At 39.8% G+C, this 57671-nt stretch carries 56 protein-coding genes, 1 other RNA gene and 1 pseudogene (2 of these 58 cut by a window edge); 30 read left to right on the top strand and 28 right to left on the bottom strand.

The window, feature by feature from the left end; genetic code table 11:
- From HWQ36_RS08855 to HWQ36_RS08840, 4 genes are all read left to right on the top strand, one after another.
- Nucleotides 1-49, top strand: partial view of a hypothetical protein gene (locus HWQ36_RS08855; RefSeq protein WP_292700780.1) — the end only. Its footprint begins 383 nt before the window's first position; only the last 49 of its 432 coding nucleotides appear in the window; the start codon falls outside the window, past its left edge; the stop codon is at nucleotides 47-49.
- Nucleotides 50-277: 228 nt separating this feature from the next.
- Nucleotides 278-733, top strand: coding sequence for a hypothetical protein (locus tag HWQ36_RS08850; protein ID WP_292700777.1), 456 nt, complete (start codon nucleotides 278-280; stop codon nucleotides 731-733).
- Between the two features lie 350 nt (nucleotides 734-1083).
- Entirely contained in the window at nucleotides 1084-1341 is a 258-nt protein-coding gene (locus tag HWQ36_RS08845; protein ID WP_292700774.1) for a hypothetical protein, read from the top strand.
- Between the two features lie 2 nt (nucleotides 1342-1343).
- Complete coding sequence (locus HWQ36_RS08840) at nucleotides 1344-2318, top strand: hypothetical protein (RefSeq protein ID WP_292700772.1); 975 nt, start codon at nucleotides 1344-1346, stop codon at nucleotides 2316-2318.
- A gap of 9 nt (nucleotides 2319-2327) precedes the next feature.
- Here HWQ36_RS08840 and HWQ36_RS08835 read toward each other — a convergent pair whose 3' ends face one another.
- Together HWQ36_RS08835 and HWQ36_RS08830 are read right to left on the bottom strand one after the other, a co-directional pair.
- Nucleotides 2328-3542 (bottom strand): acetate kinase, encoded by a 1215-nt coding sequence (locus tag HWQ36_RS08835; RefSeq protein ID WP_292700835.1) that lies wholly within the window; start codon nucleotides 3540-3542, stop codon nucleotides 2328-2330.
- Nucleotides 3543-4013: 471 nt separating this feature from the next.
- A complete protein-coding gene (locus tag HWQ36_RS08830; RefSeq protein ID WP_292700769.1) occupies nucleotides 4014-6644 on the bottom strand; it encodes a DNA polymerase III subunit alpha in 2631 nt (876 codons plus the stop codon).
- A 193-nt stretch (nucleotides 6645-6837) separates the two neighbouring features.
- Here HWQ36_RS08830 and HWQ36_RS08825 point away from each other — a divergent pair, with 193 nt between their 5' ends.
- Entirely contained in the window at nucleotides 6838-8130 is a 1293-nt protein-coding gene (locus tag HWQ36_RS08825) for a dicarboxylate/amino acid:cation symporter (protein ID WP_292700767.1), read from the top strand.
- A gap of 20 nt (nucleotides 8131-8150) precedes the next feature.
- Here the strand turns inward: HWQ36_RS08825 and HWQ36_RS08820 are convergent, their stop codons facing one another.
- The 3 genes from HWQ36_RS08820 to HWQ36_RS08810 all read right to left on the bottom strand — a co-directional run bounded on the left by HWQ36_RS08820 (nucleotide 8151) and on the right by HWQ36_RS08810 (nucleotide 12780).
- On the bottom strand, nucleotides 8151-8330 hold the full coding sequence (locus tag HWQ36_RS08820; protein ID WP_012411172.1) for a hypothetical protein: 180 nt from the start codon (nucleotides 8328-8330) through the stop codon (nucleotides 8151-8153).
- Between the two features lie 867 nt (nucleotides 8331-9197).
- On the bottom strand, nucleotides 9198-10910 hold the full coding sequence (locus HWQ36_RS08815) for a diflavin flavoprotein (RefSeq protein ID WP_292700762.1): 1713 nt from the start codon (nucleotides 10908-10910) through the stop codon (nucleotides 9198-9200).
- Between the two features lie 130 nt (nucleotides 10911-11040).
- Entirely contained in the window at nucleotides 11041-12780 is a 1740-nt protein-coding gene (locus HWQ36_RS08810; protein WP_292700759.1) for a diflavin flavoprotein, read from the bottom strand.
- 871 nt (nucleotides 12781-13651) lie between these two features.
- On the opposite strand from HWQ36_RS08810, the gene HWQ36_RS08805 reads away from it, so the two are divergent.
- Nucleotides 13652-14110, top strand: a complete 459-nt coding sequence (locus tag HWQ36_RS08805) for a helix-turn-helix domain-containing protein (RefSeq protein ID WP_292700757.1) — start codon at nucleotides 13652-13654, stop codon at nucleotides 14108-14110.
- A 59-nt stretch (nucleotides 14111-14169) separates the two neighbouring features.
- Here HWQ36_RS08805 and HWQ36_RS08800 read toward each other — a convergent pair whose 3' ends face one another.
- Nucleotides 14170-14310: a hypothetical protein gene (locus HWQ36_RS08800; RefSeq protein WP_292700754.1), complete on the bottom strand. Its 141-nt coding sequence runs from the start codon at nucleotides 14308-14310 to the stop codon at nucleotides 14170-14172.
- Between the two features lie 72 nt (nucleotides 14311-14382).
- Here HWQ36_RS08800 and HWQ36_RS08795 point away from each other — a divergent pair, with 72 nt between their 5' ends.
- Nucleotides 14383-15840, top strand: coding sequence for a tetratricopeptide repeat protein (locus HWQ36_RS08795; protein WP_292700751.1), 1458 nt, complete (start codon nucleotides 14383-14385; stop codon nucleotides 15838-15840).
- A 272-nt stretch (nucleotides 15841-16112) separates the two neighbouring features.
- Here HWQ36_RS08795 and HWQ36_RS08790 read toward each other — a convergent pair whose 3' ends face one another.
- Nucleotides 16113-16895, bottom strand: a complete 783-nt coding sequence (locus HWQ36_RS08790; RefSeq protein ID WP_292700749.1) for a hypothetical protein — start codon at nucleotides 16893-16895, stop codon at nucleotides 16113-16115.
- Between the two features lie 74 nt (nucleotides 16896-16969).
- Between HWQ36_RS08790 and HWQ36_RS08785 the strand changes: the two genes are divergently transcribed.
- Together HWQ36_RS08785 and HWQ36_RS08780 are read left to right on the top strand one after the other, a co-directional pair.
- A complete protein-coding gene (locus HWQ36_RS08785; protein ID WP_366828667.1) occupies nucleotides 16970-17275 on the top strand; it encodes a DUF5615 family PIN-like protein in 306 nt (101 codons plus the stop codon).
- Between the two features lie 89 nt (nucleotides 17276-17364).
- Nucleotides 17365-18426: a trypsin-like peptidase domain-containing protein gene (locus HWQ36_RS08780; protein WP_292700746.1), complete on the top strand. Its 1062-nt coding sequence runs from the start codon at nucleotides 17365-17367 to the stop codon at nucleotides 18424-18426.
- A 112-nt stretch (nucleotides 18427-18538) separates the two neighbouring features.
- Here the strand turns inward: HWQ36_RS08780 and ssrA are convergent.
- Nucleotides 18539-18928: a transfer-messenger RNA gene (ssrA, locus tag HWQ36_RS08775) on the bottom strand.
- A 91-nt stretch (nucleotides 18929-19019) separates the two neighbouring features.
- Between ssrA and HWQ36_RS08770 the strand changes: the two genes are divergently transcribed.
- The 3 genes from HWQ36_RS08770 to HWQ36_RS08760 all read left to right on the top strand — a co-directional run bounded on the left by HWQ36_RS08770 (nucleotide 19020) and on the right by HWQ36_RS08760 (nucleotide 20249).
- A complete protein-coding gene (locus HWQ36_RS08770; RefSeq protein ID WP_292700743.1) occupies nucleotides 19020-19595 on the top strand; it encodes a Uma2 family endonuclease in 576 nt (191 codons plus the stop codon).
- A gap of 140 nt (nucleotides 19596-19735) precedes the next feature.
- Nucleotides 19736-19990, top strand: a complete 255-nt coding sequence (locus HWQ36_RS08765; RefSeq protein WP_292700740.1) for a type II toxin-antitoxin system prevent-host-death family antitoxin — start codon at nucleotides 19736-19738, stop codon at nucleotides 19988-19990.
- Nucleotides 19983-20249 carry a Txe/YoeB family addiction module toxin gene (locus tag HWQ36_RS08760; RefSeq protein ID WP_292700738.1) on the top strand — a complete coding sequence of 89 codons (267 nt, stop codon included), beginning with the start codon at nucleotides 19983-19985 and terminating at the stop codon, nucleotides 20247-20249. Before HWQ36_RS08765 ends, HWQ36_RS08760 begins: the two co-directional genes overlap by 8 nt.
- Before the next feature lie 94 nt (nucleotides 20250-20343).
- Here HWQ36_RS08760 and HWQ36_RS08755 read toward each other — a convergent pair whose 3' ends face one another.
- The 11 genes from HWQ36_RS08755 to HWQ36_RS08705 form a co-directional block, all read right to left on the bottom strand.
- Nucleotides 20344-20805, bottom strand: coding sequence for a hypothetical protein (locus HWQ36_RS08755; protein ID WP_292700735.1), 462 nt, complete (start codon nucleotides 20803-20805; stop codon nucleotides 20344-20346).
- Nucleotides 20806-21018: 213 nt separating this feature from the next.
- Nucleotides 21019-21966 (bottom strand): F0F1 ATP synthase subunit gamma, encoded by a 948-nt coding sequence (locus HWQ36_RS08750; protein ID WP_292700733.1) that lies wholly within the window; start codon nucleotides 21964-21966, stop codon nucleotides 21019-21021.
- Nucleotides 21967-22059: 93 nt separating this feature from the next.
- Nucleotides 22060-23580 carry a F0F1 ATP synthase subunit alpha gene (gene atpA, locus HWQ36_RS08745; protein WP_292700730.1) on the bottom strand — a complete coding sequence of 507 codons (1521 nt, stop codon included), beginning with the start codon at nucleotides 23578-23580 and terminating at the stop codon, nucleotides 22060-22062.
- A 130-nt stretch (nucleotides 23581-23710) separates the two neighbouring features.
- Nucleotides 23711-24265, bottom strand: a complete 555-nt coding sequence (gene atpH, locus HWQ36_RS08740; protein WP_292700728.1) for an ATP synthase F1 subunit delta — start codon at nucleotides 24263-24265, stop codon at nucleotides 23711-23713.
- Nucleotides 24262-24834 carry a F0F1 ATP synthase subunit B gene (locus tag HWQ36_RS08735; RefSeq protein ID WP_292700725.1) on the bottom strand — a complete coding sequence of 191 codons (573 nt, stop codon included), beginning with the start codon at nucleotides 24832-24834 and terminating at the stop codon, nucleotides 24262-24264. The genes atpH and HWQ36_RS08735 overlap by 4 nt, the downstream gene beginning before the upstream one ends.
- 194 nt (nucleotides 24835-25028) lie before the next feature.
- Nucleotides 25029-25460: a F0F1 ATP synthase subunit B' gene (locus HWQ36_RS08730; protein WP_185585924.1), complete on the bottom strand. Its 432-nt coding sequence runs from the start codon at nucleotides 25458-25460 to the stop codon at nucleotides 25029-25031.
- Nucleotides 25461-25776: 316 nt separating this feature from the next.
- Nucleotides 25777-26022 carry an ATP synthase F0 subunit C gene (atpE, locus tag HWQ36_RS08725; protein WP_012411162.1) on the bottom strand — a complete coding sequence of 82 codons (246 nt, stop codon included), beginning with the start codon at nucleotides 26020-26022 and terminating at the stop codon, nucleotides 25777-25779.
- A gap of 148 nt (nucleotides 26023-26170) precedes the next feature.
- Entirely contained in the window at nucleotides 26171-26932 is a 762-nt protein-coding gene (atpB, locus tag HWQ36_RS08720; protein ID WP_273762315.1) for a F0F1 ATP synthase subunit A, read from the bottom strand.
- A gap of 60 nt (nucleotides 26933-26992) precedes the next feature.
- Nucleotides 26993-27475, bottom strand: coding sequence for an ATP synthase subunit I (locus tag HWQ36_RS08715; protein ID WP_292700718.1), 483 nt, complete (start codon nucleotides 27473-27475; stop codon nucleotides 26993-26995).
- 480 nt (nucleotides 27476-27955) lie between these two features.
- Nucleotides 27956-29137 carry a class I SAM-dependent methyltransferase gene (locus tag HWQ36_RS08710; RefSeq protein WP_292700715.1) on the bottom strand — a complete coding sequence of 394 codons (1182 nt, stop codon included), beginning with the start codon at nucleotides 29135-29137 and terminating at the stop codon, nucleotides 27956-27958.
- A gap of 82 nt (nucleotides 29138-29219) precedes the next feature.
- Nucleotides 29220-29279 carry a hypothetical protein gene (locus tag HWQ36_RS08705; protein WP_292700830.1) on the bottom strand — a complete coding sequence of 20 codons (60 nt, stop codon included), beginning with the start codon at nucleotides 29277-29279 and terminating at the stop codon, nucleotides 29220-29222.
- Nucleotides 29280-29352: 73 nt separating this feature from the next.
- On the opposite strand from HWQ36_RS08705, the gene HWQ36_RS08700 reads away from it, so the two are divergent.
- The 3 genes from HWQ36_RS08700 to HWQ36_RS08690 all read left to right on the top strand — a co-directional run bounded on the left by HWQ36_RS08700 (nucleotide 29353) and on the right by HWQ36_RS08690 (nucleotide 30851).
- Nucleotides 29353-29937 (top strand): hypothetical protein, encoded by a 585-nt coding sequence (locus tag HWQ36_RS08700; RefSeq protein WP_292700712.1) that lies wholly within the window; start codon nucleotides 29353-29355, stop codon nucleotides 29935-29937.
- 183 nt (nucleotides 29938-30120) lie between these two features.
- A complete protein-coding gene (locus HWQ36_RS08695; protein WP_292700710.1) occupies nucleotides 30121-30402 on the top strand; it encodes a hypothetical protein in 282 nt (93 codons plus the stop codon).
- A gap of 5 nt (nucleotides 30403-30407) precedes the next feature.
- A complete protein-coding gene (locus HWQ36_RS08690; protein ID WP_292700707.1) occupies nucleotides 30408-30851 on the top strand; it encodes an Imm30 family immunity protein in 444 nt (147 codons plus the stop codon).
- A 79-nt stretch (nucleotides 30852-30930) separates the two neighbouring features.
- On the opposite strand, the gene HWQ36_RS08685 is transcribed toward HWQ36_RS08690, so the two are convergent.
- From HWQ36_RS08685 to HWQ36_RS08670, 4 genes are all read right to left on the bottom strand, one after another.
- Nucleotides 30931-31356 carry a type II toxin-antitoxin system VapC family toxin gene (locus HWQ36_RS08685; RefSeq protein WP_292700705.1) on the bottom strand — a complete coding sequence of 142 codons (426 nt, stop codon included), beginning with the start codon at nucleotides 31354-31356 and terminating at the stop codon, nucleotides 30931-30933.
- A gap of 14 nt (nucleotides 31357-31370) precedes the next feature.
- Nucleotides 31371-31715 (bottom strand): hypothetical protein, encoded by a 345-nt coding sequence (locus tag HWQ36_RS08680; protein ID WP_292700701.1) that lies wholly within the window; start codon nucleotides 31713-31715, stop codon nucleotides 31371-31373.
- A 65-nt stretch (nucleotides 31716-31780) separates the two neighbouring features.
- The gene (locus HWQ36_RS08675) at nucleotides 31781-32209 is read right to left on the bottom strand and encodes a type II toxin-antitoxin system VapC family toxin (protein WP_292700698.1); all 429 of its coding nucleotides are present in this window, start codon (nucleotides 32207-32209) and stop codon (nucleotides 31781-31783) included.
- 5 nt (nucleotides 32210-32214) lie between these two features.
- Nucleotides 32215-32556: a hypothetical protein gene (locus HWQ36_RS08670; protein WP_292700695.1), complete on the bottom strand. Its 342-nt coding sequence runs from the start codon at nucleotides 32554-32556 to the stop codon at nucleotides 32215-32217.
- Nucleotides 32557-32704: 148 nt separating this feature from the next.
- On the opposite strand from HWQ36_RS08670, the gene HWQ36_RS08665 reads away from it, so the two are divergent.
- Nucleotides 32705-33469: a 2-phosphosulfolactate phosphatase gene (locus tag HWQ36_RS08665; RefSeq protein ID WP_292700692.1), complete on the top strand. Its 765-nt coding sequence runs from the start codon at nucleotides 32705-32707 to the stop codon at nucleotides 33467-33469.
- A gap of 15 nt (nucleotides 33470-33484) precedes the next feature.
- Here HWQ36_RS08665 and galE read toward each other — a convergent pair whose 3' ends face one another.
- Both galE and HWQ36_RS08655 read right to left on the bottom strand, forming a co-directional pair.
- Nucleotides 33485-34504: a UDP-glucose 4-epimerase GalE gene (gene galE, locus HWQ36_RS08660; RefSeq protein ID WP_292700689.1), complete on the bottom strand. Its 1020-nt coding sequence runs from the start codon at nucleotides 34502-34504 to the stop codon at nucleotides 33485-33487.
- 10 nt (nucleotides 34505-34514) lie between these two features.
- Entirely contained in the window at nucleotides 34515-35927 is a 1413-nt protein-coding gene (locus HWQ36_RS08655) for a sugar transferase (RefSeq protein ID WP_292700686.1), read from the bottom strand.
- 879 nt (nucleotides 35928-36806) lie between these two features.
- On the opposite strand from HWQ36_RS08655, the gene HWQ36_RS08650 reads away from it, so the two are divergent.
- The 7 genes from HWQ36_RS08650 to HWQ36_RS08620 all read left to right on the top strand — a co-directional run bounded on the left by HWQ36_RS08650 (nucleotide 36807) and on the right by HWQ36_RS08620 (nucleotide 45969).
- On the top strand, nucleotides 36807-39002 hold the full coding sequence (locus tag HWQ36_RS08650; RefSeq protein ID WP_292700683.1) for a polysaccharide biosynthesis tyrosine autokinase: 2196 nt from the start codon (nucleotides 36807-36809) through the stop codon (nucleotides 39000-39002).
- Between the two features lie 66 nt (nucleotides 39003-39068).
- The gene (locus tag HWQ36_RS08645; protein ID WP_292700680.1) at nucleotides 39069-40547 is read left to right on the top strand and encodes an oligosaccharide flippase family protein; all 1479 of its coding nucleotides are present in this window, start codon (nucleotides 39069-39071) and stop codon (nucleotides 40545-40547) included.
- A 229-nt stretch (nucleotides 40548-40776) separates the two neighbouring features.
- On the top strand, nucleotides 40777-41511 hold the full coding sequence (locus tag HWQ36_RS08640; protein ID WP_292700677.1) for an FkbM family methyltransferase: 735 nt from the start codon (nucleotides 40777-40779) through the stop codon (nucleotides 41509-41511).
- 151 nt (nucleotides 41512-41662) lie between these two features.
- Nucleotides 41663-42646 (top strand): glycosyltransferase, encoded by a 984-nt coding sequence (locus HWQ36_RS08635; RefSeq protein WP_292700674.1) that lies wholly within the window; start codon nucleotides 41663-41665, stop codon nucleotides 42644-42646.
- Between the two features lie 15 nt (nucleotides 42647-42661).
- Nucleotides 42662-43984: an EpsG family protein gene (locus HWQ36_RS08630; protein ID WP_292700671.1), complete on the top strand. Its 1323-nt coding sequence runs from the start codon at nucleotides 42662-42664 to the stop codon at nucleotides 43982-43984.
- 26 nt (nucleotides 43985-44010) lie between these two features.
- Nucleotides 44011-44784, top strand: coding sequence for a glycosyltransferase (locus HWQ36_RS08625; RefSeq protein ID WP_292700668.1), 774 nt, complete (start codon nucleotides 44011-44013; stop codon nucleotides 44782-44784).
- 33 nt (nucleotides 44785-44817) lie between these two features.
- Nucleotides 44818-45969 carry a glycosyltransferase family 2 protein gene (locus HWQ36_RS08620; protein WP_292700665.1) on the top strand — a complete coding sequence of 384 codons (1152 nt, stop codon included), beginning with the start codon at nucleotides 44818-44820 and terminating at the stop codon, nucleotides 45967-45969.
- 298 nt (nucleotides 45970-46267) lie between these two features.
- Here the strand turns inward: HWQ36_RS08620 and HWQ36_RS08615 are convergent, their stop codons facing one another.
- Both HWQ36_RS08615 and HWQ36_RS08610 read right to left on the bottom strand, forming a co-directional pair.
- Nucleotides 46268-47326, bottom strand: a complete 1059-nt coding sequence (locus HWQ36_RS08615; protein WP_292700662.1) for a hypothetical protein — start codon at nucleotides 47324-47326, stop codon at nucleotides 46268-46270.
- An 86-nt stretch (nucleotides 47327-47412) separates the two neighbouring features.
- Nucleotides 47413-47943, bottom strand: a complete 531-nt coding sequence (locus tag HWQ36_RS08610; RefSeq protein WP_292700659.1) for a hypothetical protein — start codon at nucleotides 47941-47943, stop codon at nucleotides 47413-47415.
- A gap of 542 nt (nucleotides 47944-48485) precedes the next feature.
- Here HWQ36_RS08610 and HWQ36_RS08605 point away from each other — a divergent pair.
- The 4 genes and pseudogenes from HWQ36_RS08605 to HWQ36_RS08590 form a co-directional block, all read left to right on the top strand.
- Nucleotides 48486-51794, top strand: a pseudogene (locus HWQ36_RS08605) (phycobilisome rod-core linker polypeptide); the annotation flags it as partial.
- A gap of 383 nt (nucleotides 51795-52177) precedes the next feature.
- Complete coding sequence (gene apcA, locus HWQ36_RS08600) at nucleotides 52178-52663, top strand: allophycocyanin subunit alpha (RefSeq protein WP_012411145.1); 486 nt, start codon at nucleotides 52178-52180, stop codon at nucleotides 52661-52663.
- A 65-nt stretch (nucleotides 52664-52728) separates the two neighbouring features.
- Entirely contained in the window at nucleotides 52729-53217 is a 489-nt protein-coding gene (gene apcB, locus HWQ36_RS08595) for an allophycocyanin subunit beta (RefSeq protein WP_069068902.1), read from the top strand.
- A gap of 212 nt (nucleotides 53218-53429) precedes the next feature.
- Nucleotides 53430-53636, top strand: a complete 207-nt coding sequence (locus tag HWQ36_RS08590) for a phycobilisome linker polypeptide (protein WP_012411143.1) — start codon at nucleotides 53430-53432, stop codon at nucleotides 53634-53636.
- 266 nt (nucleotides 53637-53902) lie between these two features.
- Here the strand turns inward: HWQ36_RS08590 and HWQ36_RS08585 are convergent, their stop codons facing one another.
- Nucleotides 53903-54925, bottom strand: coding sequence for a hypothetical protein (locus tag HWQ36_RS08585; RefSeq protein WP_292700648.1), 1023 nt, complete (start codon nucleotides 54923-54925; stop codon nucleotides 53903-53905).
- Between the two features lie 490 nt (nucleotides 54926-55415).
- Between HWQ36_RS08585 and HWQ36_RS08580 the strand changes: the two genes are divergently transcribed.
- The 3 genes from HWQ36_RS08580 to HWQ36_RS08570 all read left to right on the top strand — a co-directional run.
- Nucleotides 55416-56186 (top strand): class I SAM-dependent methyltransferase, encoded by a 771-nt coding sequence (locus HWQ36_RS08580; protein WP_292700645.1) that lies wholly within the window; start codon nucleotides 55416-55418, stop codon nucleotides 56184-56186.
- Nucleotides 56183-56917: an iron-containing redox enzyme family protein gene (locus HWQ36_RS08575; protein WP_292700642.1), complete on the top strand. Its 735-nt coding sequence runs from the start codon at nucleotides 56183-56185 to the stop codon at nucleotides 56915-56917. The genes HWQ36_RS08580 and HWQ36_RS08575 overlap by 4 nt, the downstream gene beginning before the upstream one ends.
- Nucleotides 56918-57221: 304 nt before the next feature.
- Nucleotides 57222-57671, top strand: partial view of a heme NO-binding domain-containing protein gene (locus HWQ36_RS08570; RefSeq protein ID WP_292700639.1) — the 5' portion only. 102 nt of this gene lie beyond the right edge of the window; only the first 450 of its 552 coding nucleotides appear in the window; the start codon lies at nucleotides 57222-57224; its stop codon lies beyond the right edge, outside the window.

Below are 57671 nucleotides of genomic sequence, written 5' to 3'. Positions count from 1 at the left end.
GCAAGAAGTGTGGCTAACGGCAGTAGAACTTGCTGGTGGGCATTCGTGAGAGGTTAAGATCGGATAACATTTGTCAATAAGCAATAGTACTTAAAATATTGCAAAAAATCGGGGTTAGAAACAGAATTTTTGAGCAGGCGATCGCGTCATCTTAATAGGCATCATTCATTTTTGACCTATCAGTTCAGTACAAGAGTTAAGTTCATACCTCCCTTTTTCCCAAATTTTCAGCATAATTTCTAATTGACAAAAGTAAGATTCTCTTAACCTCTCACCGATGGCTGGTGGGAAAGTGCCTACTGGTAGAATCGTCAAAGATGTGGTGCAACGCATCATAGAGAGAACCCAAGTACCCAATACGTACCAAATTGGTGAAGTCTGCCAAATCCTTGCAAAAGAGAACCCAGAACTCAGAGGTAAGGGTGGCTGCTGGGGGATAGTCATAAGAGTGAATGATTTTAGTTGCACTGTCAAAAGCTGGGATGGGGAGTACACCGTTGCTTTGCAGCACCTCAAATCTTACAATTACCTGCCTGCCGAGTGTCAGCAGATGCGGGTGATATGCGATCGCATTAATTGGGTTTATTCCGATTCGCTAGAGGAGACAGTCAAAAGTCTGTTGCAGTTATTGGGGAAGGTGAATTGTCCTTATTTAACTGCTGTGGAAGAGAAATTGTTGGGTTTGATAGAGCGGGAATATGGGGTTGAAGAAGTAGCAGGTGATTCTAAATAAACCTTGGAGTAGTAAAAAATAGTAATGTAGATAAATTGTTAAGATATTGCGATCGCTTTTGGTATCTTCCTCAACCGAATTTCTCCCTGCCTAAAATCATACACTGGCTCACAAGTAGTAATACAATCAAGTGCTGCCGTTCGCCTTGGATGAGCGATAGCGTGTTTACTGAAAGACGGCGAAAAAGCCTGTCTTTCGGTAAATTATTTAGGTGACAAGGAATAATAAAATCCTAATTCTGTATCTTCTCTATTCATTGAACGCGTTAAAAGTTTTTCATAAGGGATCAAAACATCCTCTGACTTTTCCAGATAGCGTGAAAAGTCAGATTTGTTCGTACCCTACGTAAAATGTATGAATTAAAAGCTGCACTTGATGGTGGTAACGTGACAAGTATCAAAACTGATATTATTTTTGCTCAAACTGTCATGCAGTTAGATGGAGATATTATTACTCGTTACCATAAAGAACTATTTAGTTTATCTGAAGACGCTAAAAATCTAATCATTAATACACATAATCAAGGAGTTATCTCTGGAGAAAAGCAGTGGCGTGGAACATTTAGTTTTTTGATTAGTTTGGTACAGGGTATCGCAAATTTATCTTGATAATGAACGCCAACATAACAAAAACAGACAATCAAGCTGATGTTATACTCTCTCTATTTCTACAAGTTCCTCAAGGCGATCGCTTTGAACTTAAGCTTGAACGATCGCAGTGTAGTTTTTACCTAAATGATACTATTGTAGAACAGATTCAGCAAGCACAAAAAACTGGTATTTCTCTGTATATTCCGCCAAAGCTGATAATTACTCTGTGGTATTATGCCTGTTTTAGTAATAATGTGGTGTTTGGAGAAACAAAAGAAATTACTGAAAAACAGGTGAGTAATTTTTTCTATGTTACTGTGATAGTCAATATTATAAAATCTCTTCTGAATAAAACTGCACGAGGCAAAACAAGCTTACAGTCTGGGCTTACCTTTAATTCTTACTATGAGCAGCCTGAATCAGCATCAGATACTTATGAAGAGAAAGACATCATTTTGCAAAGCACTATCCTCCTTCATGGTGATATATTCCATAAAATCAAGTTGGATTTTATGCAAAATCCCAACTGTTCAACAATTATCTCTGCTCATTATTGGCTGACTGAACAAATACTAAGTTGCTTTCAGGCTAAACTAAATCTGCTAATTTGGGAGATAGCTTCACTGTTTCCGGCTGCTTTTGTAGCCTATAGTTTATATCCAGCAAATGGAATATTATCGATATTTGCTTGGATAGGCTTCGCTATATTATTTGCTACTACTCGGTATGTACTTGTAAATCAACTTCAAAGACGTACTTCTATCGATTCTAAATTAATAAATTGGTTTGCATGGATGATGATTTGTTTCATCCCTAGTGTTACTGTTAGTGCTATTAGTAACTTTAGTGATGCTAAGTCTTTATTATTGCCATTGTTATCACTTATTGCCCCAAAACTTGCAGATTTCATTTTAAGCTTTATCAGGCCACGAGCTTGGAAAATTATCTTTATGTTAGTTTCTGTCGTTAGAACTATTTTTAAATTTTTTAAGTAGATTCTACTTTTATTTTTGCAAAAGTTGCCAACACTGACTAGCGATCGCCCAATCTTCTTGAGTATGAATCACTAATACCCGCACTGCTGAATCAGTTGTTGCAATATCTTCATCAACAGGTTCTTGCTGATTTTTCTCAAGATCGAGTTTCAATCCCAAAAAACCAAAGGCTTCACAGGCGGCTTGGCGAATTTCCGCAGAGTGTTCACCTACACCTGCTGTAAACACCAAAGCATCTAATCCGCCCAAACTGGTAAGCATTGCACCGATACCAGAACGTAGACGATGTACGTAGATATCCCACGCCAGTTGAGCGCGAGAATTACCTTGAGCTATTGCTTCTCTCACTTCCCGCATATCGCTAGATACACCCGAAATACCCTTTAACCCAGAAGCTTTATTTAAGATATCATCCAACTTTTCGACGGAATAATCGCAGTACCGCAACAGATAAATCAGAATCCCCGGATCGACTGAACCAGAACGACTACCCATCATCAATCCTTCTACAGGCGTGAATCCCATTGTGGTATCAATACTGCGGCCGTTTTTAATCGCCGCCAAAGAGCAACCATTGCCAAGATGACAGGTAATTAACCGCTCAGGTGGAACATCTCGACCGAGGATTTGGGCGGCACGTTGAGAACAGTATTGATGACTAATACCATGAAACCCATAGCGACGGATACCTTGCTCTACCCACTGATATGGGCCGGGATAGATTGCTGCGGCATCAGGTAAAGTGGCATGAAATCCGGTATCAAAGACTGCTACTTGAGTGACATCTTTTGAGATTTTTTCAATTGCTTCTATGCCTTCCAAAGCAACTGGATTATGTGCTGGAGCGAGGTTAGATAGACGAGCGATCGCCTTTTTAACATCCTCCGTAATTACCACACTATCTCGATAATCCTGTCCACCATGTACTATCCGATGCCCTACCACATCGATATCTGACAACCGATCAATTACTTTGGTAGCACCATCACTAAGTGTATGAAGCATATAGGTGAGGTGTGCCTGTGGAGAATCATCAGAAATTGATTCTTGCATTGCACTCGTAGCGGTTTTCACCTCAATTTCTGCCACACCGCGATCTTGAGTCCAGTTGATTTTTCCTTCCCAAAGGGGTTGGGCTGCTTGGGTGGAGAAAGCCTCGTCTGCAATTTCATACAGACAACTTTTTTGGGTACTCGATCCGGCATTCAGCACCAATATCTTCATAGGACAACATAAAAACATCACCTCCTTTGATCATGTCACTAAGTGTAGCCTCATGCTTCTAGCCTATAGACAGAATAATTCGTAATTCGTAATTCGTAATTCGTAATTCGTAATTAAGTTTTTTGACGGGGATTTAGCGCAAAGTGCGGTCTTGGGGTCTCCCCCGCCGCAGGATGCGCGAAGCGCTGTAGAGGAGCAACTTTGCAAGACAGACCCCGACCCAAAACGTTCTGCCTGTAGAGGCAGGGGAATTAAACCCCTAAACTTTGTTTAAAAATTGGACTAGTTAAGCTTTTTTTTATAAAAATTAATGTGCTAATACCATTTCTTTGTGAGGCTGCGCCGAATTTTTTGACCTTTTTCTTTCTTTGTGTCCTTTGCGTCCTTTGCGGTTCGTTTCTCTTACTCATCCAAAATTGCTATTAGTGGATTATTGAGCTAATAATCCTATAACTTCAAGACGTAGAAACATCAATTTGGCAAACCCTCAACCCGCATCAAATCCAATTCCCGTTCAAATATTTCATCAATTGGCAACATTTGACCATCAACAGTCATAAATTTATGGTCTTTTGTTGCCCGAATCACTGAACCATCTTCCAAGCAATACTCAAACACCTCTTGTTCTCCGCGATCGTGCCACTGTGCTACAGGTTGCGTATAAATATTTCCATTATTATCAACACTATACACATTACATTCAATACATTTTTCTACAATTTTGCCAATCGGCAACAATCCATATTCTACTGTCAATATTTCCGTGTCATAGCTTAAACAATATTCAGCAAACTTTAACATTTGCTCAAATAATTCATCCGCAACTTTTTTCGGAACACCGTTTTTTGCTGCGCCATCCACGAATTTTTCTCGCTGCTTTTGCATCTCAGAAACTTTCTTTTTACCCATCGCCCGACGCAGCAAGTCAGCTTGTCCTAGAGAATATCCAGCCATATCCTGAGCAATTTTCATGATTTGCTCTTGATAGACCATAATTCCATAAGTTTCGTCTAATATTGGTTCTAAAACAGCGTGTTGATAATCAATATTTTCTCGGCCATGTTTGCGGTTAATAAATTTAGGAATCAGTCCTGCATCTAACGGCCCCGGTCGATAAAGTGCCAAAATTGAAGAAATATCTTCTATATTAGAAGGCTTCAAATCTCGCACTATTTGACGCATTCCAGAAGATTCTAATTGAAATATCCCTTCTAATTCACCTGCTTCTAATAGTTCATAAGTTTTTTGTACATCTTTAGGTAAACTGCTATGTTCACCTTTAGCTAATATCTTCTGGGCTTTTCTTTCCTGGCGGGGAATTTCATCAGGATCAACCCGATATCCTCTAGTCTCTTGAATCAAATCAACGGTCTTTTGAATCAGTGTCAGGTTCCGTAAACCCAGAAAATCCATTTTCAACAAACCCATTGATTCCAGGTCTTCCATGAAGTATTGAGTAATCACGGAACCGTCATTATTCTTCTGTAAAGGCACAATTTCATCAAGTGGTTCGTCTGAAATTACTACACCTGCTGCATGAACACCAAAAGTTTTGTTAGTTCCTTCAATTCGCATTGCCATATCAAGCCAGTGACGAACATGGGGTTCTTTATCATATTTCTCCTTAAACTCTGGTTCTGGAGTTTCATTAGAAATCATCACCTTGAGTTTTGTTGGTTTTCCCCGCACCACAGGAATTAATTTCGCCATTTTGTCAGCTTCCCCGTAGGGAATATTTAATACTCTGGCAACATCTTTCAAAACTGCTTTAGAAGTTAGGCGGTTAAAAGTAATAATTTGAGCAACTCTATCTGCACCATATTTCTCGGTTACATAATCAATAACTTTATCCCGTTGTTCAATACAGAAGTCTGTATCAATATCGGGCATAGATTTTCGTTCTGGGTTCAAAAAACGCTCAAATAGTAGCCCATGATGCACAGGGTCAATATTAGTAATTCGCATCGCATAAGCAACTAATGAACCAGCCGCAGAACCACGACCTGGCCCGACAGGAATGTTATTATCTCTAGCAAATTTGATGTAGTCCCATACAACTAAAAAGTATTTGGAAAAACCCATTTGCTGAATCATTTTTAATTCGTATTCCAATCTTTCTTTATAGACGGAATCGACTTCTTGGCGAGATTTGCGATTTAACCGTTCTAAAAGCCCACTCCATGCAACATCTTCGGCATAAGTGTCAGCAGTATGACCGGAGGGAATTGGGGGTGTAGGAATCTGAGGCTCACCCATGATATGGTAAGGCTCGACTTTATCAGCGACTTCTTCTGTAGTTGCGATCGCTTCGGTAATTACATCATCCGTTAAATGGTCACGAAATAGCTGCCGCATCTCCTCACCAGATTTGAGATATTCTGTGCCGCTATAACGCATCCGCTTATCTTCAATAATTAGCTTGCCAGTTTGAATACATAGCAAGGCATCATGGGCTTCAACGTCAAAACAAGAAATAAAATGCGAATCATTAGTGGCAATAAATTTAATGCCTAGTTCCCTCGCAATTTTGACTATTTCTACATTCACAATCCGGTCTTCTTGGGAACCGTGGTCTTGAATTTCGAGATAATAATCATCACCAAATACATCTTTATACCACTGAGCAACTTTCCGGGCTGCATCTGGTCTACCACTGAGAATTGCTTGGGGAACTTCTCCACCCAAACAAGCGCTGGTGACAATTAAGCCTTCATGATATTCTTTGAGTAAATCTTTATTAATACAAGGACGAGAAAAAATTCCTTTGCCTTGAACACCTTTGAGGTGAGAAATTGTGGTTAATTTAACTAAATTTTTGTAACCTTTAGTATTTTTAGCTAAAACGACTTGATGATATTTGGGACGACGTTCTTGTTTTTCAATATCGCCGTTAATTACATACATTTCATTGCCGATAATCGGCTTAATATTTTGACTACGGCAGATTTTGATCAGTTCAATGGCTCCATACATGACACCATGATCGGTAAGGGCGATCGCTTTCATCCCCAGTGCGATCGCTTGATCCACCAATTCTGGTAGCTGACTTGCCCCATCTAGTAGACTGTAATCACTGTGAATATGTAAAGGCACAAAGGACATAAGCATCTCCAACCACAAGCCAAGATATCTTTAGGGGCCTACCTTGTGGTATACCCTTTCAAGCCGGATTTTGCAAAGCAATGGAATATTAGATTAACAGTTTTTAACTAAAATTAAAGCTGTTCTTTTTCCGAAATTGCCACTGTCATCAATGTTGTTTTAATAGTTACAGCAGTTAATCAGCATCTAACTAATGAGTGAAACAGAGAGTACTACTTCGTCTGAAACCAAAGCTCGCCCTTGGTGGCAGCGTATCCCTCTCACATTGCAAATTCTCATCGCCCTAGTAGCCGCAGTCAGCGTTGGAATTGCCCTTGGTGCGGGGAATCCTAATCCCAGTGATGCCACCTTAATCAATAATTTAGCAATTCCGGCTGAGTTGGTGCTAAAGGCTCTCCGCGCCCTAGCTACACCCTTAATTTTGGTAGCGGTGCTGCACACCTTAATGACTACGAATATCCCCGGTACAGCTGGACGGCGGCTAGCAGTGCTACTTTTAACTAACACTACCGTAGCTATTTTAGTAGGACTTTTGGTAGCCAATGTACTACGTCCAGGAACTTGGGGAAATGTAGCCACCTCAACAAGTACACAAATAACTACTCAGAGTATTGACCCTTGGGGAATACTCAAAGATGCTGTACCAGAAGCTGTTCTCAAGCCATTAGTTGATAATAATGTCATCCAACTAATTGTAATTGCCCTAAGTTTTGGCATCGTCCTGCGGGCATTAAAATCTGAACAAATCGCCCAAGGGAAAAACGGATACCAGCCGATAGAGGATGTCATCGGGATTTTATTTGAGGCGGTAGTCCGCGTCCTCAACTGGGTAATTGCCTTAGTGCCTTTCGCAGTCTTTGGGATTGTGGCTAAAACAGTTGCGATGCAAGGATTTGCACCGTTTAAATCTTTGGGTGCATTTATCTTGGCGGTGCTGTTAGCACTGTCATTGCAAGCGTGCTACTATTTGACCAGAGTAAAATTTGGTTCTTGGGTACCCCCGCTAAAATTCCTAGCTGGCGGATCTGATGCCTTTTTAACAGCTTTTTCAACTTCTTCCTCTGCGGCAGCAATGCCCGTAACCTTTGAGGTTTTGCAAACAAAAGTCGGTTTAAGGGAATCTTCTGCTGCTTTGGGGGCATTAGTTGGGGCAAATTTCAATAATGATGGTACTGCTCTTTATGAAGCAATGTCTGCGTTGTTTATTTCGCAACTAATAGGACAACATCTGAATCTGGGACAGCAGTTAATTGTCATCCTGACTTCGATTTTTGCATCTGTAGGTGCGGCGAATATTCCTAATGCTGGACTGGTAACGATGACACTGGTGTTTACTTCTGTAGGTTTACCTACCCAGTATATTGCTTTGCTAGTTACCATCGATTGGTTTTTGGATCGCTGCCGTACCGCAATTAATGTTATGGGAGATATGACTGTCAGTGCTTTACTTGATGGCAAAAAGCCTCGTTCTGTAGACGAGGCTTAGTTTGACGGCTTTTCAGGTAGCTAATGCTGTTGAGGCCCTTTAGCATCACATTCTTTAGCCCAACAGCGTTCTAGAAGTCGAAGCCGCCAGATCAATGCAAAGCGTTGAGGATTTAATACTAATTTAGTATCGTGACTAAATAAAGGTTGGTTCAGATACTGCCAAAGGGGAAATTTAATTTTGGTGTGTTTTGGAGTCATAAAAGCAACAAATATTATAAAAGTTTCGTAGCCATATTTGGCATTTTGTCTAGCAATTGCCTGATAGTGTTTTTCTAGTTAAAGACTACACTGCGATTTTGCAGTTGTCCTGGTAAAAATTGCGTAATTTTACAAAGTGAATTTATGTTGTTTCCGCTTTAATACTGAAATTGCACGCACTATTTTTCTGATTGCATATACTGCGATCAGTTATACTGTTTTCTGAAATCCTGGCTACAGATACACTTTTTAAATACAAGCGGTTAATCTAGCAGGAATTTGAATGTTTTACTGGTAAGAAGATATACTTGCAACTTAAGCGATGGTTGCAACAGAGCGATCGCATTTTCTGGTTTTATAGAACTCGTTGACTTAACTACAGATATGTGAAAACAAGACTGATTTGTTAAGATTTTGTGTTAAAAAATTTTCCTTGTGACTTCCAAATAAAAAAATATCCAACTATTTATTGTGGAGTGGCCGAAAAGCTATTGGTGTCAACTTCAGGTAAAACCCTCTTTGTGACAACCAACGTTTTGCCCTCACCCCCAGCCCCTCTCCCGATTACGGGAGAGGGGAGCCGGAAGTTAATTTCCCCGAATCCTAATTTTGGGATTCGGGGTTAGGGGATGAGAATATGTGTAAAATGCTTGCTAGATATAGATTTGAGCTTTCGTCCCACCCCACAAAATAGAATAATTTATTTCTTGGAAATTCTAGCCAAAAAATTAATCCACCTACACATGAGAGTGATAGGTGGATTTAAGTGTGCTTGATTGGATATCTAGCAGACAGAGTAAGTAGCAGAAATGCTGCTAAAGTTGCATTGCAAGATAATCTCCTAAGTTGGAGAGTACCTATAAAGAGTTAGTAATGAGTACCTGTTTTACGGTGGTTGATAGCAGTAACAGCATCAGGCTTGAGTAATTTACCTTCGTCTACAGTTGCATATACAACCCAGTGATCGCCACATTCTAGACGTTGATTCACTGAGCATTCCAAATATGCTAAAGCGTCGGTGAGGACAGTACAGCCGTTATCTGCAACTGCTGTACTAAAGTTAGCAAATCGATCTTCCCCAGGCGCAAAAGATTTACGGAAATGCTTCATGTAATCTTGGTGATTGCCTTCGGGTAGAATATTTAAGGCAAACTTACCGCCAGGATACATCAAAGATTCGATCGCTCGGTCTTTAGCGATCGCTACACTTATTCCAGGTGGATTAAAGGTAGCTTGAGAAACCCAAGCGCCTAACATTGCGGTAGACACTTCTCCAAGTTTCGCTGTCACCACGCAGACGGAACCAACAATTCGACCAACAGCCTGTTCTACTGGAGTAGCAGCTTGTTGTGGCACACGGACTTTTTTAGCTTTTTTCAGTGCTTGGGCAAAGTCTGTACCTAGTTCTTCACAGAATTTGAGTGTGACATCATCTGGTTTAAACTTGACCTTCAAGGTGTCAAAGCCAAAGCGATATCCAGAATCCCGGAGTTTTCCTTCGATTAAGTCAAAGGCTTCGCCACTCCAGCCATAAGAACCAAAGACCCCAGCGAGTTTGCTGTTGTCACCGCTTGAGATCACAATCCCTAAAGCAGTATGAATGGGTGTAGGTGCATGACCACCAATGGTAGGAGAACCGATGATAAAACCTTCTGACTGTGCTAGGTTGATGCGAATTTCATCAGGGGTGGCAAATTCGCAGTTAATTGATTTGACTGCGACTCCACCTTTAGTTAATCCCAGAGCGATCGCTTGTGCTAAAGTCGCCGTATTCCCATAAGCTGAAGCGTAAAGTAGGGCAACGGAAATCTCGCGATCGTTATGAGAACGGCTCCATTCTCCATAGGCTTTGGTAAGCTCGATTAAGCTGGTGCGTACTAAAGGCCCGTGACCCACAGCATACATTCTCACCTGCAAATCTGATATTTTCTCCAAAGCTGCCTGTACATGAGGAGCTTGAGGAGCCATCAGGCAGTTAAAGTAGTAACGTTGGTCTTCTTTAAGGGCTTCCCAATTATCATCAAACACTTCATCACCACAGAGATGAGTTGCAAATAACTTATCTGTGTAGAGAATTTGGGTTTGTTGGTCGTAGCTACAAAGTCCTTCTGGCCAACGTGGACTAGGAGTGGGGAAGAATTTTAAAACATGACCTTTGCCTAAATCCAGAGTTTCTTTCCCCCGCATTACCAAGACTTTCAAATCTTGCTCTAGGAAAGCAGCCCGCAAATTGTTCGCACCAGGAAGAGAACAGACAAAAGTTACCTGTGGTGCCAGTTCTAAAATTGCTTTAAGGGTTGCAACTCGGTTGGGATTAAAGTGACCCAGGATTATATAATCTAAAGTTGTCAAATCTACAGTCTGCCGCAATGCCTCTAAATAAACTTCAGTAAAGCTTTCTGGCGGTGGATCAATAAGTGCGGTTTTATCAGCTTCAATTAAATAGCAATTGGAAGTAGTACCTCTTTCAAGTGCGTATTCAATTTCAAACCGCAGACGTGACCAACTACGCGCTCTTAAAGCCTTAGTATTTGTAGCAATTGGTAAAACTTGTACGTCGCGTGGCTTGGAATTGGTCATAGCTGTTAAAAGTTGGGGAACAGGGAATAGGTTATAGGGAACAGGGAATAGGTTATAGGGTATAGATCATAGGAAACAGGGGATAGTTTTCTTTGCTGTCCCCTGTCACCTGTTACCTCTTCTCTATTTCTTAGTAGTAATTACCTACTTTGCGATGGCGAACGGCTGTGAGTCCATCGTTTTTGGAAACACGACCTTCTTGGACGGTGCAGTATAAAATCCAGTGGTCGCTGCATTCCATGCTGGTCTGTATTTCACATTCCATGTATGCCAAAGCATCTGTCAGAATCGGAGAACCGTTTTTCGCGGTTTGAGTTTTTACTCCCGCAAATCGGTCAGCACCAGGATGCAAGCGCTTGAGAAAGTGCTTTTTCAATTCTTGATAATTGCCTTCTTCCAAAACGTTGAGGACGAAGCGATCGCCTACTTGCATCAAAGAATCAATGGCGCGGTCTTTAGCAACGGCAATTGTTAATCCTAATGGTTGCAAACTCGCTTGCGTTACCCAGGATGCCAACATCGCACTTGAGGCATTATCTTTTTTAGTCGTGACTATATACAGTCCACTACTAATGCGACCTAACGCCTTTTCCATGTTGACATCAAGGGACTTGATTTGCTTGATGTTGCGATCGCGCACTAGCAATTGTCCGATGTCTTTACCCGCTTCTTCACACAACTGGAATGTAGATGCCGTGGGAGCCTCTCTAATCCGAATGGCTGGGAAGGCTTCTTTGATGCCAGAGTCGATAAACTTTCTGCGGAGTGTATCAATGGGTTCATCATCCCCACCGTAACATTCAAATAGCCCAACGATTTGCTTGTTTTTGGCAACAGCTAGCACTGAACTGATACTAGCTTGGGCGGCGGCGGCGGTACTTGGGGGCATACCGATAATGATGCCAGCTGCTCTCCCGGCTAGTTCTTGGATTTCTTGGCTCTCGGCAGTACTCAAATCTAATACTTCTACGCCAACGCCAGTTTTTAGGATACCTTCGGCAATCGCATGGCCCAGGCGCTCACCATAACCATAATCTGAGACAAAAAACAAGCCAACTGTTGTTTCTGCTTTAGCCTGTTTTTGGCTCCAATTTTCGTAGCACCCAGTTAGAACATCTAAATGGTGGTATAATAAGGGGCCGTGACCATTGGCAATTATATTAATCTTCCCTAAATCACCCATCCGCTTCATCGCATTCAGCAGCGAACGGGCGTTAGGGCCCATCAAGCAATCGTAGTAAAATCTAAAGTCAGCTTCGATCGCTTCTAAATCTTCGTCGAAGGTGCGATCGTCACAAAAGTGCATCCCAAAGGCATCACAGGTATAGAGAATTTGGGTTTTGCGGTCAAAGCTAAAGATTGTATCCGGCCAGTGCAGGTTAGGCGCACTCACGAATTCCATTTCGTGTCCTTTGCCGATATCTATGCGATCGCCAGTTTTCACAACCCGCTTAGAAAATGGATCGTGTACTAAGCCTTCCAAAAACTGAAGTGCAACTTTTGAAGCTAAAACAGTAGCTCTAGGAGCTAATTGCAAAACATCTTCTACCAAGCCGCTATGGTCTGGCTCTGTGTGACTGACAATTATGTAATCAATTGTTTTGGGGTTCACAAGACCTTTTAGAGTCTCTAGATACAGATCGCGAAACTTCTGGTGAGAAGTATCAATCAAAACTGTTTGTTCACCCCTAATTAGATATGAATTATAGGTTGTGCCGTTTTGCAGTCCGAATTCGATATCGAAGCGATCGCGATCCCAATCAAGAGAGCGAATCGCCGTTGTGTTAGGGGCAATTTCTACAGTTTGTATAGTTAGCCGATGTTGAACGTTTTCTGCGTTGGCCTTGCCGGTCGTAGACATCGCTACCATTATTCGTCTCCGAGCGCAAATTGTCAGGTTTTTCTTCTGCCCCCATTCTCTCTATTATTTTTTGTTTAAGTTGTAATGAATATCAGTTTTTGAAAAATTTAACTTGTATCATTTATTGCTGTTTTCTAGCAAAAAATATGACTCAAAAAATCTACTCAATATTAATTTATCCCAAAAAATATACTTAGTATTTTATTTTGCAATTTGTCTATTTTTATCCTACTTTAAAAATATCATCTTCTTCATATTATTTGACGATAAAAACTAAAAAAATTAAAATTAACATCACATATCTATAGCAATCCGATTTGATTCCTGAATTTGCTTGCGTGGGCAGGGAACTCTTAACTAGGAACAGGGAAAATATAACCAAACTCTGTAATTATGGTGCAAAATAGTTGTCTTAAGAAGATAGATTAAAAGTTAGTTTTTTAATCCGCTATTTTACAAATAAGTAGGAAAGGTAGGAAAGGTAGGAAAAGTGGTAAAAATAGGAAAATTAACACAAATTTTTTCTCTCTCCAATAGGTATTGAATATATCTTTGTTTCAAGCAATAATGTTGTTACGGAAAATATAAAATTTATGTAAAGTCGGAAAAACAGATATTGTTTGAAGATAGTCAAAAAAATTTACAGAGATGAGTTAAATAAAAAGGAACTAGGCTTGTATGTATATATTTTTCAGTTCATTCCAATAGTAGGTAGCGTAAAAATAATTTTTAAAGTTTCGATAAATCACCGTCATCACAGGATTAATTTAATAATTTTAATGATACAGTCCTTTATTATCGACTTTAGGCATTAATTAGGACAACGCCAATAAATCCTTAAGAAAAATGGCAACAATTACTGTGTAAAAGGTTATTAATTATGGGATGCCGATTAAAAGTCTTTCTAACTGAGCAAGAAAAGCTGACTTTAGAAGAGTTAAGAAAAGCCAAAGATGTTCCCCAACGCACAAAGGATCGGGCTCAAGTCTTACTGCTGAATAATCGCGGCTTAAAAAATGAGCAAATTGCTAAAGGTTTGAACTGGGCAATTTCAACAGTCCGTCAAACCCTTCATCGTTGGGAAAAGATGGGTTTATCAGGGCTGTGGGATGCTCCTGGTAGAGGTGGAAAACCCCGATATTCAGAATCAGATTTGGTTTATCTAGAGAATTGTTTAGCTCAAGAGTCACAAACTTATAACTCTAAACAATTAGCAAAAAAACTGGCATCTGAACGTCAGGTAAACTTGAGTGCAGATCGATTACGACGGGTACTTAAAAAAAGGGGAAAGAGGTTTGGAAACGCACGCAAACAACCCCAGGAACAAAACATTCATTAATTAACAAAAGCCGCTTTGCGTCTATGCATCTACGCTCACTAAATCCCGAAACTGGAAAGCTAGGTTTTGAATAAAATCCGATTTTGACTGCAAACCATCACTCGCCATAACTGACACTTGATGAATATGCGCGATCGCAAATGGGTGTAGATGTGCAGTAAAGCATCAGATATGCGATCGCGCTTACAACTTGAAATCATCAGCAGTTTCTACAATATACTTGTACGTAAGTGTGTTATTCACAACGTTAGCACAAGTGAAAGGTTGCGTTGATGCTGAAATTAGACTCTAGCACTACCAATGATTTGATGGAAATTCTTAGACCATTTATGGAATCGGAGAGAGAACGTCGAACTTTCTTACATATTGCGTTGGATGATAAACCTGTGTTGCAACACATCGATTGTAGTGGTGCTGTAGCAATTTTCATGCGGGATATGGTACAGAAGTTAGCAAATTATGGAGGGGAACAGTATCTACGCGCGATTTTGGAATATGCGCGGGAGCAAGTGGGAGAAGATGTAAAGCAACGTATTGATAAATTACTTGATAAATTGCAGGATAATCTATCTATACGAGATGATCTATCATCACCAGAAGCTGAATATAGAAAAGTAGTGGAGGAAAGAGTTACCCCTGATGGTAAGATTTCAGTTGCAGGTCGTCACATTTTAGATCAATGTAAGCAACGTTTGATAATCTCGCAAGAAAAGGCTGAAAATATTGAGAAAGAAGTTTTACAGCCGTTTTACGAATATCAAAACAGTTTTGATAGATTTTTAGAGGTTTTAGTTAAGCAAATTCATAATGAGTTACCGTTTTCTTCAACAACACGGAGCGACTTAAAAGCGCTACATTCGCAACTTAAAATGAAAGAAGTGGAAGCACTTTATATTAAATTAGCTCACGAACTTTATAAACAAAATAAGTGGGAAAAATCAATTCATGTTTACAGAGAACTAATTATTATTAATAAGAATAATGCTATTTGTCATCAGAATTTAGCTTATATTTTATTACAAAATGAGCAAATAGATGATGCGATCGCAGAACTCCGAGAAGCTATTCGCATTGAACCAAACAATGTTAAACTCTATGAAGGTTTGGGAAATAGTTTTTACGTAAAAGCTCAGTTTGATAAAGCTATTGAGGCATATCAACAGGCGATTGAAATTAGCACTGATGATGCACCAAGTGATTTAGCAAAAATACACTACTTGTTAGGATGTACTTTTTGTGAATGTGAGCGGTTAGAAGAAGCTATCAAGGAATATACACAAGCGATTAAGATTGATACAGAATATGCAGAAGCATACGCTGAGTTAGGAAATTGTCAGCGCCGAGTAGAAAATTTTTTAGATGCATATAGTAACTTACAAACAGCAATTGCGATCAAACGAGATAATCCAAATAATTCAAAATTTCACCGCTATTTAGGAATGGTTATGAGTAGTCAGGGCAAATATAAGGACGCAATTGTTGAGTTTGAAGAAGCTATAAAACACAATATTATAAATAGCACGCCAGATCCAATTACCTATACACAGTATGCGTTTGTGCTACTTGCACAAAGAAAACAAAAGCAAGCAGAAACTGAAATTCAGCTAGCTATCAAACTATTTCAACAGCAAAAGATGGGTGATGCAGCCAACCAAATGGAAGATTTATATGAGAAAATAAAAAAAGAAAGTAGTTGGAAAAGCTTTTTCAACTACTTTTTCAAAAGCTAGCTTTGAAATCATTATTGATTAGCCAAATATTTTTGGCTCTCCTAGACTAGTTATAGAAAATTAATACTTGATATCAGGTTAAGTCCTTACATAGTTGGGGATTCAAGAATCAGAAAGCATATTTTTATTAAATCTTTGATTCTGTTTTAGCGAAACCTAGCTATATCAGGTGTTTTAGGTGTTTTTTAGTATTAATTTATCAAACGAAGTCTAGGAGAGCCATATTTTTTAGGGTAAGCGATATATATGATAGCGATTTCGAGGCAAAGTCCTTAAGTTCGCTTGTTATTATTTGCTTGAACCCTTGACGTAGCTGATGCAACTGCAATTCCGGCAATTGTAGTGGTTGTCACACCACTCAAAACTAATATTTTGTGACGACGTTGTTCTTGAATAGCTTGTTGTGCCGCTAATTGTGCATCTTGTTCGTCTAGACTGGTCAACACCCCTTTTTTAGCGTAACGAGATGCTAGTAAATTGAAAGCAGCATCACGCGCTGAATAATAATTCTGTGCTGCTTCTTGAAATGCTTGATCACTCAAGTTTTGAACATGGCTAGGTAAATCATATATCAATAATTGTGATTGAATCTTTGTGGTGATATCATCCGTCATGCGTTGTTCTAAGCTTATCGCATGCAACGATGGCATATCATTCAAAAGTGTTTGTGTCGCTTGCTTCTTCTTAGCTTCGGACATTGCTTGACTAACTTGAAGACTAACTTGCTGATAGTTAAACTTGAGGTGTGGTAGTTTGAAGGGATTAGGATAGGTTAGTTTAGGTGGTTTAATCGGTGGTCTGGGTGGTTTAATCTGTGGCCATTTAACCGATGGCCATCGTAGTTTTATGGGTGGTAACTTAATACCAACAACTGGCTCAAAACTACTTGAACTTATTGCTTTTGCGTTCGAGTTTAATAAATTTGCAGAGTCCCTATTATTATCTGTGAGTGAATTGTGCAGGTACTTATCTAATACTAGACTCGATACTGATGATAATGAAATATTGCTAAACAAAAATGTAGCAAATAAAGCCTGTTTGCGTATCTGTTTCATACTTCCATGCGGCTGATAATTTTTATAAATTGACGCTTTTGGCAACTAGTTCAGTTGATGGGCGTTATATTTAAATCAACAAGTTCTCTACTTACAATTTCGGAAAATTATGTATTTCAGTACAAGAAGCTGGAAATGCAAATCTGGGAATTCCTGATGAAGAGGTTTTAGCCTTTGCAGTTTGTGACAATCGAGTTGTTATTATCCTCAATCGCCAAGATTTTATCCGATTACATAAAAGTTTACCAAAGTATACAGGTATTATTGTTTACATTAATGATACTAATAGATATCAAATGGCAATGCGGATTAACGAAACAATAATTGCATCAGAACCCTTACAAGCAAAACTAATTTGTGTGGTGCGTTCTGCCAATTAAACAAGGTTCTAGCGAAAACGTCTAAATTTAAGAAATGAATAGGTGTAAACTAGCAATTTAGTAATTTGTTTCAATAGGATACAGCAACCGTGACTGTCCAACTATCGCAGCCTGACTTCCAACGCCTTATCCGCATTGTACAGAATTTACCCGACTTTGCTAATATGCGCGATCGCCGTCGTTTAGTCGCAGGTGCATTGCAAGGTGTAGCTCAAGCAGATATTATTCTAGCGCGGTTAGATTTAGATGGTGCGCCAATGGGTGTTTCTGTGGAAGTGGTGCGGTTTTTATCGCAATTTGGACGAGTTGCTTACAATCAAGAAGCTCTTGCTGTCTTCCTTAACTATATTCAGCCTTACGCTGGGGATGAAGATAAAGACTTTATCGTAGAACTATTTCAGAATTACCCGCTAGATATTCCAGTCAGTCCTAGCCGTGGAATTAACAACTGGAAGGGAATGGATAGTACAGCTGATATCAAAGAAAAGATTATTGGGGAAAACACATTACGCGATATCTACATTTTAAACTTGGCTCTGGAAGCTTCAAAAGCTGTGGTTCGTATCGCCACTCCCGAAGGTTTAGGTACGGGGTTTATGATTACATCTGATTTACTAATGACGAATAATCACGTAATTCAAAGTCAGAAAGTAGCAGAAAAAAGTAATTTTAGCTTTAACTATCAACTGGATCTCAACGGTAAAGAATGTCCAACACAGAGTGTTGCAGCTTTAGCAGGGGGAGCTTTTTACACGAATAAAGAACTAGACTATACTGTCGTGACCCTAAAAGATGTACCTGACTTCGGCAAACCCTTAACCTTTAAAAGTAAATTAATGCGACGAGATGATCGCGTAGCAATTATTCAACACCCTGGCGGTCATTTAAAGAAAATCTCGATACAGAATAACTTTGTTGCTTACGCTGATAATCAAGTATTGCAATATACTACAAGTACAGAACCGGGTTCATCAGGGTCGCCTATTTTCGATGATAATTTTCAGGTAGTTGGTATTCACCATAGCGGTGGGATGCTTCTAGAACCAAATACGCAACGAAGGCATTTACGTAATGCAGGAACAAGTGCGATCGCTTTATTGAATGACCTCCATAAAAATGCACTGGAGACTCAAACCCATTTATCCAGATAGTTAGCCGATTGGGTAGCCACGATTTCTGCCGTCAGGTATATTTGCAAAATTCACCTATGAAAACAAAATCCACCTAAACGTTAAAGTGTTTGGTGGACTTGTTATTTATTTTTAGTGGATCCGAGCAGAGTCGAACTGCTGTCCAAATTGGGTATTGACCCCCCGCTCATTCACAGGTTTAGCCTTTCTGATCCTCAAGGCGGGAATCGTTCATTATCCCGAACGTAGGATGCTCTGATTTAATCTTAGCCAGCAAGCCAACCAGAGAACGCTTACTAGAGCATCCGTTGGGGTTTGGTCTTCAGTCCTTAACGGAGTCAAACTAAAGACGCTCGAACCTATAAGAGGCGTTTAGGCAGCTACTAGAGCATCCTTACGAGCAAAGTTAACGATGTTATTCGCATTTACTTTTTGTTTGAGCCTTTGATTTCCGAGAGGAGACTCACTCTCGACCTGAATCACAGAGCAGCGTTCGCCAACCTGTCGAAACCGTGACGGACCCTCGTGTTATATATATTATAGTTTGCTGTTAGGGAAATGCGTCACAGGATGACAAAGAAATATTAAACTCTCATTACCCAGGCAAAACTTTCATGAGTCAGACTACAAGCAGAGTTCGCTGGACAATTCAAGATGTTGCGGCATTACCCGATAACGAATGGATTCGTTATGAGATTATCGATGGAGAATTGTTTGTGACGCGATCGCCCCACCATAAACATCAGCATGTTATTGGATGTATCTTTTCAGTCCTAAACACTTGGTCTATAGAAAGTGGTTTGGGAGAACCCTCGATTATGCCAGGACTGATTTTTTCAGACTCTGATAATGTCGCTCCCGATGTAGCATGGGTGAGTTATGAACGGTTGGCTCAAATTCAAGATGAAGTGGGGCATTTTCGCGGAGCGCCGGAATTAGTAGTGGAAGTGCTGTCTCCGGGAAAAGCCAATGAAGATCGCGATCGCTTAGCTAAGTTGAAATTGTATTCGGTTCAAGGAGTCAATGAGTATTGGATTGTCGATCGCATTGCTCAAAGAATTGAAGTCTATCGACGGGATAACGCTCAGTTAAAACTGGTTACGACATTGCTAATAGATGATGTGATGACATCGCCATTGCTGCCTAACTTTGCCTGTGAAGTAGCACGTCTTTTTGTATCACGAGGTTAGGAGCGATCGTCATTACGTAGGCGCAAGTTTTTTCATAACCACGAAGAGCCTTTAGATATTGATTTCGCAGTTGCTTGGCATTGCTGAATATATTTTTGAATCGCTACACTTGTACAATAAACAGTACAAGAATCAAGCAAATGAAAGTTGTGTCTTTTAGCGAAGCGAGAAATAACCTGAAGGCTGTTTTAGACCGAGTGGTGGAAGATGCTGACTATACCATCATCACTAGACGGGATGCGGAGGATGCCGTAGTGATGTCGCTAGAGTTATTTAATAGTTTACTAGAGACTGTGCATTTACTTAAGTCTCCCGCTAATGCCACTCATTTGGAGCGTTCTATTGCTCAGTTCAAGCAGGGGAAAGTGGTGGAGCAAAATTTGTTGGATGACTAGAAAGCTAGCATGGACGGATGAGGCTTGGAACGATTATTTATATTGGCAAGGGCAAGACAAGAAAACGTTAAAACGAATTAACAAGCTCGTTGAGGCAACAATCCGACTACCGTTTGAGGGGAGCGGCAAGCCAGAAGCCCTGAGGGAAAACCTAGCTGGCTTTTGGTCGCGGCGAATTGATGATACAAATCGATTAGTTTATGCGGTGGATGATGAGTATTTAACGATTATTGCTTGTCGATACCACTATTCTGATTGACATCTTCGTTTTGGCTTTGCGGGCAAGAAGGCGATCGCTATCAGATTCGCCATCAAATTTGTAAACTAAAGTATGATTATAGATAAAGTTTTTGTTAGGAATAGCGATGCATCAATAAATCGGCTGTTTTCCGTTTCAGCAGAAGTTCGACGCGATCGGGGTTCACCGATTCATGAGCAATCTGAGCAACAAATGTCGGCTCTAGATAGCAATGAATCCACTCTATTGCTTGAACAGGCGAAATAGAACGGACTCCACAAGGTAAATCAGCAGGAATGACTTCAATACAGCCACTTGCATAGTCTTTTTCTTCATACAAGATCGTCTGCAAACGACCTTCTGAGACAAATTCCAATTCAATTGCCTGATGCCCCAGTGCAATAATGACCATATGCTGAGGGTCGGATACTTCAGGCAAATCTATCGATGGCTGGCGGTAATGAGCAAGGTGAATGCTACTCCAACCCGATTGAAAACTTGTTAAGAGGGGCGGATTTTGCAGCAACTTCGGCCAATCAACATAGTCAATCACCAAAGGTTGCTTTACAGACATCATCGCTTCCTTTTTTCTACCTTATGGGGGATTCATTGAATATTTAAAATGTGCAATCACATCTACTAAGTAGCATATCCTCTTTGGCGACACAAAAGTGACAAAGGGCTGTATCATATCCCTTTGTTAAAACATCCTCAAAACCAAAATAGCTAATTGCTAGTTTTAAACCTACCAGCAATTAGCTATTTGTGATGGATAGCAAGTGGCTATTCCCTAAGTTAGGGCTTCAGCACCACCTACGACCTCAAGGAGTTCTTGGGTAATAGCAGCTTGTCGGGCTTTGTTGTAAGACAGTGTGAGGGTGTTAATCAGTTCACCGGCGTTCTCACTAGCATTACTCATAGCTGTCATCCGCGCTGCTAGTTCACTAGCCGCAGATTCTTGCAGCGCCCGCAATAGCTGGTTACTTAGATATAGAGGCAACAGAGAATCGAGGATCTGTACTGGATCTTGCTCGAAAATCATGTCAGGGGCTAACGACCGGACTTGGCTAGTCACTTTCTCCCGTTCGACTTCAAATTTACCACCACGGGTTGTCAAGCGGAAGATTTCGTCATCGCCTGCTTCTAGACCTTGTGGATCGAGGGGCAGTAGGGTTTGTATTACAGGACGGGAGCTAACTAATGAAAGAAATCTGGTATAGATTAATTCGATGCGGTCAACTTCTTCCGAAAGAAACAAGGAAAGTAGTTGATCGGCAATCTGATTGGCCTCGGCTGCGGTGGGAATTTGCTCTAAGCCGCTATAGGTTGCATCAATGGGCTGATTGCGGCGTTGAAAGTACTGTGTAGCTTTGCGCCCAACTAGCACAAATTGATAGTCTAAACCTTCTGCCTTGATTTCCTTGGCGCGGTTTTCTGCACGACGGATAACGTTGTTATTGTAGCCGCCGCATAGGCCGCGATCGCCTGAAATTACCAATAGCCCAACTGACTTAACTTGCCGTTTTTTCAGTAGTGGCAGGTTTGCTTCTTCAAAGCGCAGACGGCTTTGCAAACCATATAATACTTGTGCCAAGCGATCGGCAAAGGGGCGAGTTGCTAGCACTTGTTCTTGCGCCCGACGCACTCTCGCCGCAGCTACGAGGCGCATGGCTTCTGTGATTTTTTTGGTGTTTTTGACCGACTGGATGCGATCGCGTATTGCTTTTAGATTGGCCATAATTCGATTTTAGATTTTAGGATTTTAGATTTTAGATTTAGGGTTTCGGATTTTAGATTTAATCCAAAATCCAAAATCCAAAATCCAAAATTGCTACGCTGCTGCTTTGAAGGTCTTCTTGTATTCGGTAAGCGCTTCCTTCAAGGCTGCTTCTTCTGCGTCACCTAATGCTTTAGATGCTTGTACTCCTTGGGCATACTGGGTTTTACCAGTCTTTAAGTAGTCCCGCAGACCTTTGGTGAAGGTGGTTACTTGATTTACAGGTACATCATCTAAGTAACCATTGATACCTGCATACAAAATTGCTACTTGCTCGTATACCGAGAGTGGCGAATTTTGTGGTTGCTTCAGGAGTTCGCGCAAGCGTTGACCCCGTGCCAACTGGTCTTGAGTGGCTTTATCTAAGTCAGAAGCAAATTGTGCGAAGGCTTGCAAGTCGTCAAATTGGGCTAGTTCCAATTTAATCTTACCGGCAACTTTTTTCATTGCCTTGGTTTGAGCGGCAGAACCCACGCGGGATACTGAAATACCGGGGTTTACAGCCGGACGGATACCAGCGTTGAACAAGTCAGAAGACAGGAATATCTGACCATCGGTAATGGAAATTACGTTGGTGGGGATGTATGCTGAAACGTCACCAGCTTGGGTTTCGATGATTGGTAGGGCGGTCATGCTGCCTTTACCTAATTCGTCACTTAGCTTGGCGGCTCTTTCTAACAAGCGAGAGTGAATGTAGAATACATCTCCGGGGTAAGCTTCGCGTCCGGGTGGACGACGTAGCAATAGGGACATTTGACGATAAGCTTGGGCTTGCTTGGAAAGGTCATCGTAAATTACCAGGGTAGCTTTGCCTTTGTACATAAAGTACTCGGCAATAGTTGCGCCTGTGTAAGGAGCTAGGTATTGTAGGGTTGCGGGTTCACTGGCACTAGCGGCGACGACGACGGTGTAATCCATTGCGCCTTTTTCTTGCAATGTCTGCACCACGTTAGCAACTGTGGAAGCTTTTTGACCGATCGCCACGTAAACACAAATTACATCTTCTTCTTTTTGGTTGATGATTGTGTCGATCGCGATCGCAGTTTTACCGGTTTGGCGATCGCCAATAATCAATTCCCGTTGACCGCGACCGATGGGAATCATTGAGTCAATAGCTGTAATCCCCGTTTGCATGGGTTCGTGTACAGACCGACGGGCAATGATACCGGGTGCTGGAGATTCAATCAAACGGCTGTCTGAAGTCTTGATGTCTCCCTTACCATCGATGGGACGACCCAAAGCGTCTACAACTCGGCCAATTAAGGCATCTCCTACGGGTACTTGGGCAATTCTACCAGTGGCGGTTACAGAACTACCTTCTTGAATTTCCAGCCCTTCACCCATAAGCACCGCGCCTACATTGTCTTCTTCTAAGTTCTGGGCGATGCCGATTGTGCCATCTTCAAATTCTAAGAGTTCCCCAGACATAGCCTTTTCCAGGCCATAAATCCGGGCAATCCCGTCACCAACTTGTAGGACGGTACCAACGTTAGCAACTTTGACCTCTTGATCGTATTGCTCGATTTGTTGTTGGATAATGCTGCTAATTTCGTCAGGTCTAATTGATATGCTCATGTGTCTATCTTTTTGCTTTCGAGACTGAATTCAGTGCTGAGTTTGCCAATTTTAGATTTTTAGATTTTTAATTTTGGATTGAAGAAAAAATCTAAAATCTAAAATCCAAAATTTAGTGGCTCCTAACTTTCTAGTTATTAGTCAAGCGCAATGAAAGGCGGCGCAGTTGACCCCGGATACTGGCATCAATTACCTGCGAACCTACTTTAATAATTACGCCACCAATTAACTCATTGTCTACCTTGGTTTCTAGTTCTACCTGACGAGCATTCGTTATGGCGATCACTTTTTCTGTGATTGCCTGCTGTTGAGCTTCTGTGAGGGGAACGGCTGAAATTACTTCCGCTAATACGGTTTGATTCAGCTGCCGCAACAGCGCCAGATATTGTTCAAAAATCGATTCCAAGAATGCAATGCGGCGTTTGTCTACTAGCACTAACAAAAAGTTGCGTAAGTAGGGGTTAGCGCCTTCACCGAGTATTTGTTTGATGAGAGCTTTTTTGTTCTCAGACTGAATAAACGGGTTGCTGAAAAAGTTATGCAGCTGTTTGTCTGCCCTTAGCAGTCCCAGGAAAGTCCGCGCATCTGTCCCGAATTCTTCTGTCAAATTTTTCGATTGCGCTATTGACAAAAGTGCCTGTGCGTAGGGCTGGGCTACTTCGGCTGCTGCTACCTGAGTTGTCATACATTGCCTCCCAGTTGTGCGATGCTGCGGTCAATTAAACTTTGTTGAGCATCGTCGGCAATCCCGCCTTTTAGTTGTGATTCGACTTTTTGCAATGCTAGTGTAGCAACTCGTTGCCGCAATTGAGCGATCGCTCGATCGGTTTCAGTATTTAAATCTGCTGCTGCTGTTTGTTTCAAGCGTTCTACGTCTTGCACTGCCTTCGCTAACAAAGCTTCTTTAGCCTTGATAGCGTTTTCTTCAGCAGATTGGCGGATGCGTTGTGCTTCTGCCTGAGATTGCTTCAACTGCTCTTGCGCTTGGGCAAGGGCTGTCTTTGCCTCTTTTAAGCGCCCTTCTGCTTCCTGAATGGCGGTGGCAATATTGGATTGTCGCTCGTTCAGGATATTGCTTAAAACCTTACGTCCGAAGTAGAATAATATGCCAATCAGAATCGCTAGATTGATCAGATTGGTTTCAAAAATGTCTAGGTTTAGACCGAAACCACCTTCTGCTGCGCCTTCTGCCAATTCAGAGTGAACAGCGTTCGCTTCTGCGGCAAGTAATAAGAATGTCCCCATGATACCCATTTACAGGTGCGCTGCTCGCTTGCTAATACGTTGTATTTTTCCCAAGGGAAGGAAATTTAAGTATCTTTTCCCTGTAAGGAAATTAAGTATCTTTCCCCAGAAGGGAAAAAGTGCCTTTTTTTGACACTTAAATTTTGCGCTCTGGACTAGGGCCCAGTTGCGCGTATGCTTTACACAGAACCAATCTCGTTAGCTTATCTAACTGGAGTTGGCCCCAATAGTTTTTCTAGAATCTGCCTACTTAGAGCATCAACTTGTTGCTCTAAGGTGCGAAAAGCTTCTTGCTTTTGTTGTTCTATTTCAACAGAAGCTTGTTCTCGTTGAGACTGAGCTTCTTTTTGGGCCTCAGCTATTTTCTCGGCAGTAATTTTCTTAGCTTCAAGTTGAGCGGCTTCTACGGTAGCTTGCGATTGTCTGCGAGCGTCTGCGAGTTGCTGCTCATATTCGGTAGCCAAGCGCTCGGCTTTAGCCAAGCTCTCCCGTGCCTCAAGGGTATTCGTTCGGATATAATTATCGCGATCGTCTAGTACCTTGGTCAGTGGCTTATAAAAAATTGCATTCAACAAAGCTGCTAATAGCAGGAATTGCAATGCCATGAAGGGCAAGGTAGCATCGAAATCAAACATTTCTCTCCTCTTTGGCTGGAGTAGCAGTTTTCATGGCTAGCAACGTCATCCAACCTTTCATATTTTAGAGACCCATAGCCAACAAGGGTCAAGTAATTTTGGATTTTAGATTTGCGATTTTAGATTGACGACTTTAGATTTGTTCCACCGACAAGCTTACGGGTATGTACCGAAAACTCTCGATTGTCCAAAATCCAAGTTGCGCTGGAAGCGCACCAAAGGTGTGACCTAAAATCTAAAATTGGAACTAGCCCAAAATATTTTGATTGTAGAGGCGTGATGATTCACGTCTCCACACTCACAAAAATTTCAGGTATTAGCCGAAGGGGTTAGCAAACAGCAATACCAGGGCAATTACTAGACCATAAATAGTCAAAGATTCCATGAATGCCAAGGTTAATAGCAGAGTACCGCGAATTTTTCCTTCTGCTTCAGGTTGACGAGCAATACCTTCTACTGCTTGTCCAGCAGCGTTTCCTTGACCGATACCAGGGCCAATTGCAGCTAAACCAATCGCTAAAGCAGCAGCGAGAACTGAAGCAGCCTGAACTAATGGATCCATGTTGATTTTCCTTGCTTTGATTACAAAACTAACAAAAGTACGTTAACGGCTAGAAACGTGTTTTTCACGCTGCACATGAGTTCTTTGATCGCGCTTTGCGATGTTTTGAGCGAATATGCTCTTGGAACTGTGCTATCAACTGAGAAGTTTAATGCTCCTCATGTTCTTCTCCACCATGTCCCTCCATTGCCTCATGAATGTATGCTCCGGCGAGGGTGGCAAAAACCAGGGCTTGAATGGCACTAGTAAATAAACCCAAGGCCATTACAGGCAGAGGTACAAATAGAGGAACTAGCAGCACCAGCACCGCTACTACCAATTCATCCGCCAAAATATTACCAAATAGACGGAAGCTTAGGGAGAGGGGCTTGGTGAAATCTTCTAGAATTGCGATCGGCAACAAAATCGGTGTTGGCTCTATATATTTCTTAAAGTAGCCTAAACCCCGTTTGCTAAAACCCGCGTAAAAGTACGCTAAGGATGTTAGCAGTGCCAATGCAACAGTCGTATTGATGTCATTGGTGGGAGCTGCCAATTCGCCCGAAGGTAGCTTGATGAGCTTCCAGGGAATTAGCGCCCCTGACCAGTTCGATACGAAAATAAACAAGAACAATGTGCCAATAAATGGCACCCAAGGGCGGTATTCTTTCTCACCAAGTTGGTTTTTTGCCAAATCACGAATAAATTCTAGGGCATATTCCATCAAATTCTGGATACCCTTGGGAATTCTTTGTGCGTTGCGAGTAGCAGCTATTGAAGCCACTACTAAAATGCTAATCACAAACCATGAGGTGAGAAAAACTTGCCCATGAATTTTAAGATTGCCCAACTGCCAGTAGAAATGATGACCTACTTCTAATTCGGCGAGGGGAAAAGAATTAAAGGCGTTTAAGACACTAAGCATTTGCATTCTTCAAGCATTTTCCCCAACGAGCGAGGATGGGATTACTATCTTTGTGAGCCTGACTTTTTAAGAATCAGGAGTGAACGCAATTTGCACCATATAGACGAGGAGCGTAGCTTTGTAAGTTAGAAATCCCAAAAATATGGGCAAAATCTGTAGCTCACGCCATTGAGTTGCCACGATCATGACTCCCATAAATAGAGCAAAACGAGTTTTGCTCAAATTGGTTTTTTCACTACCAAGTTGCTCAACGTCTCTAGCCAACATTTTTAAGTAAACCACACCTGTACACGCCCCAATTAAATAATTTAGGGCAATGTTCAAGGAATAAAAAATCCACACAGAGATAAAAATAACCCCCGTCAAGACAAGCGTGATTACCAACAATCGCTGGAAGAGTTGATAAAACTCTTGCATAGAGTTACCTGATTCTGTGTCTCCAGAACCAGTTTTAGCATCTTGTTGCGTTGTCGGAGTGGGCGCAATTGATTCTTCTGACAAGCTCACGAGACTTGAAACCAGTACAGCTAAATTATGATGACTGCACATTCAGTCAGCTGAATCATATCACGATCCAGTAACAATACTTTAGGAAAAAACAATTAACTTCTTGGCAACGTTACACAGTCAGTAAAATCGCGCTTCCAGAAGCGAGAGAGCGGCTGATGATGTAAGAGACTGTGCGGGTGAATAAACAATAATCGCTGCCTAAAAATTAAAAATTTCTTCCAATTCCAGCTTTTTTGAGTGGATTATTGTCCTCCAAAGTCGTTACATAGCATCTTGGTGTTTGAATTAAGTCGGTGTTAATAAAATCAACTGGTGCTTGAAGAGTGTATGGGCGTACCGCAAATCAAAAATCGGAGAGTAGCGGCTTGTCATTAAGCAGCGCACCACTGCTGAATTTCAGAAAACTCCAACTTTTGGGATGTAGAATACCCGTTTGTTGGGCACTTTCCTAATCTACATTAATTTGCCGAAAGTGGTGATGGGCGATCGCTCATCACCAAAAGTATAAATTCTACTGCGTTAAGCTGGTGTCAATAAAATCAGCTGTTGCTGAAGTAGCATTTTTACCCGATCCAATCCCAGTTCTACATCTGCCAAAATCTCTGCAACTGTGGAATTAGAATCACATCTTTGCATAAATTCAAACTCAGCTACAGATAAATTAACAATCTGGTAATCGTAATTAAAGAAACATTGACTGGGAAATCCTTCAATACAAGGATTAAGTTCGGGAATCGCTGCCAATAAGGTGTTATCGTCTGTCCAGTCGGCTTTGATTAAGGGAGGACAACCGAGGAAAAACTCGTAATGAGTGACTTCTGGATCAAGTAATTCTATCAGGCGATAAAGCTGGCGATCGCTCAATTCTTTTGCCCGTTCTACTAACTCTGGTGCTTTAGCCAAAAGTCTCTCTAAATTCCAGAAACTCGGATTCGAGAAACCAATAAACTCCAATCCCGAAGCATCTATTAATTCAAACAGTGTCTCAATGTTGTAGTCAATTTCTTGGGGATGAACGTACATATCAGCAAAGTATTCATCCTTGTTATTTTCTAGTGACCAACGTTGTTTATCGTATTTGACAATTCGGTTATTTTCTGGTAGAGAAGCAAATATTTGTCGCCCGACTTGAACACCATCGCGGTAGTCGCCTTTTTTGTCACCTTGAATAAGTGCGATCGCTTTTTGCATGAGTTGAATTTCCCAGCGCCCCAATTCTCCATAGACAAAAATGTGCATCAAGCCGCCTGGGGCTAACTTCTTCGCCAAAGCTTGAATACCGCGAATGGGATCGGGGGTATGATGCAAAACGCCAACGCAGTTAATTAAATCAAACTCACCCGGTAACTGTTCCACATCAAATAAGCTGAGGTGATGAAATTCAACGCGGGTAGCCCCAGAACGCTGACAACGTTCTTTGGCTACAGCTAAAGCACCAGTACTGAGGTCAATTCCGACAACAGAAGCTTGAGGATTGAGGTGAACCAGGTACTCTGTACCCACACCGGTACCGCAACCTGCATCTAAAATCCGAATATCTTGTTTTTGAGGTTTTTGACCTGTACAGAAGTTATGAGCGGCTAGCCAATTCCAGCGCCAGTTGTAGCCTGGAGGTGGTTCATCCAACAGGGCTTCCGGCGGAAAGGGGTAGGTATTGTAGAGTTTGGCAACAGCAGCACTAACAGTTTGGGAATCGGACATGATGAGGAATAACGCAGCATTTCTGAGTTTAGCGGATAGTGGATGATTAGGCCAAAGATTACTATTGCTTATTTTCCGCTACTTATCCAACAGCAAAGTCAGTAAATTGACGTTTATAAGGAGCGTGAAATCCTAAGAAAATATCTTCTTTCGATACCCCAGCAGAAATTAATGATCGTATTCGTCAGGGTTTATGGTTGTATGCACCAAACAGTTTGATTCAACCCGTAGAAAGGACAATTTCTCTTGAGATTGTTCACCCAGAGGTTCAGCGATGTTTTCTCAGATGCTTTAACGATGGTTATAAAAATTCTAACTTGCGTCCAGCTGCTGGGGATTGGGTAAAGGCGCTGAGATTTGCTGTCAATGAGTTAACTATCTGTGGCAAGGTAGACAGTCACTATTACAGCCGAACTTATGGTGAGTGTTATTGGTGCGATCGTTCTACAAAACTTGGTATTGATATATTTCCTGGCTTTGCTAGACCAAAACAACAATCTGCTTTTGTTGAATCAACATCACAGTCTAAAGTTTTTTTAGATACTAAAACCCTAGAATTGGTAAATCAAGAAGGAAAGATAATAACTGTAGTTGGTAAAGTTATTAATATTCATTATTCTCAGCAGCCAATTGGTAGGAATGTTTTGGTTGCGTGGATTGTTGGAATTGGATTATTGTTGTGCTTTATTTTTAATTGGTCTATTATGTTTGCTTGGTTTTGTTCTGTTTGCTTAATTATGTTTTTCTGTGCTTTGGGTCGTAAACTGCACCATATTAAGATATATTCAAAAAATAGATAAGTCAACTTACCTTGGTAATTAGAATACTAATCAATAGAAATAGCGAATATGGAGTAAAACATTATTAATAATCAACGTCAACTTATTCCCAGAGAGGGCAGTATAGGTACTTATGGGGACTTACTCAAACTAGGACGTAGAGGCGATAACCTTACACCTCATCATATACCTGCGGATGCTTTTATGAAAGCTAAAGTTCCGGGTTATACTACAGATAAAGGAATTGCCATTATGATGGAACATTTATCACCAGGAAAGGGAGGTCGTCATCGGCAAACAATTTCTTACGGTAAATCCCCTAATTTAAGCTTATCAGCAAGAGAAACATTGACCCAAGAAGTTTGGGATGTGCGTTCTATTTATCTTCGTCAAGGTTTGTACAATAGAGAAATCAGGAAAAGTTTGCAAGGTTTAATTAACCTGAATAGACTAACTTGGCAAGGTATTTTTGATAAAGTAGGTTGAAACCCATGAATCAAAACAATTTATTGGCAATTTTAAGAGAAAATTGCTTGATGCAAACTCAACAGCAAGTTACCGACTTTGAAAATGCTTTAGCTGAAATAGCTGATAATCCTGATGAGCAAAATTTATCTGCATATCATCTAGTTTTAGATGATCAATGTCAACAGCCAGAAGTGATGTTCAGCTTAATTCATTTTCTCGAATCTTTTGATATAGAAGAACAAATTGCAGCTTTTATTAAAGTTGTACCCCAATTAATGATCAATGCACCTGAATGGACAAGAATCATTCATGACAGGATTTTAAATGATGATTCAGCTTGCCAAGCTTATCACAAACTTTTACACTCAGCTAATTTGAACACACCTCATTTTCTCTATCATCTCTTGGAAGAAAGTATTGTAAATAAACTAAAAATTAAAGAAAGTTTGTCCAGTATAACTCAATAAATATTAAACTACTTTGGCACTTAAACTCAGATTAAATTCTGAGAAGTACTAGATGACGCAGTTTTTTAGTTTATAAATTTTAAGATATAGTCCAATCTTCTAAACGCAAATTAGGAACTTTCTCAAAATCCTTCCGGTTGCGGGTTACTAAAATCCCATTGGCTGACAGCGCAATTGCGGCAATTCGTAAATCTTGAGTGCCAACGCGAATTTTTTGCTTAACTAATTCAGCATAAATGTTGCCAGCCTCTTCGCTAAATTCCAAGACGTTAATACTATTTAAATCTTCTAATGTATCTTGTAATCTAGCATAAGCTAAGATTAATTCATCTGATGAATCAGCCTTATTAATAGTATTCATTCTTCCCCGTATTTGTTCAGTAGCCGTCACAATAGTGATGGCAATATCTTGAGAATTAAATGTATTTAATCGCTTTCTAATAGATGGATTACCCCTTTGGATTAAAGATAGGTGATCCGTATCTAATATTCTTAAATTATTCACATCTAAATTTACCTTCACTCCCTTTTTTCATCTAATTCGCGCCGATATTCTTCTATATATTCCAGCATTTGATCAAATTGCGGATCATCTTTATATTTACCAGCTATTTTCAACCAAGGGTTTTCTACTACTTGGGGTACTTCAATTGCTAAAGTGACTATCTTGGCAGATTCTAAACGATTTTGCAAACTTTGACTAAGTTTTTCTATCGCTTCCGTTTCTGTATTTCCTAAACCTTGACAGTCTGCCAAACCTAGCAATGTTGCTTTAACTGTACCATCTGCTTGATTTTCAATCAGCACATCATAAGTTAACTTGGGTGCAGTATTGTTAGGATAAGTTTTTACAGTTAAATTCATAATATTTTGATTTTTCTAGTTTTATATTGATTATAACATTTAGGTCAATTTAGCCTTGAGACAAATTAAGATATAGTCCAATCTTCTAAATGCAAATTAGGAACTTTATCAAAATTCTTGCGGTTGCGGGTTACTAAAATCCCATTTACTGACAGCGTAATTGCTGCAATGCGTAAATCTTGAGTACCAATGCGGATTCTTTGCTTAACTAATTCAGCATAAAAATTACAAGCTTTAGTATCAAATTCAAGTAATTTTATATTTTTGAAATATTCTATTTCATCCCATAATCCCTTGTATCCCCATATTAATTTGTCATACTTAGACGGTTGATTATTATATTTGTTGATAACATTCAGCCATCCTTTAACTTTCTCCTCGAATGTAATCACTGTTATGGCTAAATTTTCAGGATTCTGCTGTCTTATGCATTGCGTGACTAGTGGATGACTATTTTGAAATAACGAAAGATGGTCTGTATCTAATATCCACATAATACTTACTTTGTCTCACTCTCCAAGTCAATTTGACTCCGTTCAGCTTCTATGTATTCCAGCGTCTCAGCAAAAAGAGGGTTATCTTTGTGCATTCCCGCAAATTTCATCCAAGGATGTTCAGTTTGGGGAGGTTCAATTTCCAAAGTTACTATTTCTGGTTTGCGCTCTTGTAAAAGTTGAATTAGTTTCTCTAGGGCTTCTTCTTTAGTCACACCAGAGCCTTTAAAATCTGGCAAACCTAGCACTGTTGCACTAACTCTGCCATCTTGTTGATTTTCAATCAGCACATCATAAGTTAACTTGGGTACAGTATTGTTAGGATAAGTTTTCACAGTTAAATTCATAATATTTTGAACCTGGAAGTTTTATATTGATTATAACTGCCGACCTACTGACTGCTCTGACTGCTAACGTTTAGTTCGTAGAGAGGCTGAAGCTCTCAAATTGGCACGCTAAACGTTTAATTATTTATACTGGCTTACTTATCATGGTTTGATTTTTATCATATTGTCTTTTGCGATCGCTCCAATGATTTACAATCAATCAGAGTTTAATTTACGCTGTGAATGGGGGCCACAAGGAGTTGCTCAACTTGCTCCTATAAGTGATGTAGTTGTAATAGTTGACATTCTCTCTTTTTCTACCTGCGTGGAAATTGCCACCAACAACGGCGCAATAATTTTTCCCTACGCAATGAGAGATGAATCTATCATAGATTATGCCAAGTCAGTGCAAGCAGAGTTGGCAAGTCATAGACAACGTTGGATAACAACTGGATATTCTCTTTCGCCAACATCAGTGGCTCAGATTCCTGCTGGAACTAGACTAGTTTTACCTTCACCTAATGGTTCTTTTCTGAGTTTACATACAGGGAATACACCAACTTTGGCTGGTTGCTTGCGAAATTGCCAAGCTGTGGCGGAGTTTGCTCAAAAGTATGGTGATAAAATTGCTGTGATTCCTGTCGGTGAGAGGTGGAAAGAAGATGGTAGCCTACGTCCTGCATTTGAAGATTTAATTGGTGCTGGGGCAATTCTCAGTTATTTAGATGGCAGTCTATCACCGGAAGCTGAAGTGGCTGTGGCAACATTTCAGGCTTTCCAACAGGATTTATTGGGGTATTTGAAAAAATGCAGTTCTGGCAAAGAGTTAATTGAAAAAGGTTTTGAATCTGATGTTGAATTATCAGCCGTCTTTAACATCAGTGATTGCGTGCCTTTGTTTACTGATAATGCTTATTTCAGAGTACAAAACTAATTAGATATCACAGTTTTAATTATGCATAGCCAGACTTAGATGTCTTTGCCTTGCTAAGTTAATCTTCTGTTTTTCCCAGGTAATAGTTGTGTCGATAATCTCGTCTAAATCATTGTGCTTTGGTTGCCAACCCAAAACCCTACGGATTTTATCAGCACAAGCTGCAACACAGGCAGGATCGCCTGGGCGACGTGGTGCGGCAATAACGGGAAAATCTACACCAGAAATCGCCTTGACTCTTTCTATAACTTGTCGGACGCTGTATCCTTGCCCGTAACCACAGTTGAAAATTTGGCTTTCGCCTCTCTTTTCTAAGTAATCCAAAGCATCTAAGTGAGCTGTCGCTAAATCTTCGACGTGAATATAGTCGCGGATTGCAGTTCCATCGGGTGTAGGAAAATCAGTACCAAAAATTCGTACTTCCGGTTTGCGCTTGAGTGCCGCATCACAAGCAGCCCGAATCAAGTGAGTGGCATTGGGTGACATTTGCCCCAATAGTCCACCTGGTTGGGAACCTGCTACATTAAAATAACGTAGAATTACGTAGTGCATTGAAGATGTTGCCGCATAGTCTTGGATCAGCCATTCACTCATCAACTTGGAACGTCCGTAAGGATTGATGGGATGTGTGGGGTTCGATTCACTAACAGGCTTTTCTTCTACTTCTCCGTAGACTGCGGCTGTGCTGGAAAAAATGAATTTGTTGACACCCATAACGCTACAGCAGCGCAGCAAATTTAAGGTATTGCGGGTGTTGTTTGCATAGTAGTCGAGGGGATGAGCTACTGATTCTGGAACAATCAGACTAGCGGCAAAGTGGAAGACGGCGCTGAATTCATGCTGGGCAAAAATTTGATAAAGATGATCGGTGTCTACTAAATCGCCAATAATTAGTTTGCCGTGCGTTACAGATGTTGGTGAACCTGTAGAGCAGTTGTCGTAAACTACGACATCATAACCAGCTTCTCCCAGTTGACGAACTACATGGGAGCCAATGTAACCAGCACCGCCAGTCACCAATATTTTCTTTTTCATTTATTTTTCCTTATCTACCTTTACCTAACAAAACAACTCGAACGGTTTTGAAGGCGATCGCTAAATCCAACCAAATGGAATAATTTTTGATGTAGTAGAGATCGTAAGAAAGCTTTTCGTAAGCATCTTCAATAGATGCTCCATAGGGATACATAACCTGTGCCCAGCCTGTAATTCCCGGTTTTACCAGATAGCGGATTTCGTAGTAGGGAATGGCTTCTTTGAGTTTGACATCAAATTCTGGTCGTTCTGGACGAGGCCCAATCAGACTCATTTCCCCCTGTAAGACGTTCCATATTTGGGGTAATTCGTCAATACGTAACAGACGTAGCCAGTATCCGACTCTGGTGATTCGTGGATCGCGTTGACTCGCCCACTGCGCCCCAGACTTTTCTGCATCCTGATACATGGAGCGAAATTTATAAACTCTAAATGGTTTACCGTACAACCCACTTCGTAACTGACTGTACAATACTGGGCCTGGACTATCTAATCTAATTATTAATGCAACCAACAATAGAAGTGGTGCAACCAATATTAGTAAAAACAGTATCAACATGATATCGATAACTCGCTTCAGTTTCATACTGAAGTAACCAGGCATGAGATTAAAACCATCGCTAAAAGCTAACCATTTATCTTGTAGCAGCGATGAAGGTAGTTTATACCAAAATGTTTCGTAAACATCCGGTAATGTGTAAACCGGAATACCTCTCAGCCGTATCTGCATTAACTGTTGTGCTTGAGATTGAGAAAAATTTATCTGGGCTGTAACTATGACTCCAGACCAGGATTCTTGACTCCATTGTGGCAAATCGCTCAGATTTCCCTGATAACTCAGATTGCTTTTTGGTAAGTCTATGGTTTTTTGATTTTCCTCTGCTAGAACAGTCAACTTTCCTAAAGGATTAAGTGCCAGCAATTTTTGGGCAAATTTAATTGCATTATCCCCCGATCCTAGTATTAACCAACGACTTTTTTGTTCGTGCGATCGCACCCATCTCACCGCCACCAGGCGCAATATTATTGCCCAGATAGTAAAGATTCCCAAGCTAGGTAAGAAGACACTCCGCCACGATACCGGGTTATGTTTGCCAATACCTGACAAGTAAATAAACGCAGAAACGAAGAACGCGATCGCAATGTTACAAACAATAATTCGAGCAGGCGCTCTTAAACCTGCTATTTGCCCATTTGGATGGTATGCATCTGCTAAATAGAATGTTGCAAGTGTCATGCACACAAATCCGTAAGGCAATGGATTGAGCCAATTTAAGGGTTGATCTAAACGCAACCATTGGGCGATCGCTAAACAAATGAGCAACCCAAAAATATCCCCTAACAAGAGCAATATCGGTAGGCTGCGGACTATGTTTGGCAACCTATTATTGGCAGGGTAACTAATATAACTTGTAAAAGTCATTACTTTTTCTTATTGTTCAGTATCCTGGTATTGATTTGTCTGTTAAAGGCAGCAAGAGATTCAAAGATGGTAGTAACAAAGACTAGCTATTTTGTGTTAAAGCATACATAGATGAGAACCTTTTGTAATGCTCTGTTTTTCAAAATAATTGGGTATTGGGTATTATAAACTGGGAGGGCAATTGGCAGTGCCTTTACGTAGGATATGTGTAAGAGATATATCTACTTACGTTTGCTGTTTGCAACCCTATATTTGCATGATGCCATGAATGTAGTCAATATAAACTTGAAAATTAATTAGTATAAATTTACGTAAAAATACGGTTTGATTGATAGATAAATTTTTGCTAATAAAATGTTCGATTTGCTAAAAGACTGTTAATAAATAGGTATAAAATACTATAAACAACTAGGGTACAGTAAGATAATATTCAATGTTTATAGGTGTTTACATTTTTTTAAAGGCGTAAATACTAGTTAATTAAATACCACCAAGTTAATCATGACTCTTGGGTACTAATACTTAAAAAATAAAACCTATTAAAATAAATTATCTAAATTAAGGTATGTAACTTTAAATACCTGTATAAAAAAGGTTATATAAAGGTTAAAGTTTTATTTAATTTAAATACGTGTAAAAGTAATATAAAATCTCAGAGAGAGAAGATTAAAAATACCTTGACATTTCGATAATGTTTCTGAGATAAAACTAAAAAGATGTCACAAAAAGGAAAATAATCTAAAAGATTACAGAAAGACCTTATGCTTTATATACAGGTATCTTATAAGTAATGATACTTAAGTATGTCAAGCAACTATCTTGGACTACGAAAATTGTGAAGCAAAATTAGTAAGTATTTCAGTATTCATAACTTATTCCATGCCCTCTAACCAAGAAGACCAAAACTCCCTAGATTTGCAACAATACTCGCTGATTCTGAGAAGACATTGGCTAGCCATAGCTGCGGTGACTGTCTCTGTTTTTGGGCTGTCAGCTTTAATTGCAATCAGGCAAAAACCAATTTATGAAGCAGAAGGCAAGTTGCTTTTCAGTAAAACTGACCGCGTTTCTTCGCTGACAAGTCCCTCGGCACAAGTTGGAGAGTTGAGCAGTGTGACTCAACTCAGCAGCCCGTTGGATACAGAAGCAGAGGTAATTCGTTCTAACCCGATAGTTGAGAAAACTATTACTAGTCTGGGGTTGGTAGATAAGCCAGGAAGACCCTTGGAAATAGATGATTTTCTCAAAAAAATCAAAATTAAGAGTGTCCGGGGTACAGATATTCTGGCGATTTCCTACAGCAGCAGAAATCCCCAAGAAGCCGCAGATGTTGTGAATTTGCTGATGAGATATTACCTGGAGAACAATATTCGGATTAACCAAACCCAAGCGACAGTAGCACAAAAGTTTTTGAGTAAGCAATTGCCTGAAGTTGAAGCAAGATTAGTCAAAGCAGAGGCAGCTTTGCGTCAGTTTAAAGAAGAAAATCGGGTAATTGCTTTAGATCAAGAAGCAACAAAAGGAGTGGAGAGACTCGCGGATTTATCAGACCAGATTACCCAAGATCAGGCAAATTTAACTGAGGCTGAAACTCGCTCACAACTTCTGCAACGTCAATTGAGATTGAATTCGCAGCAGGCTGTAGATATGGGGAATTTAAGTCAATCAAAAGCTGTGCAGGAGGTATTAACGCAATACCAGCAGGTGCAAAACGAGTTAGCAGTAGGGCGGACTCGCTATACAGACAAATATCCTGCGATCGCTAATTTAGCAGCAAAAGAAGCAGCCCTGAAAAAGCAGCTAGAGATGCGAATTTCTGAGAATGCAGATAGCGAAAAATCTGAAAAGCAGCATAATTTAGGGATGGGAGAACTCAAGCAGACTCTAGTAGCCCAATTGGTAGAGTCGGATGTAGAGCGATCGGCATTAGCTAATCGAATTACAGTTTTGCAGAATGCATACGCACTTTCCCAAAGACGATTGAGTGTCTTACCGCAACTGCAAGAAAAGCAGCAGCAGCTAGAGCAACAGTTACAAGTAGCGAAATCTACCTACGAAGAACTGCTAAAGCGATCGCAAGAAGTCGAGATAGTAGTAAATCAGAATGTCGGTAATGCCAGGGTAGTATCTGCGGCTTTACTTCCGAAAAAGGCTGTTTCTCCCAAAATTGCCCTTTACCTGGCGCTGGGTGGATTTTTGGGAATTTTGCTGGGTATAGGTGTAGCTCTGATGTTAGAAGCTATGGATCAATCTCTCAAAACTCTGGAGCAAGCCCAGCAGTTATTAGGTTATCCTCTACTCGGCACGATTCCTCACTTGGGTCAAAAAGCTAAAAATGGTGGGGAAGCTTTAGTAGAACTACCAGTGAGAGATAATCCATATTCGGCAGCAAGTTCAGCCTTTGAGATGCTTCAGACGAATCTGGATTTCACCATCTCTGATAAACCACTAAAAGTAATTGCCGTGGTTAGTTCAACTCCAGGTGAAGGCAGATCATTTGTGGCAGCAAATCTGGCAGTAGCTAAGGCACACATGGGACGCAGAATCTTATTAGTAGATGCGGATATGCGTCACTCCTGCCAACAGGAAATTTGGAAATTATCTAACCCAGTCGGACTAAGTAATGTTTTAGTTGGTCAAGCGGAGTTTCGCAGCACCACCCAAGAAGTATTAGTTAATTTGGATCTATTAACGGCTGGGACAATTCCACCCAATCCCGCAGCCTTGTTAGATTCACAGCGCATGGCTTTGTTAATTCAAGAGGCAGCTAAAGACTATGATTGTGTCATTATTGATACTCCTGCCTTGAGTTTGTTTGGTGATGCCCTGATGGTGGGCAAAATCACAGATGGGATATTGCTAGTTGTACGTCCTGGAGTGCTTGATTGTGCTGTTGCAAAGAGTACGCAGATGATGCTAGAGCAATCGCGATCGCGCGTTTTGGGAATGGTGGTAAATGGAATTACTGCTGATAGTGGTTACATTTACCACAGCCAAAAGGGTTATTACGACAAAAATAGCAACGAGCGCAATAGTAAGGGTGAACTGAAGTTTCCCAATATACGCATTTCCTAATCCCTTGATAGCGATTTAATTCAACCATTTTTGCAGTAATGCTTGTATTAAAAGAGAATATTTTTGGTGAAAAACAGCATACTTAAGAACGGTTTTTACAACTCAATAGCGGGATTAATCAAAATAGGATTAGGCATACTGATTATCCCTATACTAATTCACCTATTGGGAATTGAAGAGTATGGACTATGGACTTTAGCTTCTGCTGTGGTCGTAGTAGTTACTTTAGCTGAAGCGGGTCTTTCTACAGCCACAACTGTATTTGTCTCCCAAGACTTAGGAAAGAAAGATGTTGATGGTCTGTCGCAAACCTTGACTGTAACTTTTGGGGCAATGCTGATATTGGCAACTTTAGCAGTAGTTGCTCTTTGGATGGGTGCTGAACCAATTATGAATTTATTTCCGAAGTTGGGACAGTTCCAACAGTTAAAAGTTATACAGGCTATCAGAATTGGTGGGTTAGTAGTAGCAACGCGATTGTTGCAACAAATCTTGATTGGTGTCGAACAAGCTCACCAGCGTTATGACTTGATGAATGTGCTGAATACAATTCAGTCTGTGCTACTCAATGTCGGAATGTTGATTGTAGTTTGGCTAGGAGGTCGCACAGTTGAGTTAATGCAGTGGCAGGGCGGAATCGGTATAGTGAGTTTATTAGGTCATATCTGGATAGTGCGATCGCTACTCCAAAATATGAACCTTCGTCTGAGTTGGAATCAAAATAAAGCAGTAGCAGTTGTAAGTTACAGCTTAATGATGTGGTTAAATACATTGGGAAGTATACTTTTTAGTCGAGGCGATCGGCTAATTGTCGGCAGCTTGCTAGGTACTCAGGTGCTTGGAGTATATGCAGGAATTACAGATATTACAGCGCAAATCAACTCATTTTCTGCATTACCTGTACAGCCTTTACTTCCAACTTTAAGCAATCTAATTGGACAGCAGAACATTAATCAGCATCAACTAGAACAGCAACTTAAACAAGCTACCCAAATCAATGGATTAGTTGCTTTAGGAATGGGAGCAACTCTCATAACATTTTCTCCCTTAATTCTCAAACTATTATTTTCTGAGCAAACTGCAAGTCAATACTTAATTACCTTCTGTATTGCAACAGTAATTTACGCACTTTATTCATGTCATGCTGTCGGCTACTACTGTTTATTGGGGACAAATGCAGTTAAGGCTTGTGCATTGATTCAGTTACTAAGCAGTTTTGTGTCACTAGGATTAATCACCATTGGTGCTTATAATTTTGGTTTAACAGGAGCAATTTTAGGTAATTTTGGATATCTCACAACCTTTCTAGTAACTGTATTTGGAATGAAACGGTTATCTGTTTCTTATTCTCTGTGGTTCAAATGGTTATGGTTTCCATTAGTTTGGTTTTTTGTACTTGTGTTATTAAATTTTAATCTTCCAAATGACTATCTATTGAGATGTATTATATTTTCAATGCAAACAACTATTATATTAATATGGTTCACCATTAGCAATAACTACAATTTTTCAGCCATCAAAAAATATATTCTTGCTAAAAAATAACTTTATGAGCCATATTTTCCAACTGATTTTTAAGTTAAAACTAATTAAATTGTATTCATGGATATAATATTTTGTACATACAATAATGCTAATCTACTAGAGCGTGTTCTTGCAAACCCTTTAATTATCAAAAGTATCTTCTAGGTATCAATAGACAGTTTCAGTTGTAGATAATAACTCTACAAATGTTTAAATACTACACATAATAGCAAGGGATAGGTAAATTACGATGGTATCTGTTATAAAAGAAAATATACAATTTATAGCAAATAAAGTTTTAAAACCTTTTAACCTACGACTTGCTCGACTTGCTCAGGGAGTCGGTATGGACTTATGTCTGAAGGGGTTGGTTGAACGTGGCTATAGCCCTCAAGTAGTCCTTGATATTGGAGCTGCACAAGGTTCTTGGACGAAGTTAGCAATGCAAAGTTGGCCAGATGCCGGGTATTTTATGATCGAGCCTCTTGAAGAGCGATTACTACCTCTACAGGACTTGACCAATCAACATAGTAATATCAAGTTTATTTTGGCTGCGGCTGGTTCCGAGCCTGGCACGTTACAGATAGGTGTGACTAAAAATTTGAATAGCAGTAGTCTGATGTATTCTGGTATTGCCTCTCGTGAAGTACCAATTGTATCTATAGACAATCTGTTTGAGCAAGGAGTTATTAAACAACCACATTTTATAAAAATTGACGTTCAAGGTTATGAATTAAAAGTTTTATCAGGAGCGAAAAAAGTCCTAAAATATTCAGATTTTGTTTTGCTAGAACTACAATTTTTTCGATTTTCATCAGAGATGATTCTACTGCATGAATCAATAGCATGGATGAATGAACAAGATTTTCAACCCTATGAAATTGTCAATGTTCTGCGTAGACCATTGGATAATGCAATGGGGCAATGTGATATTTTATTCATTCGTAAAGACCACTGGCTTTTGAAAAGCCAAAACTGGTCTTGATACTTATTTTGATAATTTATAGGAACCCTACTTAAATCTTGCTAGCTATCTTGAAAAACTCCTTGTGTAACAAGCTTCTAGCCAATTAGACTTTTCAAAAATCAAATATTATCCCTATATATTGATCAGTACCTTCTAGTGGAGTTTACTTATGGATCTTGTAATTTGTACTTATAACAATGCAGCTTTACTAGATCGTGTTCTCACAGCAATTTCATTACAGAATATTTCTAAAAACTATAATTGGTCAGTTTTAGTTGTAGATAATAACTGTACAGATGATACTAGTGCTGTTGTTGAAAAACACATCAATTTACAACTAATACCTGGCTTGCATAGGATAGTAGAGCAAAAACAAGGATTAACTCACGCCCGTTTATGTGGAATTAAAAATACAACTAGTGAATGGCTCGCTTTTGTTGATGATGACTGCCTTTTATCAGAAGACTGGATAGATAAAGCAATACAATTTTCTGCATCTCATCCAAATTGCGGTGCTTTTGGTGGCAAGGTAGTTCTCGATTGGGAAATAACTCCTTCGCCCATCCTTGTCAAGCATTCAGGTAAATTTGCTGCCTATGAGTCCGGCGAAACTGCAAAACAATTAAATCGGCGTAATTACCAGATTCCAGGTGCAGGTTTAGTTATTCGTAGAACTGCTCTTGAGAAAAGTGGCTGGTTAGATAAACAATTACTCAACGATAGAGAAGGAAAAAAACTAAGTGCGGGAGGAGATTCTGAGATAGTTTTGCGAATTCTGAACGCAGGTTATGAACTTTGGTATACACCTGATTGTGTGCTGCACCATTTTATCCCCACAAAGCGTATATCAGAAACTTATCTTTTTAACTTAATGTATGGTTTTGGTGTCGCAGCTCCTTACATTGCTGTTATGCGTTGGAACAGTTCTTATTATATTTGGTTGTTTGTATCAATTCTCCGAATTATCAAAGGATTTTTGCAAATAATTGCTTGCTATTTTAAAGCTTTAATTAATCCAAATAATAAAGCAGAAATATTGATCATGTGGAATTGGACTAAAGGACAGATTCAGAGTTTATTTACTATTCTCAGGATGAGTAGAGAAGAACATATAATCTGGTTGAGCTTATTTCAAAAATCTTTGATTGCCTAAGCAGAGAATTAGATAATGAATTTTAATTTATCAAGTATTCAAACTAACTATCAAAGGTATATTTTCCTATTTATTGGAATAATTATATGGATACAGATTCCGATAATTGGAGTATTGCCACTACTTTTATTTGTATTTATCAATAGCAACTCAAAATTTTATAGCCTAGACAGCTTACTCAATAATTCTATACTTCTGCTAGTAGCAGTTACCGTCACTCTTTTCTGTTGTCTTATAGATATTCAAGCTGATACCGAGCAATATTTAATAGCATATCGAGATTGTAATGGTGATAATCCTATAGAATGTTTTCAATCAGCCAATTTTCCATTTGAACCAGGTTTTTATTTCCTCGCATCTCTATTATTTATTATTTGTAATGGTTCGGAGCTTGGCTTTCTATTAAGCTGGTCTTTTATTATTAATTTTCTGACATTTTTCGTAATTTGTAAGGGTATTTCAAAAAAATATTATGCTTTACTAATATTGTTTGTTTTGCTAAATCCTGCATTTTATCTTCAAGCATTTCTAATGCGCCAATTTATCTCAAGTACCTTTTTTTTGTGTGCATTAGTTTCTCAGAAAAATAAGTTTACTTGTGTATTCTTTTTCTTTTTGAGTATTGTAAATCATTATTCCATCCTCCTTTATTTACCAATAATAATTATGCAATTCGTCGATGTAAATAGCTTATTACAGCACAAGCTATTTAATAAATTTAGTGTAATTATGAAATATTTAAGTATTATTTTATTTGTATTTGCATTTATATATTCATATTCTATGAATCAAGCTACTATCGCATCTATCATTGATACAATAAGTAGCATTCACCAGCTTAGTTTCTTAGCCGCTAAAAGTGCATTTTTCGTAAAACACCAACTAGCGAGTTTAGGTTTTCTAGCTCATTTAATACTTGTAGCATTTGTTGGTTATTTTTATATAAATCTCTCACGAGATAATTACATTGAGACAAATTTAAATTATCGCCTTACTCCAGAAGAAAAACGTTTAGATATAAGTATGTTATGCCTTTATGTATTACAGTCAATTTTATTCTTATTTACCCGCAATCTTGATTACCTTCCTTTGAGATTAAGTCTTATACTTCTATCCTTTTTAGGAATTTTTTTCTATTTACCTCTAGAAAGAAAGAGTAAGCTTAAACCACAAATAAAATTTTTATCTATGGTGATTTTGACTTCTTTGTCGGTTAGTTACTTTTTTTATTTTTTACAAGCTAACTCTCGTGCAAATCCTACATTTAATTACTTAGAAGGTCATATATTTACATCATCTATTATAGATTATATTGAGCTGGCTATTTCTCAATGGTAAATAACTGTCTATAACCTGAAAAAATCATGAATAACCTAATTGAAGTTGATGTAATTACTTTGACAAAAAATTCTTCAAATTGTATACTTAAAACTTTAGATAGTGTTAGTACACAAGATTATAAATATATTAATCACATTATTGTTGATGGTAATTCGACAGACAAAACAGTTGAGCTTATCAATCAATATAGTCATCAAAAAAAAGTGATTATATTTCAGCAAAATGGTGTTGGAATTGCTAACGCTTTTAATGTAGGATTACTTAAATCATCAGGTAATTTAGTGATTTTCTTAAATTCGGGAGATTCATTAGTTAATGAAGTAGTAATTACTAAAATTGTAGATTCTTATGTAAAAGAAAAGTGGCTTTGGGCATTTGGAGAAACTATTTCTTTGAGCCAAAAACAATACTTAAAAAGACATATTAAGCAGTATACTCATTGGGATAAAAACTTATTTTTATCTCGCAACCCTATCTGTCACCAGTCTACTATTTTCTCTCAAAAACTTATTCAGAAAGTCGGCTTGTATGATGAGCAGCTAACTTTAGAAATGGATTATGATTTTAATATTAGAGCCTCTTTAATTGCTCAACCCCACCTGCTATATTTTCCAATTTCTTACTATGACACGACAGGTGTATCTTCTATAAAAGTCTTTAAGCATTATAGAATGCACAGAGAGGTGCGTAAGAAATACTTTCCTCTATCTCCTATTGATAGCTTAAAAACTGATATTTTTTGCTTTTTAAAAGCATGTATGCGTTTTATGATGATCCCGATAAAAATGTTTTTGTAATTTAAATTGTTATTTATCTAGAGCCAATTCAATATGATAGCTAAATCTAATATGTTAGTTGAATCCCGATTCAAGACTTTTCCTTCTGTAACTGTAGCCATACCAACCTATAACGAGGTAAATTATATAGAAAACCTGGTTTTAGGTTTTTTAGAAACAAGTTATCCCAACCTAATCGAGATATTTGTAGCTGATGGTGGCAGCAATGATGGCACTCAAGAAATAGTGAAAAAAATATCAGATAAAGACGCACGAGTTAAATTAATACACAATCCTGAAAAAATCCAATCTGCTGGTCTTAATTTAATTTTGTCTGAATCTATAGGTGATGTTTTTATTAGAATTGATGCCCATTCGGATTATGCACCTGACTACATTGAAAAATGTATAGAGGCTTTGCTGAAATCAAAAGCTAGCAATGTTGGTGGAGCGCAACGTTTTGTTGCTGAAACTTCTTTCCAAGCTGGTGTTGCCCTTGCATCCAAAAGCTTTCTTGGTAATGGTGGAGCCAAATATAGAAATCCCAACTATACAGGTTATGCAGATACAGTTTATTTAGGGTGCTTTTGGAAAAAGAGTTTATTAGAGATAGAAGGCTATAATGTCGAAGCAAATTCTAATGAAGATACTGAATTAAACCTGAGATTAAAAAACGTATTTGACACAACGCAAATTACTAATCAAGATGCAGAATTAAATCAAAGATTAATTAATAACAAGAAACAAGCAATTTACATCGACTCCAAAATTTGCGTCTGGTACTACCCTCGAAAAAGCTGGAAGTCTTTGCTTATTCAATACTTTAAGTATGGCAGAGGTCGTTATTTAACAAGTACAAAACACAAAATACAATCGCAGCTGAGAGGTTTACTGCCTTTTGTATTTATATCTACTGTTATTTTACTGCTGATTGTTGATTTACTATTTCCTAAGCTGGGTTTGCCTATAGAATCATTAATTATAATAGGTTTAATTTTACCTTTTTTAGAGAGTCTCCGAGTTACTTTGGAATGCTCGAAAAACTTTGATTTGGAAATCTGGCGAGGTAGCGAAGATAAAGTTCCGTCATTCTTTAGCCGTTGGTTTTTGTGCGGAATTACTTTATTGAGTATGCCACTTGCTCACTTTTCTGGCTATAGCTATCAATTATTCCGTAATCAAGTTTTGCGAGTCAACAACTGGTAATTCATAGTTTACTAGACTTTATAGCTTTTCCTAATCAAATGAGGTACATCATAACCTTTATTTGGCTATCAATAAATGCATTCGATTCATGAAAGGATGTTTGAAAAGTATTAGGCGAATAGAATAGAGGCTCCGGCACGCTGACGCGCTAAGTGAAGCTATGCCGTTCGCGCAGCGTCTCTAAGAGTTGGCTTTACGCTACTACACAAACATTTGCGTATCTCGCAGAGAAGTCCACCTCCGTGTCCTCAGAGGTTAGGAGAGTAAAGGGGTCTTATATTTAATTAAGCCAATTAACTTATCCTATTTGATATACCCGAACCTCGTAAGGATTTAAAAGAGTACTGAAACTTGCATCAGGGGATAGGTTAGTAATAGTTTTTTTGTTAAAAGTAACTATTTTACCGGCTAACCTCTGAGTAAGTTTTAAGATGAGATTTATCTGAGTTGGATTGTGATTAACAGTTATCATCAAATATTTTTTAGTATTAGGAATAGGGAATAATTTAACTTGGATGTCTGAGTTGTTTACTTGTACTGGATTGCTCAAATCTTCTCCTTTAATGATTGCAGGAATGTACTCTTGTAGTTCTTTAATAGTCGGATACAAAACTGACTCATTCCAGGAATGTGAAGAGAGGTAGTGTGTCCAAAATAGCAGTCCATCAGCCCCTGCAAAGACTGATAAATAAAACATATAGCGAAATTCTACTTTTGTTGGCAGTCGTTTTTTGAACTGACTCTTGCTATAAGCCTGTAGTACGTTCCAAAATTTTTTGTTTTTAACGTTAGCTAGAGAAATGACTTTATAGAGTGCTTTTCGGTAAGATAATACCCATTCAAATTCTGGAACTCCTTCCTCGCAAGGATAACTATCCCACATCAGTATATCCATTCCATCGGCGTAAGATTCAATTTTTTTTATGTCAGCAAAAACTAAAGCAACTGGCTTTGATTTATCTTCTTGCTTAATAGCTTGGTATACCTTTTTTAATAAATCTGGAGAGAGTGGTGTAGGTTTTTTAATCTCTGGTTCATCATAAAGATACCAACCATAAACGGAAGGATGATTTTTATAAGTACGAATAAAGTCTTTTACCCCTAAGATATTTTCTGATTCAACTAGGGGACGATAAATCTCTAATAAAACTTTTACTCCTACTTTCTTAGAAGCATCCAAAAATGCTTGAATTTTTCCCTTATCTGCTTCTCCTACATAAGGTATTAATAGATTAATTCCTTTAGAAGATACTTGAGTGGAAACATCAATATTGTAAATGTGGTCATACCAGCCTAAGAAGAAAGGTAGATTTCGTTTACGCTTAATGGTTAAATATTTTTTGGTATCGGAACTCAAAAGTATGCTGCTAGTACTACCTACTACGAAACCAGGAATCAAGCAGATAAATTTACGTCGCTTTATCATCATAAAATATCAACTAATCAAAGGTCGCATTGATTAGTTTGGCAATATTTTGCACTATCTATAAACTCTTGCAACTTATTCAAAGGAATTATCTGCAATGATGACCCACCTTGTACCGCCGCCGTGATGTAAGCAAACTTTTGCCCACTATAAAATTGGTCACGTCCAACTTTGGTGACATACCGAGACTTCTGGAAGTCATTAGCAATATTAGAATTATAAATATTTTGTAACAGTTTCACCGCTTTGGTATTTTTTGTGGTGAATTTGATACTTGAGTCACCACTCACAGTTATTCCTTCTTTAATCACTGTCCCATTTTCTTGGGTGACATCAGCATAAAAGTATAAATTTCCTTTTCTACCCTCGTAGCCGTGGGCTTCGCTGTTGTATCTCAGAGTTGGTAGTTGAGGCCTGGTCTTTGCCCACTTCACAACGCTGCTGATGTTTTGTTCTGGAAGCGCATTTGCAGGAGTGACGGCTAAAATAACTGCGATCGCAGACAGGGTAACATTGAATAAATAGTTGAATTTAGAACTTTTGTGCATAGTATTTTCCCGTTAAAGAATACTGATAGCTAAAGCTAAAAAACACCGCAATTTGAGAATTATTTCCAGGGCGGCGCTATTTAGGAATATTCAGTCATTAGTAGCAAAAACAACTTAACATCGACTAATGACTCCTGTCCACCGATCATTGCTGAAGGAAATTTGGTTTCAACTAAGATTTTGTAACAGTTGCAATAATCGTAAAATGGATACTGCCACAAACATCAAAATAAAGGTTTTCGCAATCAGTAGACCATGCCTAGCCTATTTCTGAGTTACAAAACTTAGATTTGATCTCAGCCAAACAAGAGTATGTACTCTTGAGACTGGATGTATCTAAGCTACAGGTTCTACACACTTCTTAATAAACCAGCCTTGAGAACGCAAAACGTTCTAATCTAAAAGCTAACTGGGTTAATTTACTGGCAGTTTTGCAGGCAATACTCTCAAGCTCATGAAGCACAGAGACACCGATGTGTCAAGCCTCAAAGCGAACCAGATTTAACATATATAACGATTATGATGGGAGTTTTACAAATCCGATGAGTGTTAAAGCGAGTGGTGGAACCTCAGTTGCACGTCCGCAACTATATCAAACCCTAGCTGTAGCGACAATTACCCAAGCCGAGCAGCAAGACCGCTTTTTGGGAAGTGGTGAACTAAATGAACTGGCAAGTTATTTTGCATCTGGTGCAAAGCGTTTAGAAATTTCCCAGACGCTTACGGATAATGCCGAGATTATTGTGTCTCGCGCTGCCAACCGGATTTTTGTCGGTGGTTCGCCAATGGCTTTTTTAGAAAAGCCCAGAGAAGCAGAACTAATAACTGCTGGTGTTGGTGGTGCTAATGTTCAGCAAGGGATGCAACTAGGAACTGTAACCTACGTTGAAAGTCGTGGTGGGTTCCTAGAAAATTTACGATCAATATTTAACTCATCCCCCAGCGGCCCGGTACCCGCAGGTTTCAGACCAATTAACATTGCTCGTTATGGCCCCAGCAACATGGCCAAGAGCTTGCGGGATTTATCCTGGTTCTTGCGCTACGCTACTTATGCGATCGTTGCTGGCGACCCCAACATCATAGCGGTGAACACACGGGGTTTGCGGGAAATAATTGAAAATGCCTGCTCTGGTGAAGCAACGCTGGTAGCTTTGCAAGAAATCAAAGCCGGAGCACTTTCCTTTTTTCGCAAGGATGCTGAGGCTACAGAAATTGTGTCTCAGTACATGGATGTTTTGTTAACAGAATTCAAAGCAGCCACACCTTCAAATAAAGTCCGTCAACGTCCCTCTAGCGACCAGCAAGGGTTGCAACTGCCGCAAATTTACTTTAATGCAGCAGAACGCCGTCCCAAGTTTGTGATGAAAACTGGGTTATCAAGTAGCGAAAAAAATGAGGTAATCAAAGCGGCATATCGGCAAATTTTTGAGCGCGACATTACCCGTGCTTATAGCTTGTCCATATCTGACTTAGAATCCAAGGTGAAAAATGGCGACATCTCCGTGAAGGAGTTTGTTCGTCGTTTAGCTAAATCTCCCCTTTACCAAAAACAGTTTTACCAGCCTTTTATTAACAGCCGAGTCGTCGAACTTGCTTTCCGTCACATTCTGGGACGGGGCCCAAGTAGCCGGGAAGAAGTACAAAAATACTTCTCGATTATTTCTAATGGTGGTCTGGCAGCCTTGGTAGATGCCTTAGTAGATTCTGCTGAATACAGCGACTATTTTGGTGAAGAAACAGTACCTTACCTCCGGGGTCTGGGTCAAGAAGCACAAGAATGTCGCAACTGGGGGCCGCAGCAAGACCTGTTTAACTACAGTGCGCCTTTCCGCAAAATACCTCAGTTTATCACCACATTTGCTGCTTACGAACAGCCGCTACCAGACCAACATCCTTACGGTTCTGGTAATGACCCCTTGGAAATTCAGTTTGGGGCGATTTTCCCGAAAGAAACTCGCAACCCCAGCACCCGTCCGGCTCCTTTTGGCAAAGATACCAAACGCATCCTGATTCACCAAGGGGCAGGGATTAATAACCAAAATAGTAATCCCAAAGCGCGGGGTGAAGCTCCTGGTACTCTTGGCCCCAAAGTGTTCAAATTAGATCAACTGCCTGGTACTAGAGGTAAAAAGGCTGCCAAAAATTCTAGCGTCAGATTCTCCGAAAGCTCAACGCAAGCTGTGATTAGAGCTGCTTATCTGCAAGTTTTTGGTCGCGATCTTTACGAAGGTCAGCGCCCGAAGGTATTAGAAATTAAGCTGGAAAACGGCGATATCTCTCTACGTGAGTTTATCCGTGCTTTGGCTAAGTCTGATGTATTCCGCAATCTGTACTGGTCATCGCTCTATGTTTGTAAAGCGATCGAGTATATTCACCGCCGCTTGTTGGGTCGTCCGACTTATGGCCGTCAAGAAATCAACAAGTACTTTGATATCGCTTCAAAACAAGGCTTTTACGCGGTAATTGATGCCATCATTAACAGCGTAGAATACAGCGAAGCGTTTGGTGAAGATACAATTCCTTACGAACGGTATCTGACTCCTGGTGGTGTATCAGGGCGGCAATTGCGCGTTGGTAGCATTCGTGAAGATGTTGCGGCAAAAGTTCAGAAGGAAGTAACACCGAGCTTTGTGACATTAGGTACAGTCACAGAAAAACGGTCAGAACCAGATATTCAGTTCCGCATTAACCAAGGTGTTAGCAAGCAACGCGAACAAACCAAAATCTTCAAACTGGTATCCAATACCAGTGACAAAGTTGCAGTAAAAACCTTGATTAGCGCTGCCTATCGTCAGATTTTTGAGCGCGATATTGCACCCTACATTGCCAAAAATGAATTTACGGCGTGGGAAAGCAAGCTGGGGAACGGCGAAATCAGTGTGAAGGAATTTATTCAAGGTTTGGGTTACTCTAACCTCTACCTGAAAGAATTCTACACACCCTACCCCAACACCAAAGTGATTGAGTTGGGAACCAAACACTTCTTAGGACGTGCGCCATTAGACCAAGCAGAAATCCGTAAGTATAACCAGATATTGGCTACTCAAGGGATTCGTGCCTTTATTGGGGCTTTGGTAGATAGTGTGGAATATAACCAGGTATTTGGTGAAGATACGGTTCCTTACCGTCGCTTCCCGACCCTACCTGCGGCAAACTTCCCGAATACCGAGAAGCTGTACAACCAGCTGACCAAGCAAAATGATGACGTAGTTGTGCCTAGCTTTAAACCCGTGCAATCGCGTGTAGGAGCTAGTAACGATACGCCACTTTTGACGCAGGCGATCGCAGATATAGCAGCCCAAACAAACGGTATCAACAAGAGTAAGCCCGCTTTTGCTGAACTGGGTCGTTCTTACAAAGATGGTAACGGACAACCCGTAGAACTGGGTGTGCGGAAACATGCACGCATTTACCGTCTAACAGAAAGCGCAAACCAAGCCGAAACACAACAGGCAATCAACGCTATTTACTGTCAGGTATTGGATGTATTTAGCGCTGAAGTGCCTGAAAATTTCCGCCGTACTGACCTAGACAGCAAACTCCAGAATGGTGAAATTTCCGTACGGCAGTTTGTGCGTGAACTAGCTAGTTCTGAAATCTATCGTCAGCGCTTCTTGTCACCTTATCCTCATGCCAAGGTGGTTGAGTTCCTTTTCCGTCACCTGTTGGGGCGTACACCCACAACTCAGGAAGAAATTCGCCAGTATAACCAGCTGCTAGCTGATAGTGGTTTGTCGGCTGCTGTAGAAGCAATAGTCGAAAGCCCAGAATATAGCCGCTACTTCGGTGAACATGTTGTGCCTTACAACCGCTTCCCATCTCTGCCAGCAGGTAACTACCTCGGCAGTGTAGCGACTGATTAGGGAATAGGGAATAGGGAATAGGGTACAGATTATTTCCTGTCCCCTTTTACCTGTCCCCTCTCCCGTTCGTAACCTTTCGTAATATCGCTCTCAGATTACAGCTAAAACAGGAAATTCTGAAAGATAATATTACAAAGTGTTAAGAGCAGTCATAAATGCTCAACAGAATGCCGGAAAATGTTTTGCGGAAGGTAACTGAGTTTAAAAGCTTGTGTACTTGTGTGGACTCAAGAAAACTCGTAATTTATAAGCCGTAGCAGTTATTAAACTGTTGTATCTAAAAGAACGAGAAAATAAACTCAGTAAACCAAATTTAAAGTCGCACCAGTTTAATCAAATCCTGGTTTCATTTGTATTGGAGGAATCCATTAATGAGTATTGTCACGAAAGCTATCGTGAATGCTGATGCAGAAGCTCGCTATCTCAGCCCTGGTGAATTGGATCGGATCAAATCCTTTGTTGCCAGTGGTGAACGCCGTGTGCGGATTGCTCAAATCTTGACAGAAAATCGTGAACGGCTGGTTAAGCAAGCTGGCGATCAACTGTTCCAAAAGCGTCCTGATGTTGTATCTCCTGGTGGTAACGCTTACGGTCAAGAATTGACTGCTACTTGCCTGCGTGACCTAGATTACTACCTCCGCCTCGTTACCTACGGTATCGTTGCTGGTGATGTTACCCCCATCGAAGAAATTGGCGTTATCGGTGCCCGTGAACTGTACAAGTCCTTGGGAACTCCTATTGATGGTGTTGCTGAAGGTATCCGTGGGCTGAAGAATGTAGCTACTACATTGCTGTCTGGTGATGATGCTTCTGAAGCTGGTACCTACTTCGACTACCTAGTTGGTGCCCTGCTATAGGGTGATGCTGTTTCCCTGCCGAAACAGAAGTATTGCAATACGGTTGGAAATAAGGAATTAACAACATGGCTCAAGACGCAATTACCGCTGTCATTAACTCCGCAGATGTTCAAGGTAAATACTTAGACAGCTCTGCTTTAGAAAAACTAAAAGGCTACTTCGCCACTGGCGAACTGCGGGTACGTGCTGCTAGCACCATCAGCGCTAACGCTGCTGCGATCGTCAAAGAAGCTGTAGCAAAATCTTTGCTATACTCTGACATCACCCGTCCAGGCGGCAACATGTACACCACCCGCCGCTATGCTGCTTGCATCCGTGATTTGGACTACTACCTCCGCTATGCCACCTACGCGATGTTAGCTGGCGATCCTTCCATTTTGGATGAGCGTGTATTAAATGGCTTGAAGGAAACCTACAACTCTTTAGGAGTTCCCGTTGGTGCTACCGTCCAAGCTATCCAAGCAATCAAGGAAGTAACTGCTAGCTTGGTTGGTTCTGACGCTGGTAAGGAAATGGGCGTTTACTTAGACTATATCTCTTCTGGCTTAAGCTAAGAGCTAGTTTGCGCTTAAGAATTTAGGTGCGGCTTTATTAAGGTCTGGAAATCAACCGTGAGTGCTAGAACGTTATATTGCTTATCTTGGTAAATTATCAGTGGTGAGTGTTGGTGGTCTAGTATTGATGTTTGATTTCCAGCCTTGGAATGATTAAAAGATTTGCACTCAAGATTTTGAGATAAAAAAAGTTTTCAGGAGATTTTCAAAATATGTCCCGTTTGTTTAAAATTACTGCTCTAGTTCCCAGCCAAACCCGAATTCGTACCCAACGCGAACTGCAAAATACCTACTTCACTAAGCTAGTTCCTTATGAGAACTGGTTCCGTGAACAGCAACGTATTCAAAAAGCAGGCGGTAAAATTATCAAAGTGGAACTGGCAACTGGTAAACAAGGCGCTAATACTGGCTTGTCGTAGTTCTGTAAATAGAATATTATTTTAGGGAATTGGTAAGAGGTCGGAAAAGACCTCTTTTTTCTTGATAATACTTGATAAGTTTAGTAGATAGCTATCTTCCAAAGGAATATCAAGACTCACAACCTTTTTGACAATAGATGGAAAACTTCTATTTCGGAAAATTAGACTATCGCAAAGTTTATGAATCTAGGTCTATGGGTGATAAAAATTGATAAAGAGGTCTGATACCAGACCTCTTTATTTTTTGTTACTTCTATTTCTGAAAGTTAAGAGTTGAACATTTCTACAAGACGATACCCGCGAGTATATAGCGGAACTGGAGCGCCAGAATTCTGTTTTTTCCTTGCTTGTTCACAACTTTCATCAAACACAATTAGCGTTTCCTTACCAACTTTCAGCCAGTCTTCATAGGGCACGCTCATATCTTCTTCAACACCACCAATACTAGGTGCTACCATTGCCCGGTAAGCTTCATTGAATTTCCTACGAAACCGGAAATCTACAGAAATTCTTAGACCTTCAGTTTTCCTTCTTACTGTTTGGTGCAATCCACGGGCATCATTAAAGTACATCGTGCCATGTTGTAGTTGTGCTTCTGTATAGGAGACAACCATTGGAACATCCCGACCTTCATCGAAGTCTGACATCACTTGCATAGACTGTAGTTCCATCTCGCGGGGCATCTCACCTGCTTCAATAGTTATATTATCGATGTCGCCAAATAGTGGCAGAACTACTACAGTTGCATCAGCAGCAACACCTGCCCAGACATCGCTATGGCACTTTGAGCTAGCGAAGGGTAAACTCAATTTTTTTGCGTCAGTCTTACCGTAGACCATGCGGAGATTGACTGGTAAATCTACTGCATCAATCAGGTCATTTGCTCCTAGTTGGTAGAAAGCCTCAGCTACACTCTTCTGAAAAAGGTTAAATGCTAGGGTATGTTCTCGCTTAGGCATCAACAGACCAGTGCCGGTGTAGTTCGGTAATGTATTTCTTGCTTCCAATAGTCGTTCAAGCATTTCAGCTTCTGAAAGAATGATATGACTATTCAGACATGCCGAAATATAACCAGCAGCAGCAATGCGGATCTGCTGGAACAACTCAGGCTTTAATGTGTGTTCAAACAGTAATCGGTACTGTCGCCTTGTAGCAATTTTATCAGCAAGCTCATCGAAGAGTCGATCGCCAAGTTGAGAAAATGCGTAGGCGTAGCCCGTCGTAGACATCGTCCGGTCATATTGTACGCGATCGCACTCTGGTGATTCTGCTAATAGTTCTTCTAACATGATCTCTTCCAAGGTTATTCTAAATTATTTAAATCACTCATACATCCAAAGTCATTTCGTTTTAAAAACGAATCTGACTATTACAACTTAACAAGATTATTCTCTTTATACTTCGTAAAATATACTGTTTACTTTCTATTGTTTATCTTGATTTAAAGAGTTAATTTTAACTACATTAGTAAAGCCTATGTAAAGTTAAAGTTTAAACCTCAAAATATTTATGTGTAAAGTTGCTATTAACTAAGTATCTCATAAATTTCATAAAGCCTGGCTAGATTAATTTATTTATATTTGAAGAAATTAAAAAGTTGAGAATATTTCAATTGGGCGCTACCTTGAGACTATACTTTTTAAACACAAAATTAACAAACAAATAAAAATCAGTAAAATCAACATTAGCATTAAATCAGGTAAATGTTACAACATAAATAGTATTAAATACAGCATTGATTAAACCCAGTACAACTCTAATGTAAATAAATAGTTAAAAATGTCAAATGTGAATCACACAAACTCAACTAAAAACTTATATAATCGCACAGCATCAGACTGGATTAGAGGAGAACCTAGTTCTCTCTCAGACTTTACAGCACGTCCTTTTGTACTAGAGCTTTGTGAGCCTGTTGGCGGGTTGCGAGTACTTGATATAGGTTGCGGAGAAGGTTATTGCAGTCGAGAATTACGCCGGCGTGGTGCTGCACAAGTACATGGAATAGACCTTTCCCAAGGCATGATTGAAGCCGCCAAGTTGCAAGAAGCAGAAGATGTTTTGGGTATTAGCTATGAAGTAGGATGTGCTACCAATCTCAAGCAGTTTGATGATGGTGAAATTGACTTAGTTGTTGCAGTATTTCTATTTAACTATTTGACAATTTCTCAAACCCAAGAATGCATGGCAGAAGTTGTACGTATTCTTCGTCCGGGCGGTCGATTTGTATTTAGCGTTCCCCATCCATCTTTTCCATATATGCGGGAGGCATCATATCCGTTTTATTTTCAAGTGGAGGGTGCAGGCTACTTCAGCAAGCGAGATCAGCAGTTTCCTGGTCGTATTTGGAAACGAGACGGCTCCTGGTTAAATGTCCAATTGATTCACAAAACTCTTGAGGATTACTTTAATGCCCTTAGAATTGCTGGCTTTAATACCATGCCAATTTTACAGGAATTGCGCGTAACTCCAGAACATATCGCAGTAGACCAATCATTTTTTAGTCCCTTACTTGACCAACCACTCCATATAGCCCTACAAATATCACGATGACACAGACATCTTCTTTAGTGAGAAATTCCTTCCGTGCTATAACGCTTAATCATCCTTTATGGAATCATGAGTTCTTAATGCGTTGTCGGGCTGGAAATTTATTTTTACCAGACGTACAGATACTAGCTGTTCAGATGTACAAATTCTCCAAAGAATTTAATCGGATCTTGGCTAGCATCTTATCTTGTTGCGAAGATGAAAGTAGTCAGTTAGTCATTTTAGAAAACCTATTTGACGAAATGGGACAAGGAGACATAACTCAGTCCCACCCAGAATTGTTTCGTCAATTTACCCGCGCACTTGGTATGGACGACGAAACTTTGGCAGCACTACCTACTGCACCTGAAACTCGTGCCCTTATTGAAACCTACTTACAGATGCCACATAAATATGGCTACTTAGCTGCACTGGGTGCTGTCTGTTATGCTTCCGAAGGGATTGTTAGCTCACTGTATACCCAACTATATAAAGGAATTATCGGTGCTGCTCCCTTACCCAAAGAAGCCCTGATCTTTTTTGAAGTTCATATTGATGTAGATGATAGTCATGCAGCAAAGCTATCAGAAGTGATTGAACCTCGAATCACCATGAATGAGGAGGATATCAAGGTAAAACTGGCTATTGTAGAAGCTATGGATGCCCGTGTCCAATTTTTTAACGGAATTCAGCGTCAAATCTCTAAATACAGCTTGTATCCTGATTCATGGGTGCATTTTGATGCATTGCTGTAGTATTCTATCAAGTTTAAATTGATGGGTAAACAAGTTTGTAGTAAGCACTAAAGTCCTTACTACAAATCCTCAAAACTAGCTGGGTAAAAGGAATAAGTGAAAATACGGTTGTAATCACGAGTATTTGTAGCATTAAAATACAAACAGTTTTACTTATTTTTTGGGATTTTGAATCTGTAATAAAACATTTTCAAAGTTTAACTCCAGAAAACTTTGTCATTTAAATAACCTTTTTAAGAAATTAGTTGTCGAGTCTTGGGCAAATTCACAAAGCAAAATTAGGTGCAGTCATGAGGAGGCTTCCATGTACGGATTAGTGAACAAGGCGATTCAAGACATGGTGTGCAGTCGCTTTGGCGAGGAGACTTGGAAACAAATTAAGCACAAAGCAGAGGTGGACGTAGATGTTTTCCTCAGTATGGAAGGCTATCCCGATGACATGACCCACAAGCTAGTAAAAGCTGCTAGTGTCGTTCTAAGTTTATCTCCCAAACAGATTATGCAAGCCTTTGGGGAATTCTGGGTTCAGTACACAGCCCAAGAAGGCTATGGCGAAATGATGGATATGAGTGGAGATACACTACCTGAGTTTTTAGAAAACCTCGACAATCTTCATGCTCGTGTAGGAGTTAGTTTTCCCCAACTCCAGCCTCCATCATTTGAGTGTACTGATATGGAGGAAAATTCTCTGAGCTTACACTATCGTTCTGATAGAGAAGGGCTGACTCCAATGGTTGTTGGTCTAATCAAAGGA

The sequence above is a fragment of the Nostoc sp. NMS2 genome, assembly GCF_017115105.1.
GTDB lineage: Bacteria > Cyanobacteriota > Cyanobacteriia > Cyanobacteriales > Nostocaceae > Nostoc.
This window is presented reverse-complemented; position numbering and strand designations above follow the sequence as displayed.

Coding starts and splice junctions, on each gene's coding strand:
- atpE (WP_012411162.1), bottom strand. CDS start 26,022: ATGGATCCATTAGTTCAGGCTGCTTCAGTTCTCGCTGCTGCTTTAGCG.
- HWQ36_RS08810 (WP_292700759.1), bottom strand. CDS start 12,780: ATGGTAGCGATGTCTACGACCGGCAAGGCCAACGCAGAAAACGTTCAA.
- HWQ36_RS08765 (WP_292700740.1), top strand. CDS start 19,736: ATGAAAGTTGTGTCTTTTAGCGAAGCGAGAAATAACCTGAAGGCTGTT.
- HWQ36_RS08760 (WP_292700738.1), top strand. CDS start 19,983: ATGACTAGAAAGCTAGCATGGACGGATGAGGCTTGGAACGATTATTTA.
- HWQ36_RS08790 (WP_292700749.1), bottom strand. CDS start 16,895: ATGAAACAGATACGCAAACAGGCTTTATTTGCTACATTTTTGTTTAGC.
- HWQ36_RS08835 (WP_292700835.1), bottom strand. CDS start 3,542: ATGAAGATATTGGTGCTGAATGCCGGATCGAGTACCCAAAAAAGTTGT.
- atpB (WP_273762315.1), bottom strand. CDS start 26,932: ATGCAAATGCTTAGTGTCTTAAACGCCTTTAATTCTTTTCCCCTCGCC.
- HWQ36_RS08585 (WP_292700648.1), bottom strand. CDS start 54,925: ATGTTAGAAGAACTATTAGCAGAATCACCAGAGTGCGATCGCGTACAA.
- HWQ36_RS08620 (WP_292700665.1), top strand. CDS start 44,818: ATGATAGCTAAATCTAATATGTTAGTTGAATCCCGATTCAAGACTTTT.
- HWQ36_RS08650 (WP_292700683.1), top strand. CDS start 36,807: ATGCCCTCTAACCAAGAAGACCAAAACTCCCTAGATTTGCAACAATAC.
- HWQ36_RS08850 (WP_292700777.1), top strand. CDS start 278: ATGGCTGGTGGGAAAGTGCCTACTGGTAGAATCGTCAAAGATGTGGTG.
- HWQ36_RS08625 (WP_292700668.1), top strand. CDS start 44,011: ATGAATAACCTAATTGAAGTTGATGTAATTACTTTGACAAAAAATTCT.
- HWQ36_RS08695 (WP_292700710.1), top strand. CDS start 30,121: ATGAAAGCTAAAGTTCCGGGTTATACTACAGATAAAGGAATTGCCATT.
- atpH (WP_292700728.1), bottom strand. CDS start 24,265: ATGACAACTCAGGTAGCAGCAGCCGAAGTAGCCCAGCCCTACGCACAG.
- HWQ36_RS08590 (WP_012411143.1), top strand. CDS start 53,430: ATGTCCCGTTTGTTTAAAATTACTGCTCTAGTTCCCAGCCAAACCCGA.
- HWQ36_RS08655 (WP_292700686.1), bottom strand. CDS start 35,927: ATGACTTTTACAAGTTATATTAGTTACCCTGCCAATAATAGGTTGCCA.
- HWQ36_RS08755 (WP_292700735.1), bottom strand. CDS start 20,805: ATGATGTCTGTAAAGCAACCTTTGGTGATTGACTATGTTGATTGGCCG.
- HWQ36_RS08840 (WP_292700772.1), top strand. CDS start 1,344: ATGAACGCCAACATAACAAAAACAGACAATCAAGCTGATGTTATACTC.
- atpA (WP_292700730.1), bottom strand. CDS start 23,580: ATGAGCATATCAATTAGACCTGACGAAATTAGCAGCATTATCCAACAA.
- HWQ36_RS08805 (WP_292700757.1), top strand. CDS start 13,652: ATGGGATGCCGATTAAAAGTCTTTCTAACTGAGCAAGAAAAGCTGACT.
- HWQ36_RS08820 (WP_012411172.1), bottom strand. CDS start 8,330: ATGACTCCAAAACACACCAAAATTAAATTTCCCCTTTGGCAGTATCTG.
- HWQ36_RS08770 (WP_292700743.1), top strand. CDS start 19,020: ATGAGTCAGACTACAAGCAGAGTTCGCTGGACAATTCAAGATGTTGCG.
- galE (WP_292700689.1), bottom strand. CDS start 34,504: ATGAAAAAGAAAATATTGGTGACTGGCGGTGCTGGTTACATTGGCTCC.
- HWQ36_RS08735 (WP_292700725.1), bottom strand. CDS start 24,834: ATGGGTATCATGGGGACATTCTTATTACTTGCCGCAGAAGCGAACGCT.
- HWQ36_RS08830 (WP_292700769.1), bottom strand. CDS start 6,644: ATGTCCTTTGTGCCTTTACATATTCACAGTGATTACAGTCTACTAGAT.
- HWQ36_RS08795 (WP_292700751.1), top strand. CDS start 14,383: ATGCTGAAATTAGACTCTAGCACTACCAATGATTTGATGGAAATTCTT.
- HWQ36_RS08750 (WP_292700733.1), bottom strand. CDS start 21,966: ATGGCCAATCTAAAAGCAATACGCGATCGCATCCAGTCGGTCAAAAAC.
- HWQ36_RS08715 (WP_292700718.1), bottom strand. CDS start 27,475: ATGTGCAGTCATCATAATTTAGCTGTACTGGTTTCAAGTCTCGTGAGC.
- apcA (WP_012411145.1), top strand. CDS start 52,178: ATGAGTATTGTCACGAAAGCTATCGTGAATGCTGATGCAGAAGCTCGC.
- HWQ36_RS08640 (WP_292700677.1), top strand. CDS start 40,777: ATGGTATCTGTTATAAAAGAAAATATACAATTTATAGCAAATAAAGTT.
- HWQ36_RS08670 (WP_292700695.1), bottom strand. CDS start 32,556: ATGAATTTAACTGTGAAAACTTATCCTAACAATACTGTACCCAAGTTA.
- HWQ36_RS08825 (WP_292700767.1), top strand. CDS start 6,838: ATGAGTGAAACAGAGAGTACTACTTCGTCTGAAACCAAAGCTCGCCCT.
- HWQ36_RS08575 (WP_292700642.1), top strand. CDS start 56,183: ATGACACAGACATCTTCTTTAGTGAGAAATTCCTTCCGTGCTATAACG.
- HWQ36_RS08690 (WP_292700707.1), top strand. CDS start 30,408: ATGAATCAAAACAATTTATTGGCAATTTTAAGAGAAAATTGCTTGATG.
- HWQ36_RS08630 (WP_292700671.1), top strand. CDS start 42,662: ATGAATTTTAATTTATCAAGTATTCAAACTAACTATCAAAGGTATATT.
- HWQ36_RS08815 (WP_292700762.1), bottom strand. CDS start 10,910: ATGACCAATTCCAAGCCACGCGACGTACAAGTTTTACCAATTGCTACA.
- HWQ36_RS08580 (WP_292700645.1), top strand. CDS start 55,416: ATGTCAAATGTGAATCACACAAACTCAACTAAAAACTTATATAATCGC.
- HWQ36_RS08680 (WP_292700701.1), bottom strand. CDS start 31,715: ATGAATTTAACTGTAAAAACTTATCCTAACAATACTGCACCCAAGTTA.
- HWQ36_RS08845 (WP_292700774.1), top strand. CDS start 1,084: ATGTATGAATTAAAAGCTGCACTTGATGGTGGTAACGTGACAAGTATC.
- HWQ36_RS08635 (WP_292700674.1), top strand. CDS start 41,663: ATGGATCTTGTAATTTGTACTTATAACAATGCAGCTTTACTAGATCGT.
- HWQ36_RS08710 (WP_292700715.1), bottom strand. CDS start 29,137: ATGTCCGATTCCCAAACTGTTAGTGCTGCTGTTGCCAAACTCTACAAT.
- apcB (WP_069068902.1), top strand. CDS start 52,729: ATGGCTCAAGACGCAATTACCGCTGTCATTAACTCCGCAGATGTTCAA.
- HWQ36_RS08610 (WP_292700659.1), bottom strand. CDS start 47,943: ATGCACAAAAGTTCTAAATTCAACTATTTATTCAATGTTACCCTGTCT.
- HWQ36_RS08730 (WP_185585924.1), bottom strand. CDS start 25,460: ATGTTTGATTTCGATGCTACCTTGCCCTTCATGGCATTGCAATTCCTG.
- HWQ36_RS08800 (WP_292700754.1), bottom strand. CDS start 14,310: ATGATTTCAAGTTGTAAGCGCGATCGCATATCTGATGCTTTACTGCAC.
- HWQ36_RS08675 (WP_292700698.1), bottom strand. CDS start 32,209: ATGTGGATATTAGATACAGACCATCTTTCGTTATTTCAAAATAGTCAT.